This is a genomic window from Microbulbifer maximicatervae (SeqCode) (genome assembly GCF_052467955.1).
In genome coordinates, this window is record NZ_CP174329.1 from 2531782 (window position 1) to 2589452 (window position 57671).

At 45.7% G+C, this 57671-nt stretch carries 52 protein-coding genes and 1 pseudogene (2 of these 53 only partly in view); 42 read left to right on the forward strand and 11 right to left on the reverse strand.

Annotated elements, in window-relative coordinates; genetic code table 11:
• The 4 genes from ACJJI5_RS10960 to ACJJI5_RS10975 all read right to left on the reverse strand — a co-directional run.
• Window positions 1-1314, reverse strand: partial view of a PQQ-dependent sugar dehydrogenase gene (locus ACJJI5_RS10960; RefSeq protein WP_444928072.1) — the 5' portion only. 285 nt of this gene lie to the left of the window's left edge; the window shows 1314 of its 1599 coding nt (coding positions 1-1314); its start codon is at window positions 1312-1314; its stop codon lies off the left edge, out of view.
• Between the two features lie 936 nt (window positions 1315-2250).
• On the reverse strand, window positions 2251-3081 hold the full coding sequence (locus ACJJI5_RS10965) for a sulfurtransferase (protein ID WP_445356264.1): 831 nt from the start codon (window positions 3079-3081) through the stop codon (window positions 2251-2253).
• A gap of 59 nt (window positions 3082-3140) precedes the next feature.
• Window positions 3141-4793 carry an alpha/beta hydrolase gene (locus ACJJI5_RS10970; protein ID WP_413662329.1) on the reverse strand — a complete coding sequence of 551 codons (1653 nt, stop codon included), beginning with the start codon at window positions 4791-4793 and terminating at the stop codon, window positions 3141-3143.
• Between the two features lie 60 nt (window positions 4794-4853).
• Window positions 4854-5471, reverse strand: coding sequence for a trimeric intracellular cation channel family protein (locus ACJJI5_RS10975; protein ID WP_413662328.1), 618 nt, complete (start codon window positions 5469-5471; stop codon window positions 4854-4856).
• Window positions 5472-5686: 215 nt separating this feature from the next.
• On the opposite strand from ACJJI5_RS10975, the gene ACJJI5_RS10980 reads away from it, so the two are divergent.
• Window positions 5687-6586 (forward strand): EamA family transporter, encoded by a 900-nt coding sequence (locus ACJJI5_RS10980; RefSeq protein ID WP_445356265.1) that lies wholly within the window; start codon window positions 5687-5689, stop codon window positions 6584-6586.
• A gap of 410 nt (window positions 6587-6996) precedes the next feature.
• Here ACJJI5_RS10980 and ACJJI5_RS10985 read toward each other — a convergent pair whose 3' ends face one another.
• Window positions 6997-8181 carry an acyl-CoA dehydrogenase gene (locus ACJJI5_RS10985; protein ID WP_282932536.1) on the reverse strand — a complete coding sequence of 395 codons (1185 nt, stop codon included), beginning with the start codon at window positions 8179-8181 and terminating at the stop codon, window positions 6997-6999.
• A 320-nt stretch (window positions 8182-8501) separates the two neighbouring features.
• On the opposite strand from ACJJI5_RS10985, the gene ACJJI5_RS10990 reads away from it, so the two are divergent.
• The 4 genes from ACJJI5_RS10990 to ACJJI5_RS11005 all read left to right on the forward strand — a co-directional run bounded on the left by ACJJI5_RS10990 (window position 8502) and on the right by ACJJI5_RS11005 (window position 18295).
• Entirely contained in the window at window positions 8502-9938 is a 1437-nt protein-coding gene (locus ACJJI5_RS10990; RefSeq protein ID WP_445356266.1) for an efflux transporter outer membrane subunit, read from the forward strand.
• A complete protein-coding gene (locus ACJJI5_RS10995; RefSeq protein WP_445356267.1) occupies window positions 9938-11176 on the forward strand; it encodes an efflux RND transporter periplasmic adaptor subunit in 1239 nt (412 codons plus the stop codon). Before ACJJI5_RS10990 ends, ACJJI5_RS10995 begins: the two co-directional genes overlap by 1 nt.
• Window positions 11169-14327, forward strand: coding sequence for an efflux RND transporter permease subunit (locus tag ACJJI5_RS11000; RefSeq protein ID WP_445356268.1), 3159 nt, complete (start codon window positions 11169-11171; stop codon window positions 14325-14327). The genes ACJJI5_RS10995 and ACJJI5_RS11000 overlap by 8 nt, the downstream gene beginning before the upstream one ends.
• A gap of 416 nt (window positions 14328-14743) precedes the next feature.
• Window positions 14744-18295 carry an amino acid adenylation domain-containing protein gene (locus tag ACJJI5_RS11005; RefSeq protein WP_445356269.1) on the forward strand — a complete coding sequence of 1184 codons (3552 nt, stop codon included), beginning with the start codon at window positions 14744-14746 and terminating at the stop codon, window positions 18293-18295.
• Between the two features lie 108 nt (window positions 18296-18403).
• Here the strand turns inward: ACJJI5_RS11005 and ACJJI5_RS11010 are convergent, their stop codons facing one another.
• A complete protein-coding gene (locus ACJJI5_RS11010; protein ID WP_445356270.1) occupies window positions 18404-19636 on the reverse strand; it encodes an MFS transporter in 1233 nt (410 codons plus the stop codon).
• An 822-nt stretch (window positions 19637-20458) separates the two neighbouring features.
• Between ACJJI5_RS11010 and ACJJI5_RS11015 the strand changes: the two genes are divergently transcribed.
• From ACJJI5_RS11015 to ACJJI5_RS11135, 25 genes are all read left to right on the forward strand, one after another.
• Complete coding sequence (locus ACJJI5_RS11015; protein WP_445356271.1) at window positions 20459-20848, forward strand: hypothetical protein; 390 nt, start codon at window positions 20459-20461, stop codon at window positions 20846-20848.
• 500 nt (window positions 20849-21348) lie between these two features.
• Complete coding sequence (locus tag ACJJI5_RS11020) at window positions 21349-21720, forward strand: hypothetical protein (RefSeq protein ID WP_445356272.1); 372 nt, start codon at window positions 21349-21351, stop codon at window positions 21718-21720.
• Window positions 21721-21840: 120 nt separating this feature from the next.
• Window positions 21841-22674 carry an alpha/beta hydrolase family protein gene (locus ACJJI5_RS11025; protein WP_282933238.1) on the forward strand — a complete coding sequence of 278 codons (834 nt, stop codon included), beginning with the start codon at window positions 21841-21843 and terminating at the stop codon, window positions 22672-22674.
• Between the two features lie 63 nt (window positions 22675-22737).
• Complete coding sequence (locus tag ACJJI5_RS11030; RefSeq protein ID WP_445356273.1) at window positions 22738-23103, forward strand: hypothetical protein; 366 nt, start codon at window positions 22738-22740, stop codon at window positions 23101-23103.
• Window positions 23104-23159: 56 nt separating this feature from the next.
• Window positions 23160-23765, forward strand: a complete 606-nt coding sequence (locus ACJJI5_RS11035; RefSeq protein ID WP_445356274.1) for a tetratricopeptide repeat protein — start codon at window positions 23160-23162, stop codon at window positions 23763-23765.
• Between the two features lie 255 nt (window positions 23766-24020).
• The gene (locus ACJJI5_RS11040; protein WP_445356275.1) at window positions 24021-24242 is read left to right on the forward strand and encodes a hypothetical protein; all 222 of its coding nucleotides are present in this window, start codon (window positions 24021-24023) and stop codon (window positions 24240-24242) included.
• 42 nt (window positions 24243-24284) lie between these two features.
• Window positions 24285-25841, forward strand: coding sequence for a transposase (locus tag ACJJI5_RS11045; RefSeq protein ID WP_445354760.1), 1557 nt, complete (start codon window positions 24285-24287; stop codon window positions 25839-25841).
• A gap of 159 nt (window positions 25842-26000) precedes the next feature.
• The gene (locus ACJJI5_RS11050) at window positions 26001-26585 is read left to right on the forward strand and encodes a hypothetical protein (protein WP_445356276.1); all 585 of its coding nucleotides are present in this window, start codon (window positions 26001-26003) and stop codon (window positions 26583-26585) included.
• A 514-nt stretch (window positions 26586-27099) separates the two neighbouring features.
• Complete coding sequence (locus ACJJI5_RS11055) at window positions 27100-27525, forward strand: hypothetical protein (RefSeq protein WP_445356277.1); 426 nt, start codon at window positions 27100-27102, stop codon at window positions 27523-27525.
• Between the two features lie 106 nt (window positions 27526-27631).
• A complete protein-coding gene (locus ACJJI5_RS11060) occupies window positions 27632-28078 on the forward strand; it encodes a hypothetical protein (RefSeq protein ID WP_445356278.1) in 447 nt (148 codons plus the stop codon).
• Window positions 28079-28191: 113 nt separating this feature from the next.
• Window positions 28192-28446 (forward strand): hypothetical protein, encoded by a 255-nt coding sequence (locus ACJJI5_RS11065; RefSeq protein WP_444907568.1) that lies wholly within the window; start codon window positions 28192-28194, stop codon window positions 28444-28446.
• A 536-nt stretch (window positions 28447-28982) separates the two neighbouring features.
• Window positions 28983-30539 (forward strand): transposase, encoded by a 1557-nt coding sequence (locus tag ACJJI5_RS11070; RefSeq protein ID WP_445354760.1) that lies wholly within the window; start codon window positions 28983-28985, stop codon window positions 30537-30539.
• Window positions 30540-30698: 159 nt separating this feature from the next.
• Window positions 30699-31172 carry a netrin-like domain-containing protein gene (locus ACJJI5_RS11075; RefSeq protein ID WP_445356279.1) on the forward strand — a complete coding sequence of 158 codons (474 nt, stop codon included), beginning with the start codon at window positions 30699-30701 and terminating at the stop codon, window positions 31170-31172.
• A 99-nt stretch (window positions 31173-31271) separates the two neighbouring features.
• Window positions 31272-31604, forward strand: coding sequence for a hypothetical protein (locus tag ACJJI5_RS11080; protein ID WP_444914641.1), 333 nt, complete (start codon window positions 31272-31274; stop codon window positions 31602-31604).
• Window positions 31605-31683: 79 nt separating this feature from the next.
• Complete coding sequence (locus ACJJI5_RS11085; RefSeq protein ID WP_444914640.1) at window positions 31684-31890, forward strand: hypothetical protein; 207 nt, start codon at window positions 31684-31686, stop codon at window positions 31888-31890.
• Window positions 31891-32018: 128 nt separating this feature from the next.
• Window positions 32019-32372 carry a hypothetical protein gene (locus tag ACJJI5_RS11090; protein ID WP_445356280.1) on the forward strand — a complete coding sequence of 118 codons (354 nt, stop codon included), beginning with the start codon at window positions 32019-32021 and terminating at the stop codon, window positions 32370-32372.
• Window positions 32373-32553: 181 nt separating this feature from the next.
• Complete coding sequence (locus tag ACJJI5_RS11095) at window positions 32554-33918, forward strand: IS4 family transposase (protein WP_445356281.1); 1365 nt, start codon at window positions 32554-32556, stop codon at window positions 33916-33918.
• A gap of 39 nt (window positions 33919-33957) precedes the next feature.
• Window positions 33958-34542: a hypothetical protein gene (locus ACJJI5_RS11100; RefSeq protein ID WP_444907575.1), complete on the forward strand. Its 585-nt coding sequence runs from the start codon at window positions 33958-33960 to the stop codon at window positions 34540-34542.
• A 144-nt stretch (window positions 34543-34686) separates the two neighbouring features.
• Complete coding sequence (locus ACJJI5_RS11105) at window positions 34687-35082, forward strand: hypothetical protein (RefSeq protein WP_445356217.1); 396 nt, start codon at window positions 34687-34689, stop codon at window positions 35080-35082.
• Window positions 35083-35216: 134 nt separating this feature from the next.
• Window positions 35217-35774 carry a hypothetical protein gene (locus ACJJI5_RS11110; protein ID WP_445356282.1) on the forward strand — a complete coding sequence of 186 codons (558 nt, stop codon included), beginning with the start codon at window positions 35217-35219 and terminating at the stop codon, window positions 35772-35774.
• A gap of 115 nt (window positions 35775-35889) precedes the next feature.
• Window positions 35890-36336: a hypothetical protein gene (locus ACJJI5_RS11115; RefSeq protein ID WP_445356283.1), complete on the forward strand. Its 447-nt coding sequence runs from the start codon at window positions 35890-35892 to the stop codon at window positions 36334-36336.
• A gap of 94 nt (window positions 36337-36430) precedes the next feature.
• Window positions 36431-36967, forward strand: coding sequence for a hypothetical protein (locus ACJJI5_RS11120; RefSeq protein ID WP_445356284.1), 537 nt, complete (start codon window positions 36431-36433; stop codon window positions 36965-36967).
• A 123-nt stretch (window positions 36968-37090) separates the two neighbouring features.
• Window positions 37091-37390 (forward strand): hypothetical protein, encoded by a 300-nt coding sequence (locus ACJJI5_RS11125; RefSeq protein ID WP_444926028.1) that lies wholly within the window; start codon window positions 37091-37093, stop codon window positions 37388-37390.
• Window positions 37391-37515: 125 nt separating this feature from the next.
• Complete coding sequence (locus ACJJI5_RS11130; protein WP_445356285.1) at window positions 37516-37923, forward strand: hypothetical protein; 408 nt, start codon at window positions 37516-37518, stop codon at window positions 37921-37923.
• A 476-nt stretch (window positions 37924-38399) separates the two neighbouring features.
• On the forward strand, window positions 38400-38687 hold the full coding sequence (locus tag ACJJI5_RS11135) for a hypothetical protein (protein WP_444911324.1): 288 nt from the start codon (window positions 38400-38402) through the stop codon (window positions 38685-38687).
• Between the two features lie 54 nt (window positions 38688-38741).
• Here ACJJI5_RS11135 and ACJJI5_RS11140 read toward each other — a convergent pair whose 3' ends face one another.
• Window positions 38742-39683 (reverse strand): IS110 family RNA-guided transposase, encoded by a 942-nt coding sequence (locus tag ACJJI5_RS11140; RefSeq protein ID WP_445356286.1) that lies wholly within the window; start codon window positions 39681-39683, stop codon window positions 38742-38744.
• 417 nt (window positions 39684-40100) lie between these two features.
• Between ACJJI5_RS11140 and ACJJI5_RS11145 the strand changes: the two genes are divergently transcribed.
• From ACJJI5_RS11145 to ACJJI5_RS11200, 12 genes and pseudogenes are all read left to right on the forward strand, one after another.
• A complete protein-coding gene (locus ACJJI5_RS11145) occupies window positions 40101-41465 on the forward strand; it encodes an IS4 family transposase (protein WP_507018116.1) in 1365 nt (454 codons plus the stop codon).
• A 525-nt stretch (window positions 41466-41990) separates the two neighbouring features.
• Window positions 41991-43547, forward strand: coding sequence for a transposase (locus ACJJI5_RS11150; protein WP_445354760.1), 1557 nt, complete (start codon window positions 41991-41993; stop codon window positions 43545-43547).
• A 158-nt stretch (window positions 43548-43705) separates the two neighbouring features.
• Complete coding sequence (locus ACJJI5_RS11155; RefSeq protein ID WP_445356287.1) at window positions 43706-44179, forward strand: hypothetical protein; 474 nt, start codon at window positions 43706-43708, stop codon at window positions 44177-44179.
• 104 nt (window positions 44180-44283) lie between these two features.
• A complete protein-coding gene (locus tag ACJJI5_RS11160) occupies window positions 44284-44892 on the forward strand; it encodes an ankyrin repeat domain-containing protein (RefSeq protein WP_444913298.1) in 609 nt (202 codons plus the stop codon).
• A gap of 740 nt (window positions 44893-45632) precedes the next feature.
• Window positions 45633-46316 (forward strand): tetratricopeptide repeat protein, encoded by a 684-nt coding sequence (locus tag ACJJI5_RS11165; protein WP_445356288.1) that lies wholly within the window; start codon window positions 45633-45635, stop codon window positions 46314-46316.
• Between the two features lie 566 nt (window positions 46317-46882).
• On the forward strand, window positions 46883-48175 hold the full coding sequence (ltrA, locus tag ACJJI5_RS11170) for a group II intron reverse transcriptase/maturase (RefSeq protein WP_445356309.1): 1293 nt from the start codon (window positions 46883-46885) through the stop codon (window positions 48173-48175).
• Between the two features lie 38 nt (window positions 48176-48213).
• A complete protein-coding gene (locus ACJJI5_RS11175) occupies window positions 48214-48564 on the forward strand; it encodes a hypothetical protein (RefSeq protein ID WP_445356289.1) in 351 nt (116 codons plus the stop codon).
• 271 nt (window positions 48565-48835) lie between these two features.
• Window positions 48836-49390, forward strand: a complete 555-nt coding sequence (locus ACJJI5_RS11180) for a hypothetical protein (RefSeq protein ID WP_444897050.1) — start codon at window positions 48836-48838, stop codon at window positions 49388-49390.
• Between the two features lie 155 nt (window positions 49391-49545).
• Window positions 49546-51062: pseudogene (locus ACJJI5_RS11185) on the forward strand (IS1182 family transposase).
• Window positions 51063-51217: 155 nt separating this feature from the next.
• The gene (locus ACJJI5_RS11190) at window positions 51218-51595 is read left to right on the forward strand and encodes a DUF7674 family protein (protein WP_445356290.1); all 378 of its coding nucleotides are present in this window, start codon (window positions 51218-51220) and stop codon (window positions 51593-51595) included.
• Window positions 51561-51926: a hypothetical protein gene (locus ACJJI5_RS11195; RefSeq protein WP_445356291.1), complete on the forward strand. Its 366-nt coding sequence runs from the start codon at window positions 51561-51563 to the stop codon at window positions 51924-51926. The genes ACJJI5_RS11190 and ACJJI5_RS11195 overlap by 35 nt, the downstream gene beginning before the upstream one ends.
• A gap of 352 nt (window positions 51927-52278) precedes the next feature.
• On the forward strand, window positions 52279-52950 hold the full coding sequence (locus ACJJI5_RS11200) for an IS4 family transposase (RefSeq protein WP_445356292.1): 672 nt from the start codon (window positions 52279-52281) through the stop codon (window positions 52948-52950).
• A 519-nt stretch (window positions 52951-53469) separates the two neighbouring features.
• Here ACJJI5_RS11200 and ACJJI5_RS11205 read toward each other — a convergent pair.
• The 4 genes from ACJJI5_RS11205 to ACJJI5_RS11220 form a co-directional block, all read right to left on the reverse strand.
• Entirely contained in the window at window positions 53470-55713 is a 2244-nt protein-coding gene (locus ACJJI5_RS11205; protein WP_445354022.1) for a xanthine dehydrogenase family protein molybdopterin-binding subunit, read from the reverse strand.
• Between the two features lie 2 nt (window positions 55714-55715).
• On the reverse strand, window positions 55716-56174 hold the full coding sequence (locus ACJJI5_RS11210) for a (2Fe-2S)-binding protein (RefSeq protein ID WP_444897053.1): 459 nt from the start codon (window positions 56172-56174) through the stop codon (window positions 55716-55718).
• A gap of 157 nt (window positions 56175-56331) precedes the next feature.
• Window positions 56332-57018 carry a nucleotidyltransferase family protein gene (locus tag ACJJI5_RS11215; protein WP_444897054.1) on the reverse strand — a complete coding sequence of 229 codons (687 nt, stop codon included), beginning with the start codon at window positions 57016-57018 and terminating at the stop codon, window positions 56332-56334.
• Window positions 57015-57671: the 3' portion of an XdhC family protein gene (locus tag ACJJI5_RS11220; protein ID WP_444897055.1), read on the reverse strand. The gene runs 375 nt beyond the window's last position; only the last 657 of its 1032 coding nucleotides appear in the window; the start codon falls outside the window, past its right edge; its stop codon occupies window positions 57015-57017. The genes ACJJI5_RS11215 and ACJJI5_RS11220 overlap by 4 nt, the downstream gene beginning before the upstream one ends.

Below are 57671 nucleotides of genomic sequence, written 5' to 3' on the forward strand. Positions count from 1 at the left end.
AATAGGCTCTTCACTTATATATGACTCTCCGGCAGCAAGCCTTAAAATAGCTTTATTTTTGTCATCGACGATTAATAATGTTTCATCCATAAGCATAACTAAGCCAACCGGTGCGCCTTCGGGGCGAAGGTTATCAACCTGATTCCAGTTAGTGATAATTTCTATGTGTTGAGCTTGTTGTGACATTCCTCCCTGGGGGGCAAATGGATGGCGTGTCCACTCTGTGCTTGGTGCGATAGGGTCACGGTTAAACCATGCTTTGTCAGTTAAAATGGGTAGCCCATTATGATCGATATCATAGGCAACCAACCGATTACCTACCACACGGTACCCATGCCAGCTCATTAAAAGTCTATTATTTAGCGCTGGTATTTTACTGGATTGGCTATATAGCATATCTAGTGGGGCGACATGGGGGGGCAGAAGTGTATAGGGAGGGTGGTAGTTCTTGACATGGCAACCATTTTTGATTTTGCCTTGATCAAAAATTTCATTCAGGCAGTAGGGCCAGCCATAAAATCCATCTTCCCTAATTATATTGATTTCCTCATAGGGCTCATCAGCATCCTTCACATCACTGCTATTTTCTGCCTGTAGTATTACCCCGGAAGAGTGGGCCACCAGGGCCATTGAGTTCCTTAACCCATTTGCAATTTGTCTTCCTGTTGCGGAGTAGCTATCGGTAGAATTTTTATAGCTGTATTGCCAGAGTCCGTTCTCGTCTAGCTCATTACACTTACCATCCGTTATATGATGCTCACACTGGTCAGTTCTTGAGCCAAAGTTAATTAACAGTGAGTTGTCAGGTAGTTGAACGAAATTACTTAAAGGGTGCAGCGAATCCTTGTGAGGTAAATTTCCAATTATTACCTCATCAGAAACAATTTGGTTGTCTATTAACTCTAGCCGACGAATCTGATTAGTCTCTGCCACTAAAATACGTCCCTTGGGGTCCATCTCAATATCGTGAGGCATATTGAGCCCATGCAACAGAGGGGTAACTGTGACATTTCCTTTTAAATGATCATCAGAGGACTCAAGGAGCCAGAGGATTCCCTTACCCTCGGACCATCCGCCCATATCGGTTATAAGGAGACTGCGCTTGCCCAATTGGATCGCTTTACGGGGCTTCTTAAAACCTGAGAACTGACTGACAATCCCAATACAGGTTCCTTTAATGCTACCTACAGCAACTTTAGGGAATCCATCGCAACTGCTATTTAAAGGTAAGTAATTACCCGAAAAACAAATGGAAGGGAATAAAATGCTTAAAAATGACAGATACTTCAAGAATATACTACGCGTGTTATTCATATCACATAACGCTTAATGCACTTTCTACACAACCAGAGTTAGTTAAGATTGTGATGTCAGGTGCCTTTACTTACTAATTTTAGGGTGCATGCACTAACCACCCCCTTTCTTCTGAATGATGTAAAGCTATGCTTTCCTGTATCTCACGATTAATCTCCTTATGATTGAGACCTATAGATATTAGAATCTAGCAAGGCAAACACAGTTATTTCAATTCCCAGCCAGTTCTTCCCATAAGCTGATGCCGACAATAATTGGTGCGCAAGTATCAGTTCGGGTTACTCTCCTGAGACCTGTGTAGCCATCTTTTGCCGCTGAAAGCATGATCTATAAATTTTACTGGCATGTTCAAAACGGCTGCATTCTATCATCTGTTAGTAGATCTCGGAACTGAGAGGCATGCTAATTTTAGAGGCGTCTGGTAGTTCAATTTGTTGCACAGGCTTGGTGAAAAGAATATTCCATTAGGCTTTTGATAATTGTTCGCAATCTCGAGTGGCGATAAAATATTACAACATCATTGGCAGTATCAAGAGATGCTTGGAGGAAGGCGTAGTGTGGGTTATCCGCTTTATTCTGCTTGGTAAGGGCTGAGATATTTTCTAATGTATGTACCAAGAGTATTCATTGTAATGAGAAGAAGAATTTCACATTTGGTGTGATGGCTATAGCTGCGGATTCTTTTACCAAAGTATTTACGTTAGTCGGCTGAGGAATTTTAGAGTGTGGGCTGAATTTAGATTTAGCTATTATATTTGGGTTTTTCTTCTATCTTTTTAGAATTGTACTTCCGACCGCTAACCCTCATGCCGGGCTCTGTCTCTTATCTTTTTTGGCCTCGTTACCTTATAGCCATATAGTTTGGACAAGTACGCTGTATCTACTTAAATGAACCCCTTGACAATTGTGTGTGCTAAGGAGTTCTGATTTTTTCTTTTATTGATGTGCACACCAATCACTCCAACTCCCTGGATAGAGTAGTGAGTCGTGGCGACCAGCTAAATATTGTGCATAGAAATTAACGCAGGCAGTAACTCCGGAGCCGCAGTAATTGAGAAGTGGTTTGCCGTCCGCCAAGTTGCCGAATTGCTCTTTGAGTTCGGGAATAGATTTCACTTTGCCATTGTTTTTGTCAGTAATGTTTTGCCAGGGCTGGTTGATGGCGGTGGGTATATGTCCGGCAATCGGGTCGATAGGCTCTTCAATTCCTTCAAAGCGCTGACTGTCCCGGGCGTCTACTAACTGCCAGGGTGCTTTACCCAGGTTTTGTTTGATGGTCTCGTAATGAACCAAGAGATTTTCTTTTGGTTGTGCACTGAAGTTTCCTTGCCTGGATCGAGTGGGCTCGCTTGTGTCCAATGTTTCCCCTGCATCGAGCCAGGCTTTTAGACCGCCATTCAGAATGCCAATTTTCTTGTGGCCAAAGAAGAAAAACAGGAACCAGGCACGGGCGGCAAAACCCAGGCGGTTGTCGTCGTAGACGATTACCTGTGTGTCACTATCGACTCCCAGATTGCGAGCGTAGTCCTGGAACTGTGCAGCGCTCGGCATTGGGTGGCGGCCGCCGTAGCGTTGCACAGGGGCAGAGAGGTCACGGTGCAGGCAGGCGTAATGGGCATCGGGAATATGGCCAGCCTGATAGTCCCGCTCACCACTATCGTGATCCGCCAGGCTATAGCGGCAGTCCAATATTACGGGTTCGCCGGTCTTTTTGAGCTCTACCAAATCCGCAACTTCAATCAGGGCAGGGTTGTTGTTGCTCTCCATCGGCCTTTCCTCAATCCTTGATACCGCTTTTGTCGTGTAACTTCAGCTGTTGTTTTTGGTTATTGGCCGCTTTCCGGGGCAGGGACCTCAGCTGCTTGGGGTTCAACGGCCTGTTGTTCGGCTTCTTGCTGGGACTCAGACTCTTCTTCGGTGGAAATCTGGTCTGCCAGCTCCGCTTTGCGGCAAGTCATGGTGGTTTCGGTTTGATCTTCGGCAGGGTTGTCGAGAAAGCGCGCAACTGCCCGCTCCGCGCAGTTGCTTGCGGAAATAATATCGTGAGCCAGGTTGGGAAATAGCAGCCATTGGTGATTCGGTAGCTCTTTGCGTGCGATATCGACATCATCTGCAGCCAGTACCGGATCCAGGCCGCCGTGTAACACTATCACTGGAACTGGGGTGGAGATGGCTTCTGACTCAGTGAGTGGAGCAGAGGGGATTGCCCAGATGCGACACTGTAGCTGCAACAAATTTAAATCTGATCGTACGGCCCCGCCGAGAATGCCGGTGTCTGCAGCGTTGGCCCTGGCCTGATCAAAATCGACAAAGGGAGCCTCTTCATAGCAGAAGTGGCTAACGCCGGCTGCATCCCCAAAGTAGGGGTCCAGTACGATCTCCATAAAGTGTGCGATGGCATCCTGGGCCGGCTGTAGCCCTTCATCGCCCTCATTTTCCAGGCCCTCGATCATCTTGGGCAGTTCACTGTAGAAGTTTTCGTTATACAGCGCCTGGAATAAAACTCTCAGCAAGCGCTGTCCAGTAAGCACAAAGGGATAGCTTTGTTTTGAGTAGCGGTGCTTGATCGGAATGGTGCGCGGCTCTTCATCTAAGGTCTGGATCAGGTTTTCCAGCCTGCGGCGCAAATTGGGATAGCGACTGTTACATTTCTCGTCTTCGATGCAATGCTTCAGGCCGCGCTCGTAGGCTGCCAGGGAGTCCTGTGGGAGCTGCTGCGTGTAGACAATATTGGGGAAGACCGCACTGTTAAGCACCAGAGTGCGCACTGACTCTGGGAAGTCGCGGGCCACTGTCAGGGCGTAGCGGGAGGAGTAGGACACCCCATAGAGGTCGAATTTATCGAGCTTGAGGGTTTTTCTCAGCTCTTCTACATCCCTGGCGATCACAGAACTGTTGTACTGGGCCAAGTCGGCACCTTTGCTCAGGCGGCTGTAACAGCGCTCCATACTGAAGGAAAAAACACGGGCCTCTTCTTCCGGAGATAGGTTGCGCCGGAAGGCGGTATCGGCATCTTCGATAAACTCGCTGCAAGTGAGGCGCGGCTGGGCCATACCGGTGCCCCTGGGGTCTATAACAAACAGATCCCGGCCGTCTTCTACTGTCATGGCGGCATAGTTAAGCCACAACCAATCGCTGGCGTTCTCGGGCTCTAACCCCATGCTGGCTCCGGGGCCTCCGGCGCCTAGGTGGAGTAGGGGGATTTTCTTGGGATCGGGGTTTGTGGCGCGGAAGCGCACTACCGGGAAGCGGATTTTGCGCTTTTCTGGGTGGGCATAATTTTCCGGCACCTCCATCATGAAACACTGGGTGAAAGGCCAGGTTTCATCGGTTTTGAACCAGCAGGGCTTTGCTACCAGGCGAGCGTATTGTTTTTGCGGGGATTGACCGGTTTGGGCAGAGTCTGTCGAGCGCTCACAGGCTCCAATCACCATGGAAAAGAGAATGATGAGGAGTATGCGCAATCGGGCTTTTTGCACTTAGATTATTCCTGTGACTGCTATTAAGTAGTGGTTTATGGTTCCAGGCCTGTGAGCGGGTCAGTGCTTGCCGAAGCGTGCCACTGGCGCGGAGATATTCCAGCGCAATGCCGCGAGGCGAATCGCTAAGGTCACAAATACAGCAATAGCCACCACCAGCTCATGGGGTAGCCACCCTACATTGTCCAATGCAACGAGTATGGCTGTCCCAGTAAGGGCAGCGGTGGCATAGATCTCTCGCCGGAGTAAAAGTGGAATGTCACCGGACAGCACATCCCGAATCACCCCGCCAAAAGTACCGGTCATTACGCCGAGCACGATTGCGATGGTCGCGGAATAGCCCAGTTCAAGTACTTTCTGGGTTCCGAGCACCACAAAAACGGCGAGTCCAATGGCATCTGCCACCATTAGCAGGCGCATAGGGACCTTTAGATAGCGTATCAGGTAAAAGCTTACTACACCGGTAATTGAGGCGATCCACAGGTAATAGGTGTGCTCAAGCCAGAATACAGGGACGTTGAGAATAATGTCCCGGGCGGTGCCGCCGCCAATAGAGGTGACGCAGGCGAGTACCACGGCACCAAATAAATCCATCTGTTTGTGGCCGGCGGCGAGTACGCCGCTGAAGGCAAAGACCGCGATACCGATCAATTCAAACCAGTGCAGCAGCTCATCCATATCATCGTTACATCCAGAGATTGGCGGGCAGGGGAGAATAGCACTTCTGTCTACGCAAAGGGAATTGAGCAACGATCTACTGGTGAGAAGTGTGAGGCGCCGCAATAGATCGGTACCAGGGAGCTATTGAAACAATTACAAAGGGCCCATTAGGCGCAGAAGAGTAATGGAGGCTGCTACCCTTTGGTTACGTCCATTGTTCACTGGCTGTAGAGATGCCGTATAGAAGCATACTGTTGGCTTTGCTGGCAGTCTCAATTTTTGGACTGAATTACCCGATAACCAAGGTGGCGCTGGCCGACTTCCCGCCAATGTTATTGGCTTCGGTTCGCTTCACCCTCGTCGCTGTTCCTCTGGTTTTCTTTTGTCCATTCCCCAAGACCTCGATCCTCAATGTTGTTGCGCTCGGCTTCTTCTTAGAGTTTCTCTCTCTGGGGTTGATGTACTACGCCATGAAGGCCGATATTCAAGCGGGTGTAGCGTCACTGCTTATGCAGTCGCAGGTGCCATTCACCCTATTGTTATTCGCAATGCTGTTTGGCGATAAGATAAATATGCAGCAGTGCTTGGGTTTGGTAATAGCGGCTGTAGGGTTCTCTGTATTCTTCTACTATGCCGATAAAGGTGGGTCGACAACGATAGTGGGATTTATCCTTATTATGGGGGCGGGGCTGTCTTGGGCGATAGCGAATATCGTATTCCGCAGGATGCCAGGAGTTAACTTACTTCATTTAATGGTTTGGGCTTCATTGGTGCCGCCAGTACCTCTTTTAGTCTTGTCGATATTTTATGAGAGCCATACCCCCTGGGTTTTCTTTTTTCAAGCGCATACGGCCAGTTGGTTTTCAATTATTTACCAAGTGTGCATGGTGACATTGGTTGGTTATATTTTATGGGGTGATTTAATTCGTCGCTATTCCTCTGCCTGTGTTTCACCATTCGGGTTGCTGGTTCCTATTGTGGGAATAATCGGTTCATCAATTATCCTTGGTGAATATCTTACATTTATCGAGTGGGTAGCGACTTTTGTCGTGTTGCTGGGTATTGCTCTTTGTGTAGTGAAATTAAACGATCGAAATCCGGGGCAGGAGATTGTTGATGTGGAGGGAAGTTAGGGGAGGGGTAATAATTTTATTCGGCTTGTTGGGCTCTCTGTTTGGGCTTTCCATGGTTCCCAAAACTTCCTTTTTATACCTTTATTGAGAGTTTAATAATTGCTGAGGGCTGTCTTTACGTATTTCGCGGTTCGATGATGCGTAAATGGTCACAGTGAGCTTTGGTCCGCCCTCAAATTATTTTATTTCAAATCCAAACGTTTTTTTCGGTGCAGTACTTTGCTTGGTGTGGGTAATAATTTAATACTGCTCCACAGTCTATGCGCCGCCTTTTTGCGTGACTATTCCGAACTTTAGTTTAATGGTTTTGTGCTACCAACCTGGGGCCGAGGTAGAAATAAGGAGATAAGAAGTGATGGGATAAGGGCGATGCCCACGGAAAATACCGTGAGCATCGAACTAGACGTGTTTTACACGAACGCTTGCAGGCCGGTCTGGGCGCGGCCGAGGATCAAGGCGTGTACGTCGTGGGTACCTTCGTAGGTATTTACAGCTTCCAGGTTCATCACGTGGCGAATTACGTGGAATTCGTCGGAGATGCCGTTGCCGCCGTGCATATCGCGAGCAATACGCGCGATATCCAGTGCCTTACCACAGTTGTTGCGCTTCACCAGGGAGATCATGGTGGGGTCGAACTGCTTGTTCTCATCCATGATGCGACCTACGCGCAGGGAGGCTTGCAGGCCCAGGGTAATTTCGGTCTGCATATCCGCCAGTTTCTTCTGGAACAACTGGGTTTGAGCCAGAGGGCGATTGAACTGGGTGCGGTCCAGGCCGTACTGGCGAGCGGCGTGCCAGCAGAACTCGCCGGCACCCATGGCGCCCCAGGAGATACCGTAGCGAGCGCGGTTCAGGCAGCCGAAGGGGCCGCGCAGTCCGCCAATTTCCGGGAATTTGTTTTCTTCCGGAACGAACACATTGTCCATCACGATCTCGCCGGTAATGGAGGCGCGCAGTGAGAACTTGCCTTCGATCTTCGGTGCGGAGAGGCCTTCCATACCCTTGTCCAGCACGAAGCCGCGAATAATATCGTCGTCATCTTTCGCCCAAACAACGAAAACGTCGGCGATTGGGCTGTTGGTGATCCACATTTTGGAGCCGCTGATGCGGTAGCCGCCATCGACTTTCTTGGCGCGGGTTTTCATGCCGCCGGGATCGGAACCCGCATCGGGCTCGGTCAGGCCGAAACAGCCAACCCATTCGCCGGATGCCAGCTTGGGCAGGTACTTCTGCTTCTGCTCTTCGCTGCCGTAAGCGTAAATCGGGTGCATAACCAGGCTGGACTGAACGCTCATGGCGGAGCGGTAGCCGGAGTCAACGCGTTCAACTTCGCGCGCCACCAGGCCGTAGGAAACGTAGTTGAGACCGGCACAGCCGTAGCCTTCGATGGTGGAACCGAGCAGGCCCAATTCACCCATCTCGTTCATGATTTCACGATCGAAGATTTCGTGGCGGTTACCCTCGAGAACTCTGGGCATCAGTTTGCTTTGGCAGTACTCACGTGCCGTGTCGCGCACCATGCGCTCTTCGTCGGTCAGCTGTTGGTCCAGCAGCAAAATATCGTCCCAATGGGCGAGTGGCTGATGTTTACTCATGGTTTGTCTCTTCTACTTCCGTTATTAATTCCACCGGAGCGTCCAAGAGGGCCGGCTGAAGAAGGCCGAGCACCTTTGTACAGAGGGGAGACTTTTTGGATAAGCTCCGCGTCAAACCCCGATGACTATTCAGTTTAGTGTGCCGCATCATACCGAAGTAGTCGGTTTTCGGCACTCCTGCGGGCAGCAATTTTTTGCCTGATTTTGCGCATGCTTTGTAAACAAGAGTAAAACGCATTGCGAGCGATTTTGGGGGGCGGATAATGCACGCAATAAATCTCTATTTTTTACGATTAAACGTTTAATTTCGGTGATATTCCTTGTCCTTTTACCGTATTTTGGCAATTTGTGTTCCGCTGCTTGTCAGCTGTAGTTCGCAGCCAATTGAGACCATTCAACCCGATGAAAATTTGGGGTTACCAGAATCTTTTCGTGCATCGGGCACTGCCGCACCGAGTTTGCGCTGGTGGCGAGATTTGAAAGATCCGCAGTTGGACAATTTGGTACAGCTGGCACTGAAAGATAATCCGGATATTCAGGCTACCTATTGGCGATTGGAGCAGGCCGCAGCCACTGCGCGGGGAGCGCGATCGGGCCTTTGGCCAAGACTGACCGCCAGTATTGAAAATACTGAGCAGCGCTACTCTTCCGGTGAGTTCACCGACCCCTCTGCGGAGGGCAATAGTTGGAGTACCCGTATCGCCGCCAGCTATGAAGTGGACCTTTGGGGGCGGGTTCGTGCCGGTGCCAGTGCAGCAGAGGCGGCTTACCTGGCCCAGGAACAGAATTTACAGACGGCAGCCCTGACCCTGGCGAGCGAGGTGGCAGCTACCTGGTTGGAGTTGCGGGAGCAGTGGGGGCAGCGGGGTTTGCTGCAACAACAGCTGGAGATCAATCGCAAAAGCCTGAAGGTTCTGGAACTGCGCTTTGGTCGAGGCGTCTCAGGTGCAGCCGATGTTTTGCAGCAACAGCAACTGGTCCAGCAGTCACAGCAGGAACTGGATGAGGCGGAAGCGGATGCCGAAACTCTAAAAGTACAGTTAGCGGTGCTTTTGGGTATCAATGTCGAGGAACTTAGCAGCATTATTCACGAACAGGCCGGGTTGCCGGTATTACCAGCCCTGCCAGAGACCGGCGTGCCATCGCAATTGTTATTGCGCCGCCCGGATGTCGTTGAGGCGCAGCGAGACCTTTTACAGGGCTATCACTTAGCCGATGAGGCCTGGGCCGATCGACTGCCCGTATTTAGTTTGTCTGCAGTCGCCAGCAATGGCACCAGTTTAATTAGTGACGTGACTGAAAACTGGCTTTTGGCCATCGCAGCCTCTATTGAGGGGGTGATTTTTGATGGTGGCGCCCTGGCATCAGCCCGGGAGCAACAGGACGCCGTTCTGCAAGAGCGCTGGGCGCTCTACCGCAGTGCAGTCAATGAAGCCTTGTCTGAAGTAGAGCAGGCCTTGATTCGGGAGAGCCTGATCGAGCAGAGACTCAACCATCTACGTGAGCGTGAGCGTCTCGCAGACCTTTTGGTTCTGCGCCAAAGTCGCGCCTATGCGCGGGGGACTATCGACTTCCTCAATGTGTTGACCGCGACGAGTGAACAACAGAGTTTGGCGCGACAAATCTTGTCTGCCGAGCGCGAACTGATTGAAAACCGAGTAGTACTTTACCGCGCGCTTTCCGGCGGGATCCCCCAGGCGGATCTTCCAGCCCCCGAGCCAGTGGATTTGGAGTTGTACCTGGAGGGAAATAACTGATGTTGCAGAAACTCAATTGGCGCCTGCTGATCCCCATAGTGTTGGTGGTGTTGGCATTCCTGGCCTTCAACTGGATGATGCGGGAAAAACCGTCGGTCAGTCGCGGTGAACGCAAATCACCTCCTCCGACAGTCGATGTAGCTGTTGCTGAGCAGGGTCGTTTTCCTGTAACCCTGAGCGCGCTGGGTAAAGTGAGTGCCCGTGAGTTAGCGGAGTTGGAGCCCCAGGTACAGGGGCAGGTGCAATGGCTCGACTATGATCTGGGCCCCGGAGCCGTAATGCCAAAAGGGCAGGTGCTGTTGCGTATTGATCAGGAGCCCTACCAGTTGGCCCTGATGACTGCCCAGAGTGCCCTCGCCGAACGCCGTGCTGAATTGCAGCAGGAGCAAGGACAGCAGCAAGTTGCTCAAGAGGAATACGAGCTTCTTGGCACAGCCTTGTCTGGAACGGATAAGGCTCTGGTGTTGCGCGAGCCTCAGAGAGCAGCAGCAGAGGCGGCAGTAAAATCCGCAGAGGCAAATGTGGCCTTGGCTAAACGCGATCTTCGGCTTACCGAGATTCGCGCCCCATTTGATGCCCTGGTAGTTGAGCGTGATACCGACGTCGGTGATCGCGTCTCTCCAGGCGATACTCTCTACAGTCTTGCTAGTGCCGACCGTTTCCAGATAGCCGTTGAGATTCCCGCGTCACAACTGCACCGGCTCGGACGCGGTGATGTTGAAGTTCGAATTTACGGCAGCCAGTGGCCGCAGGGCGTCTACCGCCGCGGTGAGTTTGTCCGGGTTATCCCGGTACTGGAAGAGCAGGGTCGTCTCGCCAGTGTGTTGGTAGAGCTGGAAGACCCGCTTTCCGTACAGGATCCGTCCCAGCCGCAGCTGCTTCTCAACGATCTGGCGAAAGTAGAGATCGTTTCCCAAAGTGAGGATGAGCGTGTGCGAATCCCCCTCACTGCGTTGCAAGACGGCAACAATGTGTGGGTGGTTCGCGAGAACCGCACCACGGTTCTGCCGGTAGAAGTGGCCTATATGAGCGGCGACTTTGCAGTCCTGGAGCAGGGGCTCAGCGGCGGAGAAGCCTTAGTGACGACCCGGTTGGTAACCGTTACTGAAGGCATGCCGGTGCGAATTGCCGGAGACAGTAATCGCCAGCAGCGCCCGCCGATAGATGCGGCTGCCTCTGCGGAACGCCCGCCAAGACGCGGCCCCGGTGGACCCAACGCTGGGGGCGCAGATGACTGAGCAGAATAGATCCAAAGATAAGGTCGATATCCGCACGGGCGCCATCGCCTGGATGGCGCGCAACCACGTAACTGCCAATTTGTTGATGTTGGTCTTCTTGATTGGTGGTTTGATTTTTTCGACCATCGTTAAAAAGGAAGTCTTCCCGGAATTCAGCCTGGATACTGTGAGCGTGTCCATCTCCTATCCCGGTGCCAGCCCTGAGGAGGTCGAGCGCGGTGTACTGGTGGCTGCCGAGCAGGCGGTGCAGGGCTTGGTAGGTATCAAAGAGATGACCGCGAGGGCCAATGAGGGTAGTGCCTCTTTAACCTTGGAGCTGGAAGGCGATGCTGATGCTGCCTTGGTGTACCAGAATATTCAGCAGGCTATCGATTCTGTTACCACCTTCCCCACAGATATTGAGCAGCCCCAGGTTAGTCTGGCCGAGCGCAAACGGGATGTGCTGGATCTGGTATTACACGGCGATCTTACCGAGCACAACCTGCGTGCGTTGGCGATGCAGGTTTACGATAAGCTCGAAGCCCACAGTGGTATTACCCAGCTGGAAGCGCGAGGGATGCGGGACTTGCAAGTGGCGATCGAGATTCGCCGCGATGACCTGCGTCGCTATGGGCTTACCCTGCTGGAAGTGGCAAACATCGTAGAAAATGCAGCGGTAGATATTCCCAGCGGCAGTGTTAAGTCTGATGCAGGGGAGATATTGGTCCGGGTGACTGAGCGCCGCGATTGGGCTCGTGAGTTCGGCGATATTGTTATTGCCCAGGGCGCTGGTGGCGGTGCCGTTTATTTAAAGGATGTTGCGAATATCAGCGACGCGCTTGAGGAAGAAGCGCGCAATATGGTGTTTAACGGCGAGCCAGCTATCAGCATCAAGATCTACCGAGTGGGCGACCAGACACCAATGAGTGTCAGTGAGGCTGCCCATGAAGTCGTTGATGAGGTCAGGGCAAGCCTGCCCCCGGGGGTGACCCTGACAGTTCGCGATGACGACTCAGAAATTTTCAAAGCGCGTCTGACCCTGCTGCTGAAGAATGGTTTTATCGGGCTCTTATTAGTATTTGTTGTGCTCGGAGCCTTTCTGGAATTGCGGTTGGCTTTTTGGGTAACACTGGGCATTCCTACCAGCTTCCTGGGGGCATTGCTATTCCTGCCTGGGCTGGATATTTCCATTAGCATGGTAAGTATGTTTGCCTTTATTATCGCCCTTGGAATAGTGGTGGATGATGCAATTATTGCCGGTGAAAATATCCACGAGTGGCGACAAAAAGGCTACAGCAATCTGGAGGCTGCCGTTGCCGGTGCCCGCCAGGTATCGGTGCCGCTCACATTTGCGATTCTGACTAATATTGTCGCCTTCCTTCCATTGATGGCCTTACCCGGCTTTATGGGCAAGATCTTTGGTGTGATTCCCTTTGTGGTGGGCTCGGTATTTATTATTTCCTGGGTGGAAGCCCTGTTTATTTTGCCCGGCCACTTGGCCCACTCTCGTCGCGGCTATAAAAGTCGCCGGGCGCGCCGCTTTGCCGCGCGGCAGAAAATGCTGGCGCGGGGATTGGATCGTTTTGTACAGCAGCGCTTTAGGCCCTTCCTGGATATATGTATCAAGCACCGCTACACCACTATTGCCGTGGCGGTAGCGGCACTGCTGGTGGTTGGCGGCTATGCGGCTAGCGGTCGTATGGGCTTCACCTTGATGCCCAGGGTGGAGCGTGACTCCGGTCGCTTTGCTGTCACCTTTCCCACTGGAACGGCCCAATCCCAGCTGGAAAAAGCGCGCTCGCAGATTATTACTGCTGCCGATAGGGTGCTCGAGCAATACGATAAAGAAAAGGTCTTCCTGGGTATTCGCGGTTTGATGGGCGATGACGCGATTATGGTGGACGCTTTCTTTGTTCCCGCAGATGAGCGTCCTTTTTCCACCGGTGAGTTTATTCGCGCCTGGCGCCAGGAAGTGGGGCCTATTGCCGGTGCCCTTAGCGCAACAACAGCTTCTGACCGTGGCGGTCCCGGCGCTGGCTCCTCGTTAACCGTGGAGCTTCGCCATACCGACACGGATACCTTGGAGCAAGCTGCGATACGTTTAGGGGATGAGTTGGAGAAATTCCCCAATGTCAGTGATATCGATCCCGGTATTTCCCTCGGTAAAACCCAGTTGGACCTTACACTGACTGAAACGGCCAAAAGTTTGGGTATGTCTGCGGAGGATATTGGTCGCCAATTGCGGGCAGCGCTGTACGGGGCTGAGGCCCTGCGCCAACAGCGCGGCCGGGATCAGGTGAAGGTCATGGTGCGTTTGCCTGAGGATGAGCGGGCCAATATCAATGATGTGAATAGCATTATGATCCGGGCCAGCAATGGACTTTGGATGCCCCTGCCAGATCTGGTAAAAATTGATAAAGGGCGCGCCTATGCCACGATTAATCGCCGGGCAGGCCGCAGGGTTACAACGATTACCGCCAATGTGGAGCCCAGTGACCAAGCGACGCTTGTGATTAATGAGCTGAATGAAAGTGTGGTCCCCCAATTGAAAGCCGAATTCCCCGGCCTAAGTGTTTCCTATGAGGGACGCCAAGCGGAGGAGCGAGAGGGATTGGCAAGCCTGGCGTTGACCTTTGCCCTTGCGATGGCGGTGCTGTACTTGCTATTGGCAATTCCCTTAAAGAGTTACGTACAGCCGTTGATCGTAATGGTGGCGATACCCTTTGGTGTGATCGGTGCGTTACTTGGTCACTTGGGCATGGGGTATGGACTCAGTATGGTGAGTCTGCTGGGTATGGTGGCACTGGCCGGAGTTGTGATTAACGATACTCTGGTAATGATTGAGTACAGCAATCGTCTCCGAAATGATGGTGCTGATTTGGAAAGCGCTATCAAGGGAGCGGCAGCGCGGCGTTTTCGCCCGATCGTATTGACCACCATAACAACTTTCTGCGGCTTAATGCCGATGATCTTTGAAAGCTCGGTGCAAGCGCGCTTTATGATTCCAATGGCGATCTCGCTGGGCTATGGAATACTCGCAGCCACAGCGATCTCATTGTTATTGGTACCCTGTCTCTATTTAATGATGGGTAAAGATATTCCCCAGTTGTTTGCAAGATTGAAAAATATCATCGCTCGCTTTGGTCGTAGCGGTGCAATCGTACAGAAATAAATTCAATAGTAGCCGGTATCTTCTTACCGGCTTTTTTCCTCAGAAATTTAATTTTATGACTGATATTTAACTATCAGTTTCCAAATTGCGTTTCTATCTCCCTGAATACCACCTTCATTTAATTTTCCTTTATGACCTGGAACTGCGGTAGCTGAAATACTGCTCCAGTTCAATGTTATGAAATTATTTCCCGGCATACTTCCAATTTAGCAACTGATTTTCAAGTAATTCAAATAACAGAAAATTTTGACCAAATTTGAAAGACAGAGAAATGAATTGAAAGTTAGTTTTCGGATTTTAATAAGTATAAAAGGTAATGTTCAGTGTGCAGCTCAATAAACAAACATAACGCCCAGTCCTTAGATTTTGAATCGGGAGAAATGGGAGCTGTATCATCAGGAGATACAGTTTGCGATTTGATCGAAAGACAAAAGCTAAAGAATCCTGATCAGGTCGTTATTATCGATGGCAACACAGAAATAAATTTCACTCGCCTGATGAAACGGGTCGATGGGATTGCCGCTGAGTTGGTAAATCGAGGAGTTGAGCCTGGTTCCTTGGTTGGAGTCTGTATGAGTCGATCCTGGGAGCTGGTCGCGGCTCTACTTGGCGTAATGCGTGCAGGTTGTGCTTATGTCCCATTGGACCCAACTTATCCGCTAGAGCGGGTACGATATATGCTCGATCACTCCAGAGCTGCCGCAGCAATTGTCGACTGTGACGATAACGCAAACTTGTGCCTTGGCGTGAAAGAACTGTTATGGATCGATGAGTTGCGAGAGCAGGCACCGGAGTTTCTACCGGAACATACCAGGCCGAAAACGAGTGATTTAGCCTATGTAATCTATACATCCGGCTCTACTGGAAGCCCGAAAGGGGTTGCTATCGAACACCGAAGCCTTATCGCTCTCAGTAAGTCCATGAGTGAGCTGTTGAGCGATGGAGAGCTAGAAGGCGTTTTGGCTTCGACCTCAGTTTGCTTTGACCCCTCGGTGATGGAAATTATCGGGACTCTTTCTCTGGGCGGCCGAGTTATATTGTCGAAGAATATTTTGGAGCTGCCAAAACTTCCCTTTCGAGAACAGGTGCGAACTTGTATCACCGTTCCATCAGCGGTTCAGGCTTTACTTTCGATAGACAAATTGCCTCAGGGAGTGCGTTGCCTGATTTTTGGGGGTGAAGTACTTAAGCAATCCCTGGTTGAGCAAATATATGCGGGGGCTGAACAACTGCGGATAGTTAATGTTTATGGACCCACAGAGGACACGGTTTACTCAACTTATACAGAGGTTAGCCCCGATAGCGACCAAATTACGATTGGAAGGGCGGTTTCAAGTTCCCGCGCATATATTTTGGATGAGAGATTACAGCCAGTTGCTCCCGGCGGGGAGGGGGATTTGTATTTGTCTGGTGACAAGCTTGCTCGGGGATATTTGAATGATGAGCATCTGACCGAGGAGCGCTTTATACAGCCTGTCTCCAACCCCCGAATTTCCGATCAGCGCTTGTATAAAACGGGAGACCTGTGCCGATGGACAGCAAATGGAGAAATAGAATACTTGGGACGCGCCGATTGCCAGGTGAAGATTAGGGGCTATCGTATTGAACTTGAAGAAATAGAATCGGCAATTGAATCTATACCGGGCGTTGATGCTGCCGCTACTACCGTTATAGATGGCGGGGCGGGGCAAAAGATTCTAGTGGCTTATATTGTTGCTAGCGAAAAGACAATCACCGAAGTAGCAGTAAAAGAGTTTCTTGAACAGCGCCTTCCTAAATATATGGTCCCCCAGCTTGTCAAGCACCTGCAAGAGTTACCCTTGCTACCCAACAATAAGCTGGATCGCAAACGATTAGCACTCCTTGAAGCGGAGCTTGTCGTCCCAACTGAAAGCAGTTTGGCTGCAAACGATGATATTAATCGAAGCCGTGGAATGGGTGAGCACTTCGCAGGTTTATCAGTAGACAGCGAGGCAATTTTTACTTCGATTATCCGCAGTGAGATGGCTTCCATCATGAACCACCCAGATCCGGAGGTTGTGCTTCCAGAGATAGCCTTCGACAAGCAGGGCCTGGATTCGCTGACAACATTAGAATTGGCCAGCCGGTTGAGTCATTGCATTGGACACCCCCTATCTGCGCAAACAATCTTCGATTATCCCACGCCGAAGCTATTGGCTGGCTATATGCTTGATTTGACGGAAGGTAAGATCAGTAGTGAGTCAGCTAATGAGGTTGCCAAATCTGAAATTGATGCGCTGGCTAACTTCCAGTCCCAGCTCCAGTTGAGCCATCCAACTTTTCAGGCCGCAAAGGCGTCATCCTGGTCTGCTTCTGACAAAAGTAAGTTGGTGCAGGCGGTGATAGCCATGGCAAACAATCAGAAGAGGAATCCTTACAGTAAGGTTTTACGGACAGGTAGTGGGACGCACGGCACTGTTACAGATGTTTATAACGATGATACCCAGGATGCAATTATTTGGACGACCAATCTCTACCTTGGCCTGAATAGAGATAAAGAAGTTATCGAACAAGCATCATCTGCTGTAAAGCTTTTCGGAACAGGAATGGGCACTTCAGCGGCGGCATCGGGCCTGACGGACCTTCACCTCCAGTTTGAAACGGAGTTTGCTGATTTGGTAGGCAAGTCTGGAGCCTGCTTGTTTCCAACGGGTTATACGGCCAATGTCGGGGTGGTGGCAGGAATATTAGGTAAAGATGATGTTGTGGTTATAGACCAACTTTGCCATGCCTCAATTGTTGACGGTGCCCGTCTCAGTGGTGCCAAAATTAGAACTTTCCAACACAATAATGCCTCTGATCTGGAGTCGGTGCTGGAATCTGAAGTGTCTCCCTACCGAACAACGCTAGTGGTTCTCGAGGGCGTTTACAGTATGGGGGAAGGTGCTGCGCCGGTGGCTGAAATCGTGCATGCAGCAAAGAAATACAACGCCTTGACCTTAGTTGATGAGGCGCACTCATTCGGTTTTTATGGTGAGCGTGGTGCCGGTATCTGTGCGGCTCAAGGTATTACTGATCAAGTTGATTTTATTATGACAACACTCAGTAAGTCGCTCGGTAGCCTTGGGGGTGTAGTTGCTGCGAGTAAGGAGTACGTTGACTTACTGAGGTCCTCAGCCAGGGCATATATCTTTCAGGCTTCTATCAGTCCTGCAGATATTGCAGCCGCATTGACTTCTTTGCGTCGGATTAAATCTGACGATGGACTGCGTGGTCAATTGTGGGATACGACCCGCTATATGCGCCGGAAATTCGAGCAGGCCGGATACGATTTGGGAACAGGTGATGGGCCTATTATCACACCCCATTTTAAAGATAAAGATAAACTATATGGGATAGTCCAAGCGCTTTATCAGCGCGGTATTCAAACCTCGGCTGTCACTTACCCGATAGTTGAGAGCGGCCGCGGCCGCCTGAGGTTGATCTGCTCGGCAGCTCACACGAGGGAGGATGTTGATAGGACCGTGGAAGCTCTTATTGAGGCTGAAAAAGAGGTTGATGCTCAATCCCAGGAAACAAAAGAGGAGGCTATGGATTTGGGGCAAGCCCTCGCTGAAATTGGTGAGTGGGCAAATACCTTTTCTAACTTCCTGCAGGAATATATCAATCGACTATCCAGCCCTGTGCCCAACTTGTGCTTGTCCGTGAGTGTTACTGAACAGTTTGAGCCGGTGAAGATTTTAATTGATGATGGCAAAGTAACCTTGAGCGATCTCTCGGTCAACGACGTTCCTTTTTGCTCAGTAACGCTAAGAAACCAGAGGTCTGTCACGGCCTTGCGGCTTCACGATGTTCAGTCGCTACTTGATGATATTTGCACTGGTAGCTGCACCTTAAGTGGTCAGGTTGAGCCATTTATATGGTGGATCGCCCGTATTCTAGATTTAAGTGTGGAGATAAATAACCCTGTAGACTGTGGATTAGCTAGAGAGCAGGCAATTCATTAACTAATGAGGGGCAGGGTTTAAAGTTATGGGCCTTTCAGCTTACCCTGATGGGCCCACGTCTGGTGTCACTGGCAGAGTAGGTCGGTTACTTATTTGCCTGATTTTTCACTATGCTACGCCAGGGAGTTTGCGCCAGCTCCAGCGGATTAAAACAAATACTAATATCGATGCAGCTGCTGTAATGTAAAACGGTAAGCGGATATCAACTTCCATTGCCATGCCCCCCGCGAGCGAAATCAAGCTTGCTACCAGCGTGAAGCCCGCAGTAGCTATTCCCATCACCCAACCCTGTTCCGTTTCATCGACACTATTGGCAAATATATTCAAGAGGGTGGGGTAAGCGAGCCCAAAGCAAAGGTACGCGAAGAACACACTGAGATAACATAGCCAAATATGGCTGCTGAATACGAAGACTAACGCACTCGCTCCCATCACTAAGGCGGAAACTGTAACTACCAGGGGTTTAGTCCAGCGGGACAAAACAGGCTTGACCATAAAGAGGCTGGAAATTGCCACCGCAATACCCATAGTCAGCATGGCCATACTGGTTATTAGCAGGCCAGCTTGGAATCTACTGCTTAAATAGTTTGTGATAAATATATAAAAGCTGAGATGCACCAGCATGAAACAGAGGTAGGCAGGGCAAAGTCGGACAACCCGAGGGCGGTCCTTTAGATGTATAAACTGAGTAAATAGATCCAGAAAGCGAAGCCTAAGCTTCATCGGGGCTTGCCGGGTATCGTGATAAAAGGTCAGGATCAAAAACAAAGTAATAGCGACAAGTACCAGAGCAAAGTAAAAGGGCAGTTGGATACTGGCTATGCTCCCCAATAGCTCCCTGTCTGCCAGGACTCCTGCCATAATCGGCCCAGCTACAGCCCCAGCACTCATTCCGGCTACCAATAACCCTAGGTTCTTGGAGGCTTCCAGCTCACTTTGGCTGGCATCAATCATTGCTGCTTGAGCAATAGGTTGGTTTCCCGCAGTAAAGCCGCTGATCACTCGTCCTAGAATAAGAAGCCAAAGGCTATTGCTTAGCAAAGAGAGAACAGTGATCGCGTATCCGGCCATAGCCCCCACCAGACACAGCACCATGGCAGTTTTGCGTCCGATACTGTCAGACAGTTTGGCGATATATACGGACCCAATAAACCACGCCAGAAAGAAGCTGCCGATCACAACTCCATAGTACAAGTGCCGAGTTGATTGTGGCGTATCAGTAGGTAGGAACTGGAATTTTGTCGACATAACCAATTCATTGATGATCGGGAACAGCAATCCCTGACCCATCAGATCTACAAAAACTACTGCCAAAAGGGCTAAACGGCACATGACAGACATAACCACTTCCTCCCCCCAGCTTCAGCTTTGCTGCTTAAAGCAAGATAGCAGGTGGTGAATAGTTGACGGAGCCTGTCATTGAGCAGCGTAAGCCAGGTAAGAGCGATAGAGCTATTTGAGACTAAGCGCACGGTTAGTTGCCCGGGAATAAAGGCGGTTAAGACAGTTGAGGCTTGCTCTATATATCAGAATTCAAGAGAAGCTTCTCCTATTTCTGGAAATGACGATCTATCTCTTTGATTTTTATAGGGTTGATAATGTTATTAAGAGCAGAAAAAGCAGGTAGATATATAGCGCCTGCTTTATATCTACCTGTTGAGAATTATGTCAAAGCTCTTAACTTTTTGATATTATTGGGTTTTTGAGGTTATCTTGAAAGAAGTGAGTAGAATTATATAGAAGGGTGATATAAAGACGCTTCTTTTGAATTAACTGTTATTGTGGCGGTCACTTTTTAGATGGTTTGTAGTTGCTGCAAGTAACAATCTCTACCTGAACACGCTTCGCCAGAGAGTTCTTCTTCAAACTGGTACCGCAGTTTCGTTCAAGTGCCTTCATTTAAAGCCAACAAGTTCTGCAAGCCAGCTGCACCATTGTGGAGTGCCAATCAGCTAGTTAACTGGTGGGGAAAGTATGGTATTTTTCCCTGTAAATTTATCTGGCAGTGGCCAGCCAAAGTTGGCTGGCAGAGAGCAAGTAGGTCGTTCAGAGCGCGCCAGCTATAACCAGGCCAGGCAAGATCGCCCAGCCGGTGGCTGGGCTGGACAGCCTACGCTTTGCTTCGGCTGCCCTTGCTGGCAACGTTAGTTGCTCAGGGAGATTATGACCATCAGCTTGTCAGACAACGAAAAGTGGCTATTGGTTGAGTTGACTGATTTCGGTAAAACTCTACCAGAGTTAATATCAGAGATTCATTCTGATGCTACGGAAGATAGCCTCATTGAAAAATATGAGCTGGCAATTGGCCTTGTAAATTCATTGGTGTCAAAGGGCCTGATTTCACTCTGTCAGATTGATAGAGCTTCCAAAGAGCCATACTCTGTTGAGTCTGTAAAGACATTAACCAATGATGATTTGGAAAGCTTCATTAATGATCCATGGAACTGGAGTAGCTCATTTTCAAGAGACAATAAATGGCAGTATGAGCTGGCTCCAACTAACCGAGGGGAGGCCGTGCTAGATGAGATTTTCGGAGTCCAAAAAAGCAACTAACGAGGTGCTGCAGCTGACGGCTTACTTTATGCACCTTTTGCGCGGTCGCTACGCTCAAATTTTCGCGCAAAACGCGCATAAAGTAAGCCGCCGATGAGCACGGCGTTATTGTGGCGGTCAATTTTTAGATAGTTTGTAGTTGCTGCAAGTAACAATCTCTACCTGAACACGCTTCGCCAGAGAGTTCTCCTTCAAACTGGTACCTCAGTTTCGTTCAAGAGCCTTCGTTTTAAGCCAACAAGTTCTGCAAGTTAGCTGCCGCATTGTTGAGTGCCAGGCAGATAGTTAATTGGTGGGGAAAGTATGGTACTTTTTCCTGTAAATTTATTGGGCAGTGGCCAGCCAAAGTTGGCTGGCAGAGAGCAAGTAGGTCGTTCAGAGCGCGCCAGCTATAACCAGGCCAGGCAAGATCGCCCAGCCGGAGGCTGGGCTGGACAGCCTACGCTTTGCTTCGGCTGCCCTTGCTGGCAACGTTAAGTTGCTAGAGGGAGATCGGAGCTATGGGAAGGAGGTATAGAAGAAAGCGCAGCAATAGTATCGTTTCTATTGTGGTCGACGTTGTTCATATCGCTTCTCGCCTACCATGGTGGGGTGCCTTACTGACAGGTACCGTGTCCTACATTCTTATTGCTATTGTTTTGGTTGGTTACATCGAAGGGCATATAGCATCTCAAGCAGGCAGTAAATTTCATGTTCTCACTGAAGCTCGGTTTGGCCGGTTAGTTCATGTGTGCAATTGGGTGGGTATAGCTTGTTTTATTGCAGGGCTATTTTTCGCTGTTCGTAACTACTTTGTAAGTTCCTATGCTCGTAGCAACGAAAAAGGTATTATTGCAATCGTTTCAAAGTTAATAGGCCGCAGTCTTGACTAACCACAACTTAACAAGCCGCTCAAACATCGTTCCGGCCGCAGAAAACGCGGCCTCCACTGGACTCGCTACGCGTTGCTTCGCTCGCCGTTTAGCGGGGCGTTAGCACTACAAGGAGATGGCGTGCAAAAATTTATACCGTTCTTTCTTTTAACCTTTTCATTATTTTCTTTTTCATTAAAAGCTGAAAATTATCAATACGAAACAAGTAAGGTAAAACATAAAAATTTAGTTGCTAATTTATATTTACCTAAAATTGAACATAAGTTACCCGTAGTAATTGCTTTTGGTGGCTCTGAAGGTGGATTGAGCACAGGTAATGCTAATGGTGAAATGATCGCCCCTCACGGTGTTGCCGTTCTTGCGCTAGCATACTTTAAAGAAAAAGGGCTTCCTAAAACATTAGACCAAATTCCAATGGAATATTTTGTTGATGCAATTGATTATTTAGAATCACATCCGTCAATAGATTCTTCTAGGATCGGTATAGTCGGTGGTTCTCGTGGCTCTGAAGCTGCTTTTTTACTTGCTGCAATGGACTCTAGAATTAAGTCAATAGCTGTTACTACACCAAGCAAAGTTGCATGGTATGGACTAACAATACCAAAATCTGCTTGGACGTTTAAAGATAAAGATATTCCAGCTTTAGGCTTAGGATTAGATTCAAATGCAAAGTTAATAGACAGGTTTAACGTTGCTTTAGGAAATTTAAATAATGTGAAGAAGTCATTATTTAAGTTTGAGAATATAAACGGTCCTATATTAATGGTTTCAGCAGAAAATGATCAAGTTTGGCCTTCCTATCAAATGTCCAAAGACATAGAGTTGTATTTACAGAATAAAAATTTTAAATACAAAGTAGTACATAATTCTTATAAAACCGGTCATGGTTTCAGTAAAGAAACAGCTCCAGAAATTAAAAAATCTATAATTAATCACTTTGTGAGCACATTGTAGTGTAGTGCTAACAAGTAAATCCAGGTGACGCCTACGGCGCACCTGATTTAGGCGTTAACCCATATGAGCAAAATGGAAGATATAGAAGTTTATGTGAAGGGAAATGAAACAACGCAAGTGGTTTCATTCCTTAATGAAGAGATTGGTGCATTGTCCTACGATTGCGAAATCGATGAGGGACATACTTTATTCACGTGTAATAAGACTGCGGTTCTGATTAATACTGGCATTCAAGATGGTTATATATCAGTTAGTATCAAGGGTGCAGAAAAATGGAGTTCTGACGTTGAATTTGCTAGAAGGCTAGTGGAGGTTCTTGGGGTTACTGTTCGCTGTGACCCAGGTGTCGAGTTTCCTGAAATTTCGCCTTACTCAGATATTTTCGTTGAAATAAATGAGCAAGGGGAGAGTTTTATTGAGTGGGGTTAACAAGGCAAAGCACGCGACAAGCGCGTGTTTGCGACGTTACGTGCTAAGGGAATATCGTGTCATTTGACGATTGGTATAGAAATAAAGATTGGAACGAATCTATCGAAGAGCACTTCTACTCGAAGTTGAAACGAGCAAGAACGCAACGAGATCAGTACTTGGTAATCCAAGCTCTTGCTTTGGCTGACAAGCATCCAGAGATATCTATTCGTTTGGTTGATGAATACTTCGAATCCAGAAAAGACAAATTTGAAGATGTTCGAGCACTATTAGCAAAAGCCAATGCATTTATAGAGCTAAATGATCTCGAAGGATCTATAGCCACCTTTAAAGAGATACTTGAAAGAGAAAGGGAGCTTCCAAACCATCAAACAGGGGTGTACCTTGATTATCCATATTTGGTGGCAACTCAAAAAATAAAAAATGAATACGCTTACGCACTAAGTGTATTACATGAGCATGTTGATAGGCTTACGTTTCCACTTGATCATTATAAGTGGCATGCCTCTAAAGCTCTAATCAATAACGATGGTTTAGAAGCACAAAAGGCACTTGAAGCGGCCAAAGTTAAGAGGTCTGGATTTCGTTTTCATCAAGATGTCGGTTTGGTGGGTAAAGAACATGAAAAAACAATCAAACATCTGTGCAAATTCAGCTCGTAACAAGTGGCTGCTAGGGACTGCATTACGCTGCGCTCCATGCAGCCCCAGAGCCAGACGTTATTGTGGCGGTCAATTTTTAGATGGTTTGTAGTTGCTGCAAGTAACAATCTCTACCTGAACACGCTTCGCCAGAAAGTTTTCCTGCAAGCTGGCACCGCAGTTTCGATCAAGTGCCGTCGTTTTAAGTCAACAAGCCCTGCAAGTCAGTTGCACCATTGTGGAGTGCCACTCAGCTAGTTAATTGGTGGGGAAAGTATGGTATTTTCCCTTGTAAATTTATCGGGCAGTGGCCAGCCAACGTTGGCTGGCAGAGAGCGAGTAGGTCGTTCAGAGCGCGCCAGCTATAACCAGGCCAAGCAGGCTCGCCCAGCCCCTGTGGGGCTAGGCTGGACAGCCTACGCGGCGCGCTTCGCACGCAAACGCTCCGGCTGCCCCTGTTGGCAACGTTCAGGCCGTAGAAAAACTCTTAGAAGGTAGCTTTTTTGTTAAAATGGAGGTCTTGATGTCGAGATTATCCATATGCCCAATTTCAAACGTTACGATTACAACCAAGATGCAATGGTCGTCATCAATTTCGAAGAACAACTACAACCTGAAACCTTTGAGTTTACACTTCATCATTTGATTGATGACCATATCGACCTCTCTGTCTTCCATAAAAAATATCAAAATGATAGCGGCGGACGAACAGCTTATGATCCAGCTATCCTCCTGAAAATCATATTGTTTGCTTACTCAAAAGGCATTACCTCAAGCCGTGAAATTCAATGGCAATGTGAGAAAAATATCCTCTTCAAAGCACTGTCATGCGATACCGTTCCGCATTTTACTAGTATTGCAAGTTTTGTAAGCAGTTATCCTGATGCGATTGAGTCGGTGTTTGAGCAAGTGTTACTGGTCTGCGATCAGCAGGGGCTGCTTGGCAACGAACTTTTTGCAATAGATGGGTGCAAGATGCCATCCAATGCCAGCAAAGAACATTCGGGGACTTTTAAAGAGCTAGAACAGAAGCAGGAAAAAATTCGCAAGAAGATCAAACATTGCCTCAAAGAGCATAAGAGGCTTGATGGCAGGAAACCTAAAGAAAAAGAACGAAAGCAAGCAGTAGCTAAAGCGGCTGATACTCTGCAGAAACACTTTGATAAAATTGATCAGTTCTTAAAGAATCACTCTCCCAGAATGGGGCAAGGTAAAAACCCTAAAGAGGTAAAAAGTAATATCACGGACAATGAATCAGCCAAGATGACTACCAGCAAGGGAACCATCCAGGGCTATAACGGTGTTGCCGCAGTTGATAGGAAGCATCAGATAGTCGTTGAAGCACAGGCCTTTGGTGAGGGGCAAGAACATCATACACTGAAGCCTATTCTCGATGGCATCAGTTGCCATTATCAGCATATAGGAATAGATGAAGACATCTTGGCCAAACAGGTCATCATTACTGCTGATACTGGGTTCTCTAACGACGCTAACTACAGCTACCTGCGAGAGAACGGCATCAATGCCTACATACCTGACAATAAATTCCGTTCGCGTGATAAAGCTTTTGCTAAGCAAAAAACCAAGCATGGCAAGCGCAAACAAAAAGGTGGGGCTAATGTCCAGCAGACTATCCCTGCTAGTGAATTTACATTCAACAAGAAAAAGAAAACCTGCATCTGTCCAGCAGAAAAAACCATGCTCTTGTTAAAAGAAGAGCATGTCAGTGAAGGTAAGAAAAAACTAATGTTCGAAGGGCGCCTTACTGACTGCAGGAAATGCAGCCTTAAAAATCAGTGCATGCGAAATCCAGATTCTGCCGACTCTCGAAAAGGACATGGAAGGCAAGTATCCCTAACTTGGACAAACGGACGGACAGCCACTGACTGGATGAAAAAGCGGGTTGATAGTATCGAAGGCAAGACCATTTATGGGCATCGAATGTCTGTTGTTGAGCCTGTGTTTGGGAACATCGGTACCAACAAGCGATTAAATCGCTTCTCGCTACGAGGAAAAAGTAAGGTTCAGGGACAATGGCGGATGTTCTGCTTGGTACATAACATTGAAAAGTTGATGAGATATGGCAGTATTCACTGATTGAGGATGAATTAAGGGCGTCAAGACGCCTAAATTTAATACAATGAAAGAAATTTGGTGGTATAGCTAAATTTAGCCCGAAATTTTAATTAGAGGAGCCTGAGGATTGGCAGCTTTTTCTAAAACTGTTTTTCTACAGCCTCGTTATGTGACAAGTGGATGAGAGTCATAGATTTAAGAAAAAGTATCGAGAAGCGCCTGGCTCAAATTTTGGAGACTCAAAACTCCATTAGGGCTGCACACCCATTAATTGCAGATTTGCTATCTCAGATAATCGATGAGGTTCCCATTTCCTCTGAAATTTCTGTTAGAGTCATTGATATCAATGAAATTAGATATTCTGTGTTCTACCAATGCGGTCCAAATATTTCTGAAACAGCAATTGCAGTATCACAAGCTAACTGGACATTTTATCTATGGCGAGATGAGTGTTGGGTTCTCGATGATGATTACTATGAGCAGGAAGAAATAGCTAAAGTAATTTGTACTTTACCAATATTGTGCGCTGAACCGAAGAATGTTAAGCAATTGGTCGAAGCTATCGAAAGTGGAGTATGGGCATTTAAACCGGAGTATTTCCCGAAATTTGGTGGTGTTCCTCCTGAAGACCTAGAAGAAGTACTGTCCTGGGATTCTGAAAAAGTATTAGTAGGTACTAAGCATTCAAATATGGAAATTCTAAGTAGAGAGTCTTGGCAGGAACTTAGCTCAAGAGAAAACGGTTGGTTCAAAAAAACGGAGTAAGAGCACATAACAAGAAATTGCAGTCGGACCCGACACTCCGCGCTTTTAATTATGCTTTCATTACATTACGGCATAATTAAAAGCACTCCGCATCGGGCCGCTGAATTGGGCGTTATTGGTCACTCGCTCCAGTTTTGCGGGGGTTCAATAAAGGATAGCAGGTAATTATTAGTTTGCTGTATAAAAAAACAGTATTGGCGGGAAAGCCCATAGTCAACGGTTCGACCTTCATGTAAGCTTCGAAGCTTCAGCGACGCTCGCATAACGAAGTTAATGCGGACGGCGCAGCCGCTTCGAAGCAAGGCCGCGAACCTAGTGCTGCTAGTTTCTCTCTCCGAATCGTGGTAGAAAACAAAAGAAAGATATTTGTAGTGAATTTGTACACAGTGCCACGAGCAACAAATAACAACCCGATTATGCGGAAACCTAAAAGTTGTCATTCCCTTTGCTTGCGCAAAGGCACTGCCAACTTTCTTAACGGTTCCGCATATCTATTTTCGTTATGGTCACTAAGATGAGATCACTTTCTATCCTGATGGCTTTATATTGTTTTAGCTCATCGCTCTATGCAGAGGTATTTAACTGTCGTGGTGATAGCTCTAACGAAAGAAAGCTGGGTGACTTCGGGTCCATTGAATATGGTGAGCCAATTACCTTTGAAGCAATGCTCCAGTCTTCCCTAAAGAATTTGTCCAGAGAAGCTGAGCTGCTGTCTAGGGTTAAGCCTCTTCCCAACGAAGAAGAATCATATATTCATGATGCAATTGGCCTTCTCGAAGGCACGAATACGGTATATTCCTGCTTTGCACAGAAGCTTAAGCCCAAAGATATAATTCTAAACTTTAAAGAAAGCGGAGGCTCTGAAACCAGGGAGGGCTTCGTAATAATGCGTTCCAATAAACCAGTGGCCTATTTCTATGACACAGTTGTTAATATCTAGGCCGCCAACCATAACAATGCCAGGCACAATCGCCCCTTTGGGGCTGGACCTCCGCACTGCGTGCTCCGGCCTGTGCTGGCGGCGTTAGGCGGCACGAGAGATTTCAGTGATCAAAGAAACTTTAAATTATCTGATAGATGCTTTTCCCGGATGGGAGGAACAGTTATCGAAATCTACTCCGGGCAAAGATGGGGAGTTTGTTGTGGTATCTCCTAAAAGTGAGGCCAGTTTAATCTTTTCTATTTCTGATAGGATCAACATTAAGTTTGGCCGGGAAAATTTGGAGTTTTTTCATGCTCTAGAGTCAATCGAAACGCTAAAAGATATCGTTTCAGATAATCTAGTGGCTATAGAGTATTACTGCGATAGGCAGCTAGCAGAAAGACTAGGCCAAGATGTGCCGTCAGGTATACCAGATTATCAAGGTGGGGATCTCGTTAACCCAGATACAATCACCAACAAAAACTCTGATTGGTACTTCGCTAATAAACTTAGAGTTGTATCTTGGTCTGGATCTCTAGATAGAGATATAGAGGCTGTTTATGGACAGTAAATCGCCTAACAAGGCGCTGCAACCGACAGCCAAAACTGGCACTCGTTTTTCCAAACCCCGGCAAAACAAGCGCCATTTTTGTCTACGGCTGAGCGCGACGTTATGTGTGATCCATGAAAAAGATCTCTAAGTGGTTTGTAAGGTTTGGTTGGATATTTATTGCATATTCAGGGTTGGCTTTTATGAGCAATTTCTTGCCGGTAGATTTTTGGATAACAATAAGTAATTTCTTTACCGGCGAGGATAGTCACACTTACTATAAAGTTGTAGCTACAGAGGGTGGCCAAAACTATGTATTGGCTACATTAATTTTAGGGGCTGGCTTAGTTGTTTTAGGTAAGGTTATTGCCGCTAAATCAAACACATAACAAGCAGCAGCACGAACGCCCGGCAAAAAAGGCCGGGCTGGACGTCCTACACGCCGCTTCGCTCTGTTTCGGCCGCCCGTGTGCAGGGCGTTATTGTGGCGATCAGTTTATTGATTTTCCGTGGTAGCTGAAGGTTTAGTGCCACTAAATAGCATCCGGTGTTGAGCAATTTTACTGGTTGAAATTCAAGCAGTTTCGTTCTTAGAGTTTTTGCTCAAGTGTGGTAGATGCGGGCAGTCCGCTGCAATTTTGTGGAGTGCCAGTAAGATAGGAATTGGTTGGGGAAAGTGCGGTATTCTTTCCTCGTAAATATTGGGCTGCGGCCAGCCAAACTATGGCAGGCAAAGTGCTAGTAGTCGGTCCCGAGCGCGCAAGCCATAACCAGGCTAGTCAAGCTCGCCCAACCCCTCCGGGGCTGGGCTGGACAGCCTACGCGTTGCTTCGGCTGCCCTTGCTAGCGGCGTTCAGGCCGTAGAAAAACTCTTAGAAGGTAGCTTTTTTGTTAAAATGGAGGTCTTGATGTCGAGATTATCCATATGCCCAATTTCAAACGTTACGATTACAACCAAGATGCAATGGTCGTCATCAATTTCGAAGAACAACTACAACCTGAAACCTTTGAGTTTACACTTCATCATTTGATTGATGACCATATCGACCTCTCTGTCTTCCATAAAAAATATCAAAATGATAGCGGCGGACGAACAGCTTATGATCCAGCTATCCTCCTGAAAATCATATTGTTTGCTTACTCAAAAGGCATTACCTCAAGCCGTGAAATTCAATGGCAATGTGAGAAAAATATCCTCTTCAAAGCACTGTCATGCGATACCGTTCCGCATTTTACTAGTATTGCAAGTTTTGTAAGCAGTTATCCTGATGCGATTGAGTCGGTGTTTGAGCAAGTGTTACTGGTCTGCGATCAGCAGGGGCTGCTTGGCAACGAACTTTTTGCAATAGATGGGTGCAAGATGCCATCCAATGCCAGCAAAGAACATTCGGGGACTTTTAAAGAGCTAGAACAGAAGCAGGAAAAAATTCGCAAGAAGATCAAACATTGCCTCAAAGAGCATAAGAGGCTTGATGGCAGGAAACCTAAAGAAAAAGAACGAAAGCAAGCAGTAGCTAAAGCGGCTGATACTCTGCAGAAACACTTTGATAAAATTGATCAGTTCTTAAAGAATCACTCTCCCAGAATGGGGCAAGGTAAAAACCCTAAAGAGGTAAAAAGTAATATCACGGACAATGAATCAGCCAAGATGACTACCAGCAAGGGAACCATCCAGGGCTATAACGGTGTTGCCGCAGTTGATAGGAAGCATCAGATAGTCGTTGAAGCACAGGCCTTTGGTGAGGGGCAAGAACATCATACACTGAAGCCTATTCTCGATGGCATCAGTTGCCATTATCAGCATATAGGAATAGATGAAGACATCTTGGCCAAACAGGTCATCATTACTGCTGATACTGGGTTCTCTAACGACGCTAACTACAGCTACCTGCGAGAGAACGGCATCAATGCCTACATACCTGACAATAAATTCCGTTCGCGTGATAAAGCTTTTGCTAAGCAAAAAACCAAGCATGGCAAGCGCAAACAAAAAGGTGGGGCTAATGTCCAGCAGACTATCCCTGCTAGTGAATTTACATTCAACAAGAAAAAGAAAACCTGCATCTGTCCAGCAGAAAAAACCATGCTCTTGTTAAAAGAAGAGCATGTCAGTGAAGGTAAGAAAAAACTAATGTTCGAAGGGCGCCTTACTGACTGCAGGAAATGCAGCCTTAAAAATCAGTGCATGCGAAATCCAGATTCTGCCGACTCTCGAAAAGGACATGGAAGGCAAGTATCCCTAACTTGGACAAACGGACGGACAGCCACTGACTGGATGAAAAAGCGGGTTGATAGTATCGAAGGCAAGACCATTTATGGGCATCGAATGTCTGTTGTTGAGCCTGTGTTTGGGAACATCGGTACCAACAAGCGATTAAATCGCTTCTCGCTACGAGGAAAAAGTAAGGTTCAGGGACAATGGCGGATGTTCTGCTTGGTACATAACATTGAAAAGTTGATGAGATATGGCAGTATTCACTGATTGAGGATGAATTAAGGGCGTCAAGACGCCTAAATTTAATACAATGAAAGAAATTTGGTGGTATAGCTAAATTTAGCCCGAAATTTTAATTAGAGGAGCCTGAGGATTGGCAGCTTTTTCTAAAACTGTTTTTCTACAGCCTCGTTATGAGAATCGTAAATGAAGAATGTGGTAATAGCCCTTCTAATGATCTTGCCTAATTTAGCAATGGCATGTAGCTGCAGAGGTTATGAAATTGAAGAAGCTTTTAAAGACTACGAGTTCGTGTTTCGTGGCGTAGTAAAAAGCATAGGAAGTAAGTGGGTTTGGGAAAAAGGTTATTGGCTTCCGAATAGCCTGGATAAAGTGAAGTTCGAAGTAACTAAAAATTACAAATCTAGCGCTTCTGAAAAAGTAACAGCTTTTACTCACCCTCAGTCTTCTGCTTGTGGATTCACTTTTAAAGAAGGGATTGAATATGTTGTGTTCGCATATCCCGGCTCTAAGAAATCAGCTGAGTATGGTATGGCTGTTGAGGGAGGGGCTATGATAACAAGCTGTAGCCCCACAATTCATTACGAAGCACGAGAAGAGTATTACGAGGAAGAAAGGCTGCGTGTCATTAAGTACCTCGAATCAAGAGCTGGCTCATAACAAGGGCCAGCACAATCGCCAAATGCAAAAAACGCATTTGGCTGGACTCGCTACACTGCATTTCGCTCGCCTGTGTGGCCGGCGTTAAATTGCAAAACCATGGATAATTATCGTACATATGAAGAAGTATTAGAGGCCTATAACTCCGGTGAAATACCCAACGGAGAGGCATGTGATCGATTTCTAGAACACATAACGTCAAAGAATATTTCTGAAGTAATTGATTTGATCCCCAGTCAATACATTTTTCAAACGATGTTACGTACAGCGGCATACTGTCCCACCACAAACGAGGGATGGATGCAGAGAAAAATGAGGGCTTTAAATTATTCAGACTACTCAAAAAAACCTAAACCATTAGATGAGAATCATCCGTTTAGAGTTGGGATTGAAGCCCTGCGGGAGTATGTTTCTGGTGGTATGGAGAACTAAATTTAACAAACAAAGGCTACGGATGCTTCGCACCCGCAGCTTTGGGCGTTAGAGCTACCAATAAAACCGAGTGTAATTAATGTTCACACAAATATGGAAAGGTTGGACTACGGGTGTTTCCGTTATCTTTACGCCGCTGTTCTTAATTGCTGCTTTGGTACAACCTGACGCCCCTGGTAATATGCTTTTAGCCGTACCATTAGTTCCGATCATAGCTGCTGGGCAAGGCGTGTTAATTGGAGCGCTGGTTTGTCTTGGTCTCAAAATATTGTCATTTAAAAATTAACATGAGTGCCACAAACTCTAACAAGCAGCAGCACGAAAGCCCGGCAAAAAGCGCCAGGCTGGACGGCCTACACGCCGCTTCGCTCTGTTTCGGCCGCCCGTGTGCTGGGCGTTATGTATAAATAGAGTATGGAAAAATTTCGAGTAAGACCTGGCTATAAATCGAAAGAACTTTTAGTAGAGTTCTGGGGGGAGCATCGAAGTAAAAGCTTTCCCGACATACAAGATATATTAGCCGAGGGTTTGAATGCTAAGCCGGTGAAACATCCAACATTAGATACGGCTACTATCTCTATGGCTACGGATGAATTTATCACGCTATGGGAGTACAAAAATGGCGAGTATGAATTGGATGATGATATCTGGGCTTTCTTTATCTATGCTCCCGAAAACAACACTCAAGTAATAGCTGATATCGAGAGTGTTTTATTGGCTAGTGGCCAGTTTATTAAAGAAAAAGCAGATTTCAGTGAGTACACATAACAAGTTGCTCAAGTACACTCCGGCCGCGAAAGGCGCGGCCTCCGCGGGACAGCCTACACTGCGTTTCGGCTGCCCCTTAGCAAGACGCTAAGTTTTATACACAAGTTTTTTCAGTTTTATTATAAAAATCAATGAGTTACAGTTTGTACGTTATAGGGGCTACAAATTTGGCTGGATAATTATGCAGGACTGGGTCAGGGACGAAGTGAAAAATCAGGTTATGGGTGATACACGATTGAATAAGCGCTTGTCCAATATTCTCAGTAATTTAAGTTCCGACCCAAAGGGTAGCATTCCCTGTGCAAACAAGTCTTGGGCAGAAACCTTTGCAGCCTATCGATTTATCGAAAATGATAAAGTCAGCTTTGACTCCATTATGAGTGGCCATAAATCAGCCACTCTTGAAAGAATCAAGGTTCAACCAGTTGTTCTTATCCCTCAGGATACCACTTTCCTAAATTTTGCTACCGATTTAGAAAGCAAAGAAATGGGAACACTCCGACGCAAAGAGACTAATCAGCAGCTCCTACATACGTCTATCGCTATAACACCATCCAGAGATAATCTGGGTATTATTGAGGGTAGCATGTGGCAGCGAGATAAAGAATCTAGTGCTAATTCTCGCTATACCAAGTCGATACAAGATAAAGAGAGTCGACGCTGGTTAGACCATTATGAATCAGCTTGTGAGATACAAGAGCGCTGCCCTGAAACCACGATTGTGAGCATCGCGGATAGAGAGGGGGATATTCATGAGTGGTTTCAATTAGCTGAAGATCAAAATGAACAGCGGCGTGCAAGCTATATTGTTCGAGCCAAGGCTAATCGTAGTTTAGAGATCGAAGGAGAAGATACGACTTTACTTTGGGACTATATGACCAAGCAGAAGTCCATCGGGAAATACTCAGTAGGTATCCCCAAAAGGAATGGACAGCCAGAAAGGGAAGCTAAGGTCAGTGTATCCATTGCAGAAGTAAGATTGCAGGGAAAAGGAAAATCAAAACGACCTCTTTCTCTCTACGCAGTCTTTGCTAAGGAATTAAGCCCACCAGAAGGGGAAAAAGGTATTGAATGGATGCTGCTGACCGATCTTGCAGTTGAGGACTTTAAGCAAGCGAGGATCATTATTGAGTGGTATCGAAGTCGATGGGAAATTGAAACCTATTTCCGAGTGGTGAAAGGCGGATGCCAGATAGAAAGTAATCGCTTTAGAACCGAGCAGCGAATGCTGAACTGTATTGCAATCTATATGATTATTGGGTGGCGTCTACACTCCATGACAACACGGGCACGAACGCTTCCTGATACGTCGTGTACGAAAGTCTACTCTGAAAAAGAGTGGCGTATGATATGGATAATGCAAGCTAAAACCTCCCCACCAAATGAAGCTCCAAGTATGAGAGATATAACTCGTATGTTGGCAGGACTTGGAGGCTTTCTGGGGCGGAGCGGCGATGGTGAGCCTGGAGTTAAAACCGTTTGGCAGGGGTACACTAAACTTCTCCATTATATGGAGGCAGCAGAGGCTTTAAATGAACTTAAATGATGTGTATAAAACACAGGCAAGACGTTATGTGACAAGAGGATGAGAGTCATAGATTTAAGAAAAAGTATCGAGAAGCGCCTAGCTCAAATTTTGGAGACTCAAAGCTCCATTAGGGCTGCGCACCCATTAATTGCAGATTTGCTATCTCAGATAATCGACGAGGTTCCCATTTCCTCTGAAATTTCTGTTAGAGTCATTGATATTAATGAAATTAGATATTCTGTGTTCTACCAGTGCGGTCCAAATATTTCTGAAACAGCAATTGTAGTATCACAAGCTAGCTCGACATTTTATCTATGGCGAGATGAGGGTTGGGTTCTCGATGATGATTACTATGAGCCGGAAGAAATATCTAAAGTAATTTGTACTTTACCAATATTGTGCGCTGAACCGAAGAATGTTAAGCAATTGGTCGAAGCTATCGAAAGTGGAGTATGGGCATTTAAACCGGAGTATTTCCCGAAATTTGGTGGTGTTCCTCCTGAAGACCTAGAAGAAGTACTGTCCTGGGATTCTGAAAAAGTATTAGTAGGTACTAAGCATTCAAATATGGAAATTCTAAGTAGAGAGTCCTGGCAGGAACTTAGTTCAAGAGAAAACGGTTGGTTCAAAAAAACGGAGTAAGAGCACATAACAAGAAATTGCAGTCGGACCCGATACTCCGCGCTTTTAATTATGCTTTCATTACATTACAACATAATTAAAAGCACTCCGCATCGGGCCACTGAATTGGGCGTTAGGCATACAAGAAAAATCGAGTGTAATTACATGTTGTATACAGAAGCATTTGCTAGATACAAAGCAAAGTTGAAAAATGTGAATTGGTCCGTGTCCGCAGAGAACTCGGACGGCGAGCTAGTTATTAGCCTTTGGAAGCATAGATTTACAAAGCCAGAAGGCAATACCATCAAGTACATTGACTTTGTCACAAGATGGAAAGGGCCAGGAAGTAACGAGTTAAAAGCTAAGTTACAAGAGGCACATGCAAATGAACAAGTTATTCGTCCTGTTATTGCAAGAACGAGCGATGTAAATGCGGTAGAAGCCGGTATAGATGCTAGCACACTCAAAAATGAATTCTTCGTTCGTGAAGATTGGTTCGGCACACTAACAAATTGGGACGGTGATAACTTCGAAATCACCTTCGTGCGTCGTAGTGCCTAACAAACAGCGGCAGAGCGACAGCCAACGCTACGCACCTTTTGTGTTACTCGCTGGCGCTCAAACATTAACACAAAAGCTGCTCCGCGCTGTCTGCGCCTGCGCTGGGCGTTAATTCCATTCTTGAGTACATAAAATTGAGTCATTCTCTAAATATCATCAACTTCTTGAATACAGGAAATTTTTTGGGGCTGGCTGTTGGTGCATCAAAGCAAGATGTTCTCACAATACTGGGAGTCCCTACTGGTTGGGCTAGAAGCGATACTAAAGATAAAATTGAAACTTATAGAAATGCAAATATGTGGGGGTACGGCCCGTGGGTATTTTACTTTGATGGGGATATCTTAGACGCGATTACAGGTAACTTTGGATTTCGAGAATTAGAATTTTCTGATTTTTCAGAAGTTTCTGGCTGGGGTGTTGAAGAATTTAAGCAAGCACTTGAGGAAGAAGGTATAGATTTCTATGTTGCACCCAAGAAGCTCTGCTTTATTGATCTTGATGGCAGCAAACACGAGCGCAGGCGTAGATTGGCATATGAAACTCTATTTGTTGGTAAAGATTTAAATGGTAGAGTTTATTTCGACGATAGCAGTGTGAGTCAGGTAGCCTATCCATGCAGTCCAGTGGCTCAGGTTGTTGGGAAAAAGATTAATGCAAAAGCGGCTGAAAAAGGTTGGCGCCTGGTGCGATAGTATGGCACTTAACAAGGCGATGAATTTCGTTCCGGCCCTGCGGGCCTCCACCGGACTGTCGCTGCTGTGCAGCGCCAGCCGATTATCGCGGCGTTAGAAGTACGAAGGAGAATTCGTGGGGCATCATATAGAAGCAATTGTAGCCAAAGGCGATATCGATGCAGAGCTACTAAGGAAATTCGAGTTGCCGTGTGTCAACCATGAGGGGTTCTCGATCGTAGGTCTAAATGCAGGGCATTCAGATCATTGGGCAGAAAAACTGTTAATATCAAATGAAAGTAATGGGAAAATTGTTTTAAACTGCCCTGTTACCCATTATTTTGCTAAAGAGCTGGGCTTAAAGAGGTATGCAATTATTTTTACCGACTACTTTGGTGGTATCGGTAAGCAATACGCTGCGGTGTATTCTGATAGTAAAGTTGTAATGGAAGAAACTGAAGGCGGTATTAACCAAGCATTAAGAAATATTGGTGTATTCAAGAAAAGAGATCTAGACGAGTTTGATACGATCTGTCTTGGTCGCTACAGGTCATTTGATGAGCACTTTGCACAATACTTCTAACAAGTTTGTCAAACACCGCTACACACCTTCGGTGCTCCGCTGGACTCGCTCTTGCGTCGCTCGCCGTTTACAAAAGCGTTAGGGCAATTGGTAGATGAACGTATTTAAGAGGTTAGAAGAGCTCAGTAATGATGGTAGCTTCTACCTGAAGGCCTTTGATTTGAGTTTTCAACCATTTGAAGTAGAAAGTGATCTTTCTATCTTTAGTGCTCTAGCTACTGAGCTTGAAACCGAACATACAGGTTATGAAACTCTGCTACTTGATGTGAATTGGCGTTCGCACTTAATTGCATGTATGTGCCTCATTGTCTCGGAGAATAAGTCGCACCTGGAAGAGCTAAAGAACCGCTTCAAAAATGGTAGTATGGTTAGCCCACAAATTGCTGTTGCAATGGCTCGCCTTCATTTCAGGGAAATGATGGACTTTTTTCCCAGCTATATAAATAGCGGGCATGGGCCGGAGTCTTCTACCCAGATAGGGGCGGCACTAGTACTCTTGCAATCGATGTTCGTGCGTGAATTCACGTTTCCAAAATCACAGCTGAACATCGAGCGTTTCTACTTAGGGCTGTCGGTTGCACAGCATCATTCTGGGTTTTGGCTTAAGCATAGAGGCAGTGCCCGGGGTTAGCCCTAACAAAGCGCTGCAAGGCGACGTCTTACTTTGTGCACTTTATGCGCAGTCGCTTTGCTCCTATTTTCGCGCATAAAGCGCCCAAAGTAAGCCGCCTCTGAGCGCGGCGTTAAGTGAAAAATGAATATCTGGGAACTATACAAAGAAGACCAAAAGTTGGCCGACTTAACACAAATAGACCTTGATCAGCCTTGGTTCATAGGTGTGTTGGTTCCAACTCCGCCTTTTGATGAATACCGTAATCTCTTTGAAAAAGCTCAGAAATTTATAGAAACCGAAGAATTCGATTCTGAAGAATCAGAAGATACCTTTGTTGCAATTGATAATTTAAAACTGCAATTGGTGCGTATGTCGGATAAACGTGTATTTAAAGACGTAATGCTATGTATATCTGGTGATGAGGTATGGTGGCGTATTTAGTAACTGTATGTGAGTCACTTAACAAACGCAGGCACAATCGCACACTTCGTGTGCTGGACCTCCGGTGCTTCGCACCTCCGGCCTGTGCTGCGGGGCGTTAGGCGTCCAAGAGAATCGAGTCCCTGATGGAAATTAGCGACATAAGAAAAAAGTTTGAAGAGTTCATTGGCACAGAAAGGTATGTGAGCTTTCTGTCCACTATTTGTTGCTCAAGCAAAGAAAATGATCGCCTTAAATTCAAACAAGAGATTGAATGGGAAAAATTTGCTAGCGAGTATGATCTAGGCCAAAAAACATACCCAGAAATATGGTCGCTGTTTCAATACTGCCATTTACATCAAGTTGAGTTTGAGCTAGATGATGTTGAAATCATTTATGGTACAAGAAAATCTCCTACAGAAGCGGAGCAGCGAACTGCTAATGAAAAATATCCTTATGCTAATGTTGTGGCTTATGGGCCTTGCTGGGTTGAAAGTGTAAAGACAAAAGAGGTTCTTTACTGCAGCAAGTGTAGAGAAAACTATGGTAGCTAAGATAGATTGTTCGCCTAACAAGGTGATGATGTTCGTTCCGCCCCTACGGGCCTCCACCGGACCTCGGTGCTTCGCACCTCCGGCCTCATATCACGGCGTTATGTGTCAGGTGCTATACGTTCCGTGCTTAAATTGAAATTAGAATACGTAGCCAATGAATGAAAAGTACATCACACCATGTTACTGGGTACTGTTCATAATACTGCCGACGTTTATCGCAGGAATTATTGTTGAGGCCTTATCAATGCCCAAGTGGGTGCTGGTTGTCGCAATCATTTTGTTATTGATAGTTGGGGAGCATGGACTAAGAAAATGGACTGGTATTTTTACTCAAAAAAAGGGCCGTAGGTGACCTGCGGTGTATGCACATAACAAGGCAATTAACTTCGCTCCAGCCACTTTGTGGCTTCCGCCGGACCTCCGCTTCGCTCCGGCCGGTTATTGCGGGCGTTAGGCGATGAGGGTTAAATAAAACCATGAATCGAAGATTTTATAAATCGTATGCTGAGGGCATGGAAGGTGAGGAAGGTGCATTCCTTTGTGAAGTTGTAGACCAGCTAATCGTGAGGCAAATTTACGTTATCGATGGATGCCATTTTTGGGCGACACCTGACACCGAAAATAATGAGGTATACTTTTTTACTGATCAACCGGAGTTTCCTGAGGGAGATATACCTCGTCTTGAGAAAGAGTTTGATCTTGTAGAATTAACGGAAGAAGAGTTTCTGAAAGTGTGGGAAATTGCACAGAAAGAAAATTATTGAACCGAGTTATGGGAGCAGCCGCCTAACAAGTGACTATGGTTGCTCGTCAAGTTTTTAAGCCATACTTTCATCCCAGTAGGTGTTATTTTTCACCATCGTATTCAGGATCGTAATCTGCTTTCTCATGCAGGCAATCAGAGCGACCTTTTTAGGTTTGCCAGCGTCGACTAATCGCTTGTACATCGGCTTTAGTTTGGGATGATGCTGTATGGCCGACATGATGGAAACAAACAAAACCGTTCGTACACGATGCCTTCCACCCCGAATATATCTCTTTCCCTGGAAGCTGCCGCTATCACGGTTCATCGGGGCGATACCGACAAGTGCAGCGATTTCTTTACGGTTCAATTTTCCTAGCTCGGGAAGTTCACTCATCAACGTATAAGCCAATACATTTCCGACCCCTTTAGCACTCAACAATAAGTCGCGCCTTTGCCGCCACTCAGACACACTGTTAACCAGTTTATCTAGTTGCTTGTCGATACCTTGTAGCTCTTTCTTGATGGTATTTAGAATGGTCCGTATAGGTTTGTGTACTGATTTTGGCATTCTCTGAAGCCGATTCTTTTGCATTGTGCTCATCTCTAAACACTGACTTCTTACCGCCAGTAAGTCACTGATCTCCCTAAGTTTTTCTGGTTTTAGCGTCGATAGCCTTGGCTTCATGGCCTCACCGAAATGTGCAATATCCATTGCATCTAGCTTGTCGGTTTTGGCGAGACGCCCTGCGGATTTAGCGAAGCTTCTTATCTGAGAAGGATTGCAAACAACAATAGGTAATCCTGCTTTGTCGGCGGCGCAAACAAACTCTAATTCGAGTCTTCCTGTAGACTCTATTAGTACTCTTTGGGGTTTAAGAGGTTGTAATTGTTTAATGGCATCCTTAATGCCATTTTTATCATTGGCAACACTAAAGAATTGGCCAGTAGGTCTCACATAAATATCGAGTTGTTTACTGCTGGTATCGATACCGACATTGATCTCTTGAGGTTCCATAAGATAAGCTATCTCCGCCTTGCTATTCGGGCTCGAGGCCCACATGACTATCCGAGTTATGCCTAGTGAGTGTCTGTCACGTTCCTACTTGTTAACGGTCTTTATAAACCGGCGCAGCAACGAACTGTGACAAACAAGGCCTTCGGTGGCCGCCGAAGGTGGGTCTCAATTTACCCGTTAACGAAAAGGATTTTCAACATCAGAATCAGGCAAGAACGACCATACAAGGCGTTGCAGACGGACAGTTTGTTCCACTGCTCAAATGTGTTGTCGCTACGCTATAATACATTTGCTCCGCTCCACAAACTGCTGCTGAACTTGGCGCTAAGTTTTATACACAAGTTTTTCCGGTTTTATTATGTAAATCAATAAGTTACAGTTTGACCTGGCATGAATTACAGATTTGATTGGATTATTATGCAGGACTGGGTCATGGACGAAGTAAAAAATCAGGTTATGGGTGATACACGCTTGAATAAGCGCTTGTCCAATATTCTTAGTAGTTTAAGTTCAGATCCAAAGAATAGCATTCCCTGTGCAAACAAAACTTGGGCAGAAACGTTTGCAGCTTATCGCTTTATCGAAAATGATAAAGTCAATTTTGACTCTATTATGAGCGGCCATAAATCGGCAACTCTTGAGAGAATCAAGGCGCAGCCCGTTGTTCTTATCCCTCAAGATACCACCTTTCTAAATTTTGCCACTGACTTAGAAAGTAAAGAGATGGGAACACTTAGGCGGAAAGAGACCAATCAGCAACTCTTGCACACCTCCATCGCTATAACGCCATCAAGAATTAACTTGGGTGTTGTTGAGGGTAGTATGTGGCAGAGAGACAAGGAATCAAGCTCTAATTCCCGTTATACCAAGTCGATAAAGGATAAGGAGAGTCGACGCTGGCTAGACCATTACGAAACGGCTTGTCAGATACAGGAGCGCTGCCCTGAAAGTACAATTGTGAGTATTGCTGATAGAGAGGGTGATATTCATGAGTGGTTTCAACTGGCTGAAGATCAAAGTGAACAGCGGCGGGCGAGCTATATCGTTCGAGCTAAGGCCAATCGCACTTTAGAGCTCGATGGAGAAGAAACGGTTTTGCTTTGGGATCATATGAATGAGCAGAAATCTGTCGGTCTATACACGGTAGATATTCCCAAACGGAATGGAGAGCCTGGAAGAAAAGCCAAGGTCAACGTATCCACTACTGAGATACGGCTACTTGGGAAAGGAAAATCTAAACGACCACTTTCTCTCTATGCTGTATTGGCTAAAGAATTAAACCCACCAGAGAGTGAAAAAGGCATTGAGTGGATGCTGTTAACTGATCTTCCAGTTGAAGACTTTAAGCAGGCAAGGGTCATCATTGAGTGGTATCGAAGCCGGTGGGAAATTGAAACCTATTTTCGGGTGGTGAAAGGCGGATGCCAGATAGAAAGTAACCGTTTTAGAACAGAGCAGCGCATGTTGAACTGCATTGCGATCTATATGATTATTGGATGGCGGCTACATTCGATAACTACGCATGCACGAAGAGTTCCTGACGCACCGTGTACAAGTGCCTACTCTGAAAAAGAATGGCGTATGATATGGATGATTCGAGATAAAACTACTCCACCAAATGAACCCCCAAGCATGAGGGAGATAACCCGTATGTTGGCAGGTTTAGGAGGTTTTTTGGGGCGTAAAGGGGATGGCGAGCCAGGGGTTAAAACCGTTTGGCAGGGATACACCAAGCTACTTCATTATATAGAGGCAGCAGAAGCTCTAAATGGACTTAAATAATGTGTATAAAACACAGACTTGGCGTTATGTGCTTCAACGAAGAGATATGAACTTTGAGTAAATGGCTTTACCTAATAGTTGTTTTTGTCATGGCCGGTTTGCTTTATCCAATAATCTATCTCCTGGGCCTAGAAAGGTTAGGGGGCGGAGCTTTACTGAAGGTCCCGGAGTTCATCTTGTATAGCGTGCTAATAGGATTCTTCTTGTATCCGTTCATGGAGGGTTATAGACGCTATAAGATGGGTAGTCACTCATTGGCTGTTATTTTTCTTATCTCCGGAATAATTTTACCAGTTATAAGTGGCGCTTTTTTAATAATTTTATTTGAATCTATGTTGAAGTCTGGAAGCCATGGATGACACAGCAGCACATAACCAGGCCAAGCAAGCTCGCCCAGCTATGAGCTGGGCTGGACGGCCTACGCTACGCTTCGGCCGCCCTTGTTGGCAACGTTCAGGCCGTAGAAAAACTCTTAGAAGGTAGCTTTTTTGTTAAAATGGAGGTCTTGATGTCGAGATTATCCATATGCCCAATTTCAAACGTTACGATTACAACCAAGATGCAATGGTCGTCATCAATTTCGAAGAACAACTACAACCTGAAACCTTTGAGTTTACACTTCATCATTTGATTGATGACCATATCGACCTCTCTGTCTTCCATAAAAAATATCAAAATGATAGCGGCGGACGAACAGCTTATGATCCAGCTATCCTCCTGAAAATCATATTGTTTGCTTACTCAAAAGGCATTACCTCAAGCCGTGAAATTCAATGGCAATGTGAGAAAAATATCCTCTTCAAAGCACTGTCATGCGATACCGTTCCGCATTTTACTAGTATTGCAAGTTTTGTAAGCAGTTATCCTGATGCGATTGAGTCGGTGTTTGAGCAAGTGTTACTGGTCTGCGATCAGCAGGGGCTGCTTGGCAACGAACTTTTTGCAATAGATGGGTGCAAGATGCCATCCAATGCCAGCAAAGAACATTCGGGGACTTTTAAAGAGCTAGAACAGAAGCAGGAAAAAATTCGCAAGAAGATCAAACATTGCCTCAAAGAGCATAAGAGGCTTGATGGCAGGAAACCTAAAGAAAAAGAACGAAAGCAAGCAGTAGCTAAAGCGGCTGATACTCTGCAGAAACACTTTGATAAAATTGATCAGTTCTTAAAGAATCACTCTCCCAGAATGGGGCAAGGTAAAAACCCTAAAGAGGTAAAAAGTAATATCACGGACAATGAATCAGCCAAGATGACTACCAGCAAGGGAACCATCCAGGGCTATAACGGTGTTGCCGCAGTTGATAGGAAGCATCAGATAGTCGTTGAAGCACAGGCCTTTGGTGAGGGGCAAGAACATCATACACTGAAGCCTATTCTCGATGGCATCAGTTGCCATTATCAGCATATAGGAATAGATGAAGACATCTTGGCCAAACAGGTCATCATTACTGCTGATACTGGGTTCTCTAACGACGCTAACTACAGCTACCTGCGAGAGAACGGCATCAATGCCTACATACCTGACAATAAATTCCGTTCGCGTGATAAAGCTTTTGCTAAGCAAAAAACCAAGCATGGCAAGCGCAAACAAAAAGGTGGGGCTAATGTCCAGCAGACTATCCCTGCTAGTGAATTTACATTCAACAAGAAAAAGAAAACCTGCATCTGTCCAGCAGAAAAAACCATGCTCTTGTTAAAAGAAGAGCATGTCAGTGAAGGTAAGAAAAAACTAATGTTCGAAGGGCGCCTTACTGACTGCAGGAAATGCAGCCTTAAAAATCAGTGCATGCGAAATCCAGATTCTGCCGACTCTCGAAAAGGACATGGAAGGCAAGTATCCCTAACTTGGACAAACGGACGGACAGCCACTGACTGGATGAAAAAGCGGGTTGATAGTATCGAAGGCAAGACCATTTATGGGCATCGAATGTCTGTTGTTGAGCCTGTGTTTGGGAACATCGGTACCAACAAGCGATTAAATCGCTTCTCGCTACGAGGAAAAAGTAAGGTTCAGGGACAATGGCGGATGTTCTGCTTGGTACATAACATTGAAAAGTTGATGAGATATGGCAGTATTCACTGATTGAGGATGAATTAAGGGCGTCAAGACGCCTAAATTTAATACAATGAAAGAAATTTGGTGGTATAGCTAAATTTAGCCCGAAATTTTAATTAGAGGAGCCTGAGGATTGGCAGCTTTTTCTAAAACTGTTTTTCTACAGCCTCGTTAGGCGTAAAGCTATGAAACTAATTGAAGAAACGTTTACGAAGGAAGCTTTTCTAGAAATGTTTCTAGAAGAGGTCACCCGCTGCGTAAAAAGATGTAATGAAGAGTCGTGCATCGGTCCACTTCCAGATAAGCTTTTGTTTTATCGCGTTTTTGATATTGATGATCAGGAGTGGGAGCCTGGGCTAGGTAAAGTTAAGCTGCCTAATACTAGATTGTTTGTAGAGTCTGAGAAAGTGATTGATACACTTCTAAATGAAAAAGGTTGGTACCCAGAGTGGATACATATTTCTCCTTTTGCAGTAACAGCTACGCATTTAGTCATCGAAGTGTGTCCTAGTGAAAATATTACAAATAAGCGATTTATAGAAAGCACCTTTCCAAAAGAACCGTTCCAGCTCAGAGGCCCGAGATTACCTCCTGATTGGAGGCCGGGTCAGCCGATACCAAAAGTAAAGCTTCCGAGTTTGGAGATTAAAAATGCCTAACAAGCGCCGGCAAAATCGCACCATTTCATGGTGCTGGACCTCCCTTTCGGTCGGCCTTTGCGGCGGTCGTTAAACCCTATTCATCATTATCGAAGAAATGAAATATGTTAAAAAAGGATATTAAGGCATTTTTTAAAGCCGTTAGAGCTGGCAATCTTGACTTAGTTAAAGAACTTTACAATCAGATTCCTGAACTTATTAATGCATGTAGCTCTTCTCCACCCAAAAAAGATGATGGGCAATCACCTTTGCACGTGGCTTATAAAACTGGGAGCTATGAGATAGCAGACTATCTTATTTCTAAAGGAGCTGATGTCAACTTTATTGAGCAATCTACTATAAACGAATGGAATGCTCCTGTTATTCATGACTGTATCAGGGGAGTAGCGTTTAATACTTATGCTTTGGCTGATAGTGAAAAGGATTTTCAAATTGCTCTAAAGGCTTTACAAAATATTATCGAGAATGGTGCATCTGTAAATTCTGAAGATTCATACGGCAATAGCTGTTTGGCAAGAGCAATATTAGATACTAGGCAAATAATAGGTAGAGAATTTACTGATAAACAAGCGAGTATTGTGTATTCACAGTTTAAGTCTCTATTTCGTGTATTACTTGAAGCAGGTGCTGACCCTAATATGAAAACACAAAAGAAGAAAACGGCTTACGAACTCATAGAGCAGTTTAAATTAAATGAATACAATCTGGTTTAACAAGGCCAAGCAACCTCAGTCGCTGCGCTCCCTGGACAGCCTTGCTGCTGCACTTTTTGTGCATGGCTTCGCCATTTTAGCACAAAAAACACAGCAACAAGTCTGCCGTTGTTGGCGGCGTTATGCACTCAAATGAATAAATCACTCAGCCTTATCTTTCTTCTTCTCGCTAGTTGCTTTTCACAGGCTGAGAATTATCCACGTCTCGGAGAAAGCCGAGATGGCATGATCGAAAAGCATGATCTAGCCGAGGCTCTGTATTCTGAGCTTATAAAACACCCCGAATACTTCGAGTACAAATACATAGATGGCTCACTTTGCGCAAAGCCCTCTAAGGGCGCCCAATGCATACCACTAAAGAAAGACGATAAGATAAAAATATATCCACTCTTCCAGGCTCTACCACTGTATCTAACACAAATGACTAAAGAGGGTTTAGTCTCGTACATTGCGTTCGAAGAGTGTGCAGGCCTACAGTGTGTAATTGATGCTGTCCGCTATAAAAACACACCAAGCTCTCCAGTCTGCAATCTGAGCCAAGAGCCCAGAATAAAATCGGAGTGCATTGTGCCAACTAAGGGCAACTGGTATATAAGATATCAGTTTCTAAATCCAGCAAATGCATAACAAATCAATCAATGGCGCCCCTGCGGGGCTGGACCTCCACTCCGCGGCTTCGCCGCTACGTTCCGGCCCATTATTGAGGCGTTAGCTACTCCCACACCTAAAAGTACGAGTAAATGAAGAAGATAATTTCAGTAGTAGGATTAATCATTTCAATGAACACATATGCGGGTCTTGATGAAGGAATAGAGCTTTATCATGCAGGAAAATACAAAGAAGCATTTGTAATGTTTAATGCTGAATCTGAAAAAGGTGACCCTGCTGGTCAGCATTTAACTGCAAGCTTGTATTACCAAGGGTTAGGAGTCGAAAAAGACCTAGAGATTGCAGTAAAGCTCTTCAAGCAAGCTGCTGAAGGAGGGTATCTACCTTCTATTGCTAATTTGGGCCTTATGTATATGCAGGGTGACGGTGTAGAGCAAGATCCAAATTCATCATTTAGGTACACTGAAAAAGCAGCAGAACTTGGTGATTTGCAAAGTATTTTCAACCTTGGTCAATTTTATCGTAAAGGCTTTGGTGTAGAGCCGAACCAAGAAAAAGCGGCTCAATGGTATGGGAGTGCAGCTGAAAGTGGTGTTATTCAAGCACAGAACGAGTACGGGCTTATGTTTGCTCAAGGACATGGCGTTGAACTTGATTATGTTAAAGCTTATGCATGGATCAAAATGCCTGCCGAAGCTGGAGATGGTCAAGCGTTAAAAAACCTTGCCCAACTCAAAGAAATTTTAGGCTCTGATATCAGCAAAGCCGAAAAACTTGCTGAAGAGTACAAATTAAAATATGCAGCTAACAAGTAAATCCAGGTGACGCATACGGCGCACCTGATATAGGCGTGTGTGCCAGGCATGGCATTTAACTAGAGAGGTGAAAGCCCTCTTACCAGGTATTCGTGGAGCCGAAGGTTAGCGAAAGGGCAAGGTTAATATCGCGAGGTATTGGCTGGAGGAAGCCCAACGCAAATTCACGGGGTGATGAACAAGAACTGGATATGAGGTGTGACGCAGGTGGAGCCAGTGGGCACGTGACCATAAAGCTCTCCATCCACAATTGGCCTACGTTTTTATAAATCCAGCATCTACGTGAAGAAAGTTAAATGTCTTACCCTGGGAGGTCTATGGGTTGTTAATGGAGTAACTGAAAACTGAGAGATTGGTTTTGACCGATCCATAGAAGTCAGCAGAGGGCATAGTAGGTAGATTTCGTGCTACTGAAGGCCTGAACAATTCTGGACAGTATTATTAACGCAGAGCTTGATGACTGCATCTGACAAGTAACTTAGTTACCAGAGAAAAAAAATTTTTTTTCTGGGTGAACATCAAACTGGAAACTTAATCATACATTGTCCAATTTCCCATCTCTTTTAATGCAGCGAATTCTAGATAGGAATAATCTGTTTCGAGCATTACAACAAGTTTCTCGTAACCAGGGTGCGCCAGGTCTCGATGGTATGACGGTAAAACAACTGCCGGAACATCTTAAGCAGACTTGGATTGCTACCCGACAAAAGGTGCTTAGTAGTAGTTATCGTCCTCAACCGGTGAAACGCGTCTTTATACCAAAAGGCAATGGAGGCCTGCGTCCATTGGGTATACCAACGGTGCAAGATAGATTGATCCAGCAAGCTATCGCACAGATACTCAGTGAGCAATGGGAGCTGAAGTTTCATGCTCTTAGTTTTGGTTTTAGACCAAATCGATCGGCACACCAGGCGATTAGACAGGTCCAAAACTTTGTTCGGCAAGGAAAGCGCTGGACGATCGATATGGACTTGAAATCCTTCTTTGATGAAGTGAATCATGACAAGCTCATGCTAACACTGAAGCAAAGCGGAATACCGGCTGATGTGCTGGGGTTGATAAACCGATACCTAAAAGCGCCAACGGTAGTCGATGGCAAGGTAATAGCTACAACAAAAGGCGTCCCGCAAGGTGGGCCGTTATCTCCGCTTCTAGCGAACATTGTGCTTAATGAACTGGACTGGGAGCTGCACAAGCGGCAACTCAGTTTTGTACGATATGCCGATGATTTTCAAATTCTGGTGGGAAGTCGTCGGTCTGCAGAGCGGATAAAAGTAAGCCTTACGCACTTCATCAAATGTAAGCTGAAGCTCACAGTAAATACTGAGAAGAGTGCAGAGGATCACTTCTGGAAGCGGAGCTTTCTAGGATTTAGATTGCTGAAGAAGGATGCCCGGATAAAGGTATCAGAATCATCGATTAATAAATTGAAGGCAAAGATCAGAATGGTCACCCGCCGAACACGAGGCCGCAAGTTTACTCAGATCATAGAAGAGTTAAAGAAGTCCCTGCTTGGTTGGAAAGCGTACTTTGACATCAGTGAAGTACTGAGCCCTCTGAAAGATCTGGACAAGTGGATAAGGCGGAAGTTGCGATGTTATTTATGGAAGCAATGGGGACGTAGTGGTTACCGCAGATTAAGAAGGCTGGGTGTTGATCGCTTTTTAGCGTGGAACACGGCCAAATCAGCGCATGGACCATGGAGGCTAAGCAAAAGTCCTGCCCTTTACAGAGCATTGCCAAATAGATACTTTAGGAACTTGGGGCTGCCGGAATTGGCAGATAGGAAGGGGAATAGAATTGAACCGCCATGGTACGTGATCCGTATGCCTGGTGGTGTGGGAGGAGAGCCATCGTGAGGTGCCTCCCTATCCCGATTATGTTTTGAGAAAGAGTTATGGCTCCAAAATATAGAAGATTCGAGTATGGTATCTCTGGTGATGATCCCAGATTCAATATAGAAAACATGGACGAGAGCGTAGATGAATTTAAGGCTCAAAGAGCCAAATACAAATTGAACGGAGTCGAGTATGAAAATATAAGTTTAATCCCGGAAAAATATGCTCAAGAAGTAGGTGAATACCTAGAGCAATACCCTGAAGGAGATAAATATATTTTCGTGTTTCACAAAGATCCACTGAAATTAAGGAAAGCAAAATTAAGTAGAGTGCTCCCAATTTGGGTTTGGCTTACTTTATTGTGTGGTGTAATTGTGTTTAGTGAATGGTGGTCGGCCTTTGGAAGTTAAAATTAACAATTACAAGCAGGCTGCTACGGGCCCTTGGCCCTTCGCGGGACGGCCTACGCTACGCTCCAGCCGCCCCTGTTGTAGTCGTTCAGGCTGTTGAAAACTAATGTATATATTTGCCCTCTCGAATATGATAGAATATCAACCATAAATGATGATTCTACGTGATTTCTGGTTTATCTTTCACTGATAAGTAGGCTATTTTTTTACGTAGAAGCACAATACAAAAAGAGGGCTGCGTTTTTCTACACCCTCATTATAGGTGCCAGACATGAAATCAATACTTAAAATACCAATATTTTTTATTATTTTCTTATTATACGCTTGCACCACCAGGCCGTTCTCAGAGTCTGGTTACGCAGCAGCTTTTCCTTCCCATGAAGATCGTAATGAAACGGGTAGCGCGAAAATAACATTTAGTGCTGATATTAAATATGAGTCCTATGAAGGAGTTCCATTAAAAGGCTTTCCTTTGGTATGCAAAGAGGGGAGTACATATTCTGCTGTAGATGAATTAGGGGCAAGCAAAAGTATTTATGTAGAGCCAGGCCAGGAATTGGCCACAGGCTCTATTGTAAGTTGGTACAATAGTGGTTGGGCTAAGCGATGTTATGACTTCGTTTCGTTTGTCCCTGAAAAAGGTGAGGAATATATAGTTGTTAATGAGCGTATCGGAGGGAAGCGTAATATCTTTGTAGGCGTAGCTTTACAGCGCTGTGAAGTTTCTGTATACAAAATTACTAATGGAGAAAAAAATAAAATACATGCAAATAAAGTCGAAAAAGATATGTGTTCAGATGGCGACCCTCTTTCTGTCAAGTGGTAATGTATAACAATCAAAGGCAGCGAATAAACCGCTGCTTTTTGCCTTCAGACTGTAGAAAAACTCTTAAAAGGTAGCTTTTTTGTTAAAATGGAGGTCTTGATGCCGAGATTATCCATATGCCCAATTTCAAACGTTACGATTACAACTAAGATGCAATGGTCGTCATCAATTTCGAAGAACAACTACAACCTGAAACCTTTGAGTTTACACTTCATCATCTGATTGATGACCATATCGACCTCTCTGTCTTCCATAAAAAATATCAAGATGATTGCGGCGGGCGAACCGCTTATGATCCGGCTATCCTACTAAAAATCATATTGTTTGCTTACTCAAAAGGTATTACCTCGAGCCGTGAAATTCAATGACAATGTGAGAACAATATCCTCTTCAAAGCACTGTCATGCGATACCGTTCCACATTTTACTAGTATTGCGAGTTTCGTAAGCAGTTATCCTGATGCGATTGAGTCGGTGTTTGAGCAAGTGTTACTGGTCTGCGATCAGCAGGGGCTGCTTGGCAACGAACTTTTTGCAATAGATGGATGCAAGATGCCATCCAATGCCAGCAAAGAACATTCGGGAACTTTTAAAGAACTAGAACAGAAGCAGGAAAAAATTCGCAAGAAGATCAAATATTGCCTCAAAGAGCACAGGAGGCTTGATGGCAGGAAGCCTAAAGAAAAAGAGCGAAAACAAGCGGTAGCTAAAGCGGCTGATACTCTTCAGAAACACTTTGATAAAATTGATCAGTTCTTAAAGAATCAATCCCCAGGATGGGACAAGGTAAAAACCCTAAAGAAGTAAAAAGTAATATCACAGACAATGAGTCAGCCAAGATGACTACCAGCAAGGGAACCATCCAGGGCTATAACAGCGTTGCCGCAGTTGATAGGAAGCATCAGATAGTTGTTGAAGCACAGGCCTTTGGTGAGGGGCAAGAACATCATACATTGAAGCCTATTCTCGATGGCATCAATTGCCATTATCAGCAGTTAGGAATAGATGAAGATATCTTGGCCAAACAGGTCATCATTACTGCTGATACTGGGTTCTCCAACGACGCTAACTACAGCTACCTGCGAGAGAGCGGCATCAATGCCTACATACCTGACAATAAATTCCGTTCACGTGATAAAGCTTTTGCTAAGCAAAAAGCCAAGTATGGCAAGCGTAAACAAAAAGGTAGGGCTAATGTCCAGCAGACTTTCCCTGCTAGTGAATTTACATTCAATAAGAAAAATAAAACCTGTATCTGTCCGGCAGGAAAATCTATGCTTCTATTAAAGGAAGAGCATGTCAGTGAAGGTAAGAAAAAGCTATTGTTCGAAGGGCGCCTCACTGACTGCAGGGCATGCAGCCTTAAAAATCAATGTATGCGAAACCCAGGTTCTGCTGACTCTCGAAAAGGACACGGAAGGCAAGTATCTCTTACTTGGACAAATGGACGGACAGCTACCGACTGGATGAAAAAGCGGGTTGATAGTGCCGAAGGCAAGACCATTTATGGACATCGAATGTCTGTTGTCGAGCCAGTGTTTGGGAACATTGGTACCAATAAGCGATTGAATCGCTTCTCGCTACGAGGAAAAAGTAAGGTTCAGGGACAATGGCAGATATTCTGCTTGGTACATAACATTGAAAAATTGATGAGATATGGCAGTATCCACTGATTGAGTATAAATTAAGGGCATCAAGACGCCTAAATTTAATACAATGAAAGAAATTTAGTGGTATAGATAAATTTTAGCTGAAATTTTAATTGGAGGAGTCTGGGAAATGGCAGCTTCTCCTAAAAATGTTTTTCTACAGCCTCGTTAAGTGTCATATGAATCAGATCGACTTTATAAATGCACTCCTTAGTTCCTGTGACGATATAGAAGATGATTGGCAGGAACATCTAGATTTCTGGGAAGGAGATATACCAGGGTTTTATAATGATATTTCTGTTATTGTTCATTACATAATAAATAGGTATGTATCGAACCAGTATACGGATTTCGATAAACTATTTAGTGTTGTAGAGAAAGGTGTAATATCTAACGATGAGGAAACTTCGGAGTTGGCAACAATTGGTTTTCTTGAAGGGATACTGTTAGTGGGCTCTCACAGTGGCATAAAGCCGGTACAATTTGAGAAATGGCTTGGTAAAAAATCTAGAGAGTCGATTTATGAACTCAAAGAATTTTTCTCTAAAAACACTTAACAAGCGCATGAATTTCGTTCCAGCCCTACGGGCTTCCACCGGACAGGCAATGCTGCGCATCGCCTGCCGATTATGCGGCCGATTGAGAATGGCTAAGATAATTTTTTACTTAGGGATTTTGATCTTTGTTTACACACTGATAGCAATAGCTACAGGAATTCCTGAGTTAGTGGATTTCGTTCCGCTGAATTGGGTGCAATCTACACTGGAAAATGGCTATTACAAGGTTGTTCCCTCAGATAGCCCTAGTGTTAGCAAGTGGTACACGCTTGGTATTGCCGTCATACTAATTTTGGCTGGCTACTTTGCAGGCGGCCCTAGAAAGAAATAATTTTATTCACAGTGCGAGGTCACGTATAACCAGGCCAGGCAAGATCGCCCAGCCGGAGGCTGGGCTGGACAGCCTACGCTTCGCTTCGGCTGCCCTTGCTGGCAACGTTATGAGCCATCGGTTAGATAATGAAATTCAATCTTATTCCAGCACTCATTTTTGGTTTATTTATTGCGGTACTTAGCCTATATGTTGCTTGGCAGCATAATCCGCAATGTGAGTTTCATTGTGAGGGTACAATTTATTGGGGGGCGTGGCTGCAAATAGGTTTGTCTTGGTTTATTGTCGGCTCGCTTTCGGTATACGGTATTATCTGGTTAATTCGAATTTTTTATAGATTGGTTGGGACTATATGACCAAACAGAAGTCCATCGGGAAATACTCAGTAGGTATCCCCAAAAGGAATGGAGAGCCGGAAAGGGAAGCTAAGGTCAGTGTATCCATTGCAGAAGTAAGATTACAGGGAAAAGGAAAATCAAAACGACCTCTTTCTATTTACGCAGTTTTTGCTAAGGAATTAAGCCCACCAGAAGGCAAAAAAGGTATTGAATGGATGCTGCTGACCGATCTTGCAGTTGAGGACTTTAAGCAAGCGAGGATCATTATTGAGTGGTATCGAAGTCGATGGGAAATTGAAACCTATTTTAGAGTGGTGAAAGGCGGATGCCAGATAGAAAGTAATCGCTTTAGAACCGAGCAGCGAATGCTGAACTGTATTGCAATCTATATGATTATTGGGTGGCGTCTACACTCCATGAAAACACGAGCACGAACGCTTCCTGATACGTCGTGTACGAAATTCTACTCTGAAAAAGAGTGGCGTATGATATGGATAATGCAAGCTAAAACCTCCCCACCCAATGAAGCTCCAAGTATGAGAGATATAACTCGTATGTTGGCAGGACTTGGAGGCTTTCTGGGACGGAATGGCGATGGTGAGCCCGGAGTTAAAACTGTTTGGCGGGGGTACACAAAGCTTCTCCATTATATGGAGGCAGCGGAGGCTTTAAATGGACTTAAATGATGTGTATGAAACACAGGCCGGGCGTTAAGCACCATAGCTGGGGGCATCCCGCATGTTCTCCGGAATCAGTTGATATAGCCACAAGCTTCTCTAAAATTTATTCGGTTAGAACAAAAAGTAATTTAGTTTCCAGTAAGAGCAGTATTCAACACTATCCCAATAATGATAATGGCAAGCCGAACGAGGTTTTTGTAGATATGTCTTTATTTGATGTTGCCTTACAAGGTAAAGGCTATGGCCCAAAATTATGAGACTTCTGTGTGAGGAAGTCGGAAAAGTGAAAATTTTTAACCCTGTATCCCGTTGCTACGTAGCAATCCATGCTTTTATTAAGAAACTTTTGAGCGATTTGATTTTTAAGTTGTAGGTCGAGACAAGTTTGATGAGTCAATAATGGAATTGCATTATGTTCAGTCAATTCTGTGGGTCTTTGTCTACGCTGTTTTCTTTTATATATCCCCCTTCACGAAGAACGAGTAGGGGGATATAAAGCTCTACCTTTGCGATTGTACTCATAATTTAAACATTAAGTTTTTTGTTTACTGGCAGATCGCGAACTCTGGTTCCTGTTGCTGCAAATATTGCGTTGGTCAATGCAGGGGCTACTGGTGGCACACCAGGCTCACCAACGCCTGCTGGAGCAGAACTGGCACTCACTACCGTTACCGAAATATCAGGACACTGCCCCATACGAAGTACAGGGTAATCATGGAAGTTGGACTGCTTAACCTTTCCATCTTCAAAGGCTATCTCTCCCATCATCGCCAAGCTTAAGCCAAAAATCACCGCGCCTTCGGTTTGTGAGACAACTCTATCAGGGTTAACAACAAGTCCAGCATCAATGGCTGCAATTGCTTGCAGTACCTTAAGGTTTGTGTTTTCCACCTCCACCAGTATCGCTATAGCTACATAGCTATTAAAGCTTCGATGAACGGCAAAGCCCCAGCCTTGATTTGACTGGTTAGGTGCAAATTCAGCCATATTCCTTTCAACAATATCAATCACCTGGTGGTAGCGACCAACATCGACTGGGTGACGTGATAGATCCTCTCCGTAGTTTCCGTATTTGAACTGTTGACCGGAAAAGTCGATATGCCTAGGTTGGCCCAACATTTCTTTCCACATCTTTGGGCATGATACTTTGGCATTGTGTGCCAGTTCATCCACGAAACTACCAATACCAAAGGCGTGCTGAATATTACTCACTGAGCGCATCCAGCCGATACGGGTATGCGCCAATGCTTTAACCGCTTCACAACGATGACTTGGCACAGTAAATGGAATGTCGACAAAGCCAAGGTCCAGTTCTCCAGCTGAGGGGTACTCCACGTTCTCGGCAAAGGTAGTGCTAATAGATGGAAAGGCGGTACGTTGTAGTATTGCCGTTGGCATTTGATCGCTATCAAGTTTTGCTTGATAAAATTGGGCACTAATTGCGTGCATGTAGCCGTTTTGGATATCGTCCTCGCGGCTCCAGCTAACTTTAACCGGCCGTCCAAGCTTTTTAGACAATAGTGCCGCTTCCACACTAAAGTCAGGCTTTGACTTCCTTCCAAAGCCGCCCCCTAATAGCGTGACGTTAACTTTCACTTGTTCGTCATTGAGCCCGAGGTTTGCTGCTACATTTTGCTGCGTACTTTGCGGTGTTTGTGTTGATGCCCAGATTTCACAGCCATTTGGTGTAACTGAAGCTACAGCAGCAGGAGCTTCCATCGGTGCGTGGGCCAAATAGGGCACTGTGTATATGGCTTGCTGGGTAGAGTCCTCCGGCCAATCGGTGTTTTCAACTCCTTGTTGGCGAACTAATTTACCAGGCTCCTTGACCCCCTGAATTAACGACTCCATGAAACTTGTGCTGCTGTGGCTATCATTCTTACTGGCAGTCCAAGTTATTTCTAATGCTTTACGCCCTTGCAAGGCACTCCAGGTGTTAGTAGCAATAACTGCTACACCACCTAAAACTTGAAACTTAGGTGGTCCTTCGGGCACAGGTAATTGAATTACATCCACAACCCCGGGAACCTTGCGAGCCAGGGTATCATCTAAACTTTCTACATCACTACCTAGAACCGGGGGCCTGCTTATACTGGCATACAGCATGCCATCTATTTGAATGTCGTAGCCATATCTAGCTCTTCCGGATAGCATATTATCCATGTCGACAATCTTGTGAGATTTGCCGATATGTTTAAAGTCCTTGTTTTCCTTCAGTTTCACGTGGTTCAATTCTGGTATGGGCAGTTTCGCAGCAGCAACTGCTAGCTCTCCATAACTAAAGCTTCTGCCCGACTTTACGTGCACGACTTTATGATTCCTGGCTTCCACTTCTCCGACAGGCACTTGCCATGAGTCTGCTGCAGCTTGTTCCAGCATGGTCCGAGCTATTGCCCCCATTTGTCGCATTTTGTCATAATGCTTACGAATACTGCGTGACCCATCGGTATTCTGGCTTCCATAGCGCTTATCGGCTAACCCTTGAATCACAACGACATGTTGCCAATCAGCCTCAAGCTCATCAGCGAGTATCTGAGGTATCCCGGTTCTAATACCTTGGCCCATCTCTGAACGATGACAGGTAAGATAGACTTTATTGTCTTCGCCAACAGCAACAAACAGGTTTAACCTCGGCTCCTTTCCTTGTGCTATGGCCATCGGACTCCAGCTTATCCCACTTGCACCTAAAGCTAAGCCCCCGCCAGTTGCTCCAAATAGTTTAAGTACATCCCGGCGGCTGAAATTTTTTACGGCTGTAAAGCTACTCATTATTAAGTTCTCTTTTTAGCGGTGTCTTGAATAGCAGCTCGAATTCGTGTGTAGGTACCACAACGGCAAATATTTCCAGCCATGGCAGAGTTAATCTCTTCATCACCTGGTGATGGGTTTTGGGTCAATAGCGCAGCAGCAGTCATAAGCTGGCCAGACTGACAATAGCCACATTGTGGAACGTTATTGTCACTCCATGCTTGCTTCAATTCAGCAAATTGCAGCCCCTCGATGGTAGTTACTTTCTTGCCTTTTGCTTGCGAAACCGTCGTTAAACATGCGCGCGTCGGCGTTCCGTCCAAGTGGATTGTGCAAGCTCCACACAATCCAGCACCGCAGCCATATTTAGTGCCTGTTAATCCAAGCAAATCTCTGATTGCCCACAAAAGTGGCATCTCAGGTGCAACATCCAGTGCGTAACTTTCGTCGTTGATGGTTAAGGTTAACTTCTTATCAGACATTACCCGCTCCTTGATAATCCCGCTAGTAATTGCGTATCGGTGGCGAAATCGCCTCTTTTCGTTAACTGGCTCTGACTTAGAAATCTGTGTATCGCACAGCTAGTTTTACGGAAGTAATTAATTATATTGATACTCTCACTAAAAACTGAAAATAAGCCTAACTGAGATTCTCCACAATCATTTTTTGCCATTTTTCTATGTCAGCTCTACGATCTATATCTATGGCGACACCCTCGATCTCAACAACTGATAAAGCATCAAGATTAGATTTCTTTTTCAATAAGTGCTTTGCGCCCGTATCGCCTGTGAGAGATGCGAGATTAGTAAAATCTGAGGAGTTAAATACTGCAGGTACGCCAAAACTATTTTGATATTGGGCGCAGCAAGTTTGCCCATATGATTGCCACGCAGTGATTAATTGTTGATAATCATCCAAAGTTACGCCTATGTGATCAGCCAAGGCAATTAGTAAACCATCCACCTGAAGGGCCTCTGCTTCGATAACTGCTTCTTTAATAGAGCTTGCAATACCACTTTTCCAGTTAGGGTTAAATCGCCGGTTCACATCGGAAGACAACAAATTATCCAGCTTCTCTTGATGCGCTCCCAGAACTACCAATAACTCTACTTTTAGCCCGGTTGATGTTTTTGTGTTTAGGCTGGTTAGTTTATCAAGCGTTTGCAACAGCAGAGGCTGACTCTTAATCTTCCCATTTGAGTCAATCACATCTACTGTTGCTTGTAATTTTATACCATTAAATCTACGACTTTCTCCGGCAGCGAGCAATGCTACCAGTATCCGTTTTGAAGGTTGTCTAGCTGTCTCCCGGATAAATTTATTCACGTTGCGACCTTGTCTAGAGGTAACAATCTAGCTTGATGCAATACTCCGTGACATTGAGCCAGGATGCTCAAAGCAATGGACTCAGGTAGCTCACCACCTAATGCTAAACCTGCCGGTGCGGAAAAGACACCATAGAAATCACTTACTTTTATCCCCGCTCTATCAAGAACTTTATCACGTCTATGTGGAGGGCCGAGCAGTGCAACATAGTGTAGCTTCGTCAGGCTTACGGCTTGTAACGCCTTCGCATCCAAGTCCAAGTTGTGGTGCATCACAATCGCCGCATCAAACTGACTCAGCAGCGATGTGGTCAGTTGTGAATAGGGTTTCTTTAGAATACTTGCACCAGGGAAATCGTAATGACGGGCAAAACTTGCGCGTTCATCAATCACCGTAATGTGCCAGCCTAGTTCTTGAGCAATTTTGACAACTGGCTGAGCATCTAACCCGCCACCAAAAACAGCAATATGAAAGCGGGGTAGGCAGGGAATAATTAATCTCGGATGCAGAGCATTTGCTTTTCCATTTTGCAGTGACAGCGTAGCTTTGGTAGTGCTATCAATCTGGTAGCCCATTGCTTCTGGGGCAATAACTCTCGCAACAAGATCTCTTGAATTGGTATTTTGAATAGGTAACTCCAGTTCGTAGAAAGC

Excerpts from the sequence above, each read along its gene's own strand:
- ACJJI5_RS11075 (WP_445356279.1), top strand. The coding sequence starts at position 30,699 with ATGAAGAATGTGGTAATAGCCCTTCTAATGATCTTGCCTAATTTAGCA.
- ACJJI5_RS11160 (WP_444913298.1), top strand. The coding sequence starts at position 44,284 with ATGTTAAAAAAGGATATTAAGGCATTTTTTAAAGCCGTTAGAGCTGGC.
- ACJJI5_RS11180 (WP_444897050.1), top strand. The coding sequence starts at position 48,836 with ATGAAATCAATACTTAAAATACCAATATTTTTTATTATTTTCTTATTA.
- ACJJI5_RS11040 (WP_445356275.1), top strand. The coding sequence starts at position 24,021 with ATGGTATTTTCCCTTGTAAATTTATCGGGCAGTGGCCAGCCAACGTTG.
- ACJJI5_RS11140 (WP_445356286.1), bottom strand. The coding sequence starts at position 39,683 with ATGGAACCTCAAGAGATCAATGTCGGTATCGATACCAGCAGTAAACAA.
- ACJJI5_RS10980 (WP_445356265.1), top strand. The coding sequence starts at position 5,687 with ATGCCGTATAGAAGCATACTGTTGGCTTTGCTGGCAGTCTCAATTTTT.
- ACJJI5_RS11150 (WP_445354760.1), top strand. The coding sequence starts at position 41,991 with ATGCCCAATTTCAAACGTTACGATTACAACCAAGATGCAATGGTCGTC.
- ACJJI5_RS11125 (WP_444926028.1), top strand. The coding sequence starts at position 37,091 with ATGAATATCTGGGAACTATACAAAGAAGACCAAAAGTTGGCCGACTTA.
- ACJJI5_RS11015 (WP_445356271.1), top strand. The coding sequence starts at position 20,459 with ATGACCATCAGCTTGTCAGACAACGAAAAGTGGCTATTGGTTGAGTTG.
- ACJJI5_RS11030 (WP_445356273.1), top strand. The coding sequence starts at position 22,738 with ATGAGCAAAATGGAAGATATAGAAGTTTATGTGAAGGGAAATGAAACA.
- ACJJI5_RS10975 (WP_413662328.1), bottom strand. The coding sequence starts at position 5,471 with ATGGATGAGCTGCTGCACTGGTTTGAATTGATCGGTATCGCGGTCTTT.
- ACJJI5_RS11010 (WP_445356270.1), bottom strand. The coding sequence starts at position 19,636 with ATGTCTGTCATGTGCCGTTTAGCCCTTTTGGCAGTAGTTTTTGTAGAT.
- ACJJI5_RS11105 (WP_445356217.1), top strand. The coding sequence starts at position 34,687 with ATGTTGTATACAGAAGCATTTGCTAGATACAAAGCAAAGTTGAAAAAT.
- ACJJI5_RS11200 (WP_445356292.1), top strand. The coding sequence starts at position 52,279 with ATGACCAAACAGAAGTCCATCGGGAAATACTCAGTAGGTATCCCCAAA.
- ACJJI5_RS11205 (WP_445354022.1), bottom strand. The coding sequence starts at position 55,713 with ATGAGTAGCTTTACAGCCGTAAAAAATTTCAGCCGCCGGGATGTACTT.
- ACJJI5_RS11165 (WP_445356288.1), top strand. The coding sequence starts at position 45,633 with ATGAAGAAGATAATTTCAGTAGTAGGATTAATCATTTCAATGAACACA.
- ACJJI5_RS10995 (WP_445356267.1), top strand. The coding sequence starts at position 9,938 with ATGTTGCAGAAACTCAATTGGCGCCTGCTGATCCCCATAGTGTTGGTG.
- ACJJI5_RS11120 (WP_445356284.1), top strand. The coding sequence starts at position 36,431 with ATGAACGTATTTAAGAGGTTAGAAGAGCTCAGTAATGATGGTAGCTTC.
- ltrA (WP_445356309.1), top strand. The coding sequence starts at position 46,883 with ATGCAGCGAATTCTAGATAGGAATAATCTGTTTCGAGCATTACAACAA.
- ACJJI5_RS11090 (WP_445356280.1), top strand. The coding sequence starts at position 32,019 with ATGGAAAAATTTCGAGTAAGACCTGGCTATAAATCGAAAGAACTTTTA.
- ACJJI5_RS11195 (WP_445356291.1), top strand. The coding sequence starts at position 51,561 with ATGAACTCAAAGAATTTTTCTCTAAAAACACTTAACAAGCGCATGAAT.
- ACJJI5_RS11095 (WP_445356281.1), top strand. The coding sequence starts at position 32,554 with ATGCAGGACTGGGTCAGGGACGAAGTGAAAAATCAGGTTATGGGTGAT.
- ACJJI5_RS11130 (WP_445356285.1), top strand. The coding sequence starts at position 37,516 with ATGGAAATTAGCGACATAAGAAAAAAGTTTGAAGAGTTCATTGGCACA.
- ACJJI5_RS11155 (WP_445356287.1), top strand. The coding sequence starts at position 43,706 with ATGAAACTAATTGAAGAAACGTTTACGAAGGAAGCTTTTCTAGAAATG.
- ACJJI5_RS11100 (WP_444907575.1), top strand. The coding sequence starts at position 33,958 with ATGAGAGTCATAGATTTAAGAAAAAGTATCGAGAAGCGCCTAGCTCAA.
- ACJJI5_RS11055 (WP_445356277.1), top strand. The coding sequence starts at position 27,100 with ATGAGATCACTTTCTATCCTGATGGCTTTATATTGTTTTAGCTCATCG.
- ACJJI5_RS11000 (WP_445356268.1), top strand. The coding sequence starts at position 11,169 with ATGACTGAGCAGAATAGATCCAAAGATAAGGTCGATATCCGCACGGGC.
- ACJJI5_RS11045 (WP_445354760.1), top strand. The coding sequence starts at position 24,285 with ATGCCCAATTTCAAACGTTACGATTACAACCAAGATGCAATGGTCGTC.
- ACJJI5_RS11020 (WP_445356272.1), top strand. The coding sequence starts at position 21,349 with ATGGGAAGGAGGTATAGAAGAAAGCGCAGCAATAGTATCGTTTCTATT.
- ACJJI5_RS11145 (WP_507018116.1), top strand. The coding sequence starts at position 40,101 with ATGCAGGACTGGGTCATGGACGAAGTAAAAAATCAGGTTATGGGTGAT.
- ACJJI5_RS10985 (WP_282932536.1), bottom strand. The coding sequence starts at position 8,181 with ATGAGTAAACATCAGCCACTCGCCCATTGGGACGATATTTTGCTGCTG.
- ACJJI5_RS11080 (WP_444914641.1), top strand. The coding sequence starts at position 31,272 with ATGGATAATTATCGTACATATGAAGAAGTATTAGAGGCCTATAACTCC.
- ACJJI5_RS11135 (WP_444911324.1), top strand. The coding sequence starts at position 38,400 with ATGAATCGAAGATTTTATAAATCGTATGCTGAGGGCATGGAAGGTGAG.
- ACJJI5_RS11210 (WP_444897053.1), bottom strand. The coding sequence starts at position 56,174 with ATGTCTGATAAGAAGTTAACCTTAACCATCAACGACGAAAGTTACGCA.
- ACJJI5_RS11175 (WP_445356289.1), top strand. The coding sequence starts at position 48,214 with ATGGCTCCAAAATATAGAAGATTCGAGTATGGTATCTCTGGTGATGAT.
- ACJJI5_RS11085 (WP_444914640.1), top strand. The coding sequence starts at position 31,684 with ATGTTCACACAAATATGGAAAGGTTGGACTACGGGTGTTTCCGTTATC.
- ACJJI5_RS11190 (WP_445356290.1), top strand. The coding sequence starts at position 51,218 with ATGAATCAGATCGACTTTATAAATGCACTCCTTAGTTCCTGTGACGAT.
- ACJJI5_RS10965 (WP_445356264.1), bottom strand. The coding sequence starts at position 3,081 with ATGGAGAGCAACAACAACCCTGCCCTGATTGAAGTTGCGGATTTGGTA.
- ACJJI5_RS11070 (WP_445354760.1), top strand. The coding sequence starts at position 28,983 with ATGCCCAATTTCAAACGTTACGATTACAACCAAGATGCAATGGTCGTC.
- ACJJI5_RS11050 (WP_445356276.1), top strand. The coding sequence starts at position 26,001 with ATGAGAGTCATAGATTTAAGAAAAAGTATCGAGAAGCGCCTGGCTCAA.
- ACJJI5_RS11065 (WP_444907568.1), top strand. The coding sequence starts at position 28,192 with ATGAAAAAGATCTCTAAGTGGTTTGTAAGGTTTGGTTGGATATTTATT.